General features: G+C 63.4%; 38 protein-coding genes. 31 read left to right on the top strand and 7 right to left on the bottom strand.

From position 1 onward, the window contains the following. Window positions 1-351 precede the first annotated feature (351 nt). The 8 genes from F2Q65_RS16515 (at window position 352) to F2Q65_RS16480 (ending at window position 7,714) form a co-directional block, all read left to right on the top strand. Window positions 352-1,521, top strand: a complete 1,170-nt coding sequence (locus F2Q65_RS16515) for an ABC transporter substrate-binding protein (protein ID WP_211354069.1) — start codon at window positions 352-354, stop codon at window positions 1,519-1,521. A 73-nt stretch (window positions 1,522-1,594) separates the two neighbouring features. After that, window positions 1,595-2,476, top strand: a complete 882-nt coding sequence (locus F2Q65_RS16510; RefSeq protein ID WP_150094512.1) for a branched-chain amino acid ABC transporter permease — start codon at window positions 1,595-1,597, stop codon at window positions 2,474-2,476. A gap of 5 nt (window positions 2,477-2,481) precedes the next feature. After that, window positions 2,482-3,483 carry a branched-chain amino acid ABC transporter permease gene (locus F2Q65_RS16505; protein ID WP_150094511.1) on the top strand — a complete coding sequence of 334 codons (1,002 nt, stop codon included), beginning with the start codon at window positions 2,482-2,484 and terminating at the stop codon, window positions 3,481-3,483. Then, a complete protein-coding gene (locus tag F2Q65_RS16500) occupies window positions 3,483-4,235 on the top strand; it encodes an ABC transporter ATP-binding protein (RefSeq protein ID WP_150094510.1) in 753 nt (250 codons plus the stop codon). The genes F2Q65_RS16505 and F2Q65_RS16500 overlap by 1 nt, the downstream gene beginning before the upstream one ends. 1 nt (window position 4,236) lies before the next feature. Then, window positions 4,237-4,956, top strand: a complete 720-nt coding sequence (locus F2Q65_RS16495; RefSeq protein WP_150094509.1) for an ABC transporter ATP-binding protein — start codon at window positions 4,237-4,239, stop codon at window positions 4,954-4,956. Between the two features lie 139 nt (window positions 4,957-5,095). Continuing rightward, window positions 5,096-5,719 (top strand): hemerythrin domain-containing protein, encoded by a 624-nt coding sequence (locus F2Q65_RS16490; RefSeq protein WP_150094508.1) that lies wholly within the window; start codon window positions 5,096-5,098, stop codon window positions 5,717-5,719. Window positions 5,720-5,760: 41 nt separating this feature from the next. Continuing rightward, a complete protein-coding gene (locus tag F2Q65_RS16485) occupies window positions 5,761-6,054 on the top strand; it encodes a GYD domain-containing protein (RefSeq protein ID WP_150094507.1) in 294 nt (97 codons plus the stop codon). A gap of 406 nt (window positions 6,055-6,460) precedes the next feature. Continuing rightward, window positions 6,461-7,714, top strand: coding sequence for a porin (locus tag F2Q65_RS16480; protein ID WP_170265787.1), 1,254 nt, complete (start codon window positions 6,461-6,463; stop codon window positions 7,712-7,714). A 71-nt stretch (window positions 7,715-7,785) separates the two neighbouring features. On the opposite strand, the gene F2Q65_RS16475 is transcribed toward F2Q65_RS16480, so the two are convergent. Then, a complete protein-coding gene (locus F2Q65_RS16475) occupies window positions 7,786-8,658 on the bottom strand; it encodes an AEC family transporter (RefSeq protein ID WP_170265786.1) in 873 nt (290 codons plus the stop codon). 40 nt (window positions 8,659-8,698) lie between these two features. Further along, the gene (locus F2Q65_RS16470; protein ID WP_150094504.1) at window positions 8,699-9,385 is read right to left on the bottom strand and encodes a GntR family transcriptional regulator; all 687 of its coding nucleotides are present in this window, start codon (window positions 9,383-9,385) and stop codon (window positions 8,699-8,701) included. Between the two features lie 211 nt (window positions 9,386-9,596). Here F2Q65_RS16470 and F2Q65_RS16465 point away from each other — a divergent pair, with 211 nt between their 5' ends. From F2Q65_RS16465 to F2Q65_RS16435, 7 genes are all read left to right on the top strand, one after another. After that, window positions 9,597-11,057 (top strand): 2-hydroxymuconic semialdehyde dehydrogenase, encoded by a 1,461-nt coding sequence (locus tag F2Q65_RS16465; RefSeq protein WP_150094503.1) that lies wholly within the window; start codon window positions 9,597-9,599, stop codon window positions 11,055-11,057. 15 nt (window positions 11,058-11,072) lie between these two features. Continuing rightward, window positions 11,073-11,861 (top strand): 2-oxopent-4-enoate hydratase, encoded by a 789-nt coding sequence (gene dmpE, locus F2Q65_RS16460; protein WP_150094502.1) that lies wholly within the window; start codon window positions 11,073-11,075, stop codon window positions 11,859-11,861. Window positions 11,862-11,913: 52 nt separating this feature from the next. Next, entirely contained in the window at window positions 11,914-12,825 is a 912-nt protein-coding gene (locus tag F2Q65_RS16455; RefSeq protein WP_150094501.1) for an acetaldehyde dehydrogenase (acetylating), read from the top strand. A gap of 24 nt (window positions 12,826-12,849) precedes the next feature. After that, on the top strand, window positions 12,850-13,887 hold the full coding sequence (gene dmpG / locus F2Q65_RS16450) for a 4-hydroxy-2-oxovalerate aldolase (protein WP_150094500.1): 1,038 nt from the start codon (window positions 12,850-12,852) through the stop codon (window positions 13,885-13,887). Further along, complete coding sequence (gene dmpH, locus F2Q65_RS16445) at window positions 13,884-14,675, top strand: 2-oxo-3-hexenedioate decarboxylase (protein ID WP_150094499.1); 792 nt, start codon at window positions 13,884-13,886, stop codon at window positions 14,673-14,675. The genes dmpG and dmpH overlap by 4 nt, the downstream gene beginning before the upstream one ends. Window positions 14,676-14,757: 82 nt before the next feature. Next, window positions 14,758-14,964, top strand: a complete 207-nt coding sequence (locus F2Q65_RS16440) for a tautomerase family protein (RefSeq protein WP_150094498.1) — start codon at window positions 14,758-14,760, stop codon at window positions 14,962-14,964. 36 nt (window positions 14,965-15,000) lie between these two features. Beyond that, a complete protein-coding gene (locus F2Q65_RS16435; protein WP_150094497.1) occupies window positions 15,001-15,606 on the top strand; it encodes an antibiotic biosynthesis monooxygenase in 606 nt (201 codons plus the stop codon). A 52-nt stretch (window positions 15,607-15,658) separates the two neighbouring features. On the opposite strand, the gene F2Q65_RS16430 is transcribed toward F2Q65_RS16435, so the two are convergent. Together F2Q65_RS16430 and F2Q65_RS16425 are read right to left on the bottom strand one after the other, a co-directional pair. Continuing rightward, window positions 15,659-16,459: an aldolase/citrate lyase family protein gene (locus F2Q65_RS16430; protein WP_150094496.1), complete on the bottom strand. Its 801-nt coding sequence runs from the start codon at window positions 16,457-16,459 to the stop codon at window positions 15,659-15,661. Window positions 16,460-16,530: 71 nt separating this feature from the next. Continuing rightward, the gene (locus tag F2Q65_RS16425; RefSeq protein ID WP_150094495.1) at window positions 16,531-17,508 is read right to left on the bottom strand and encodes a quinone oxidoreductase family protein; all 978 of its coding nucleotides are present in this window, start codon (window positions 17,506-17,508) and stop codon (window positions 16,531-16,533) included. 231 nt (window positions 17,509-17,739) lie between these two features. On the opposite strand from F2Q65_RS16425, the gene F2Q65_RS16420 reads away from it, so the two are divergent. Together F2Q65_RS16420 and F2Q65_RS16415 are read left to right on the top strand one after the other, a co-directional pair. Next, window positions 17,740-18,174 (top strand): YchJ family protein, encoded by a 435-nt coding sequence (locus F2Q65_RS16420; protein WP_150094494.1) that lies wholly within the window; start codon window positions 17,740-17,742, stop codon window positions 18,172-18,174. Window positions 18,175-18,245: 71 nt separating this feature from the next. Then, on the top strand, window positions 18,246-19,031 hold the full coding sequence (locus F2Q65_RS16415; protein WP_150094493.1) for a sulfite exporter TauE/SafE family protein: 786 nt from the start codon (window positions 18,246-18,248) through the stop codon (window positions 19,029-19,031). Here the strand turns inward: F2Q65_RS16415 and F2Q65_RS16410 are convergent. Then, a complete protein-coding gene (locus F2Q65_RS16410) occupies window positions 19,022-22,375 on the bottom strand; it encodes a hybrid sensor histidine kinase/response regulator (RefSeq protein WP_211354068.1) in 3,354 nt (1,117 codons plus the stop codon). The genes F2Q65_RS16415 and F2Q65_RS16410 overlap by 10 nt on opposite strands. Between F2Q65_RS16410 and F2Q65_RS20240 the strand changes: the two genes are divergently transcribed. From F2Q65_RS20240 to F2Q65_RS16355, 11 genes are all read left to right on the top strand, one after another. Beyond that, entirely contained in the window at window positions 22,296-22,991 is a 696-nt protein-coding gene (locus F2Q65_RS20240) for an acyltransferase (RefSeq protein ID WP_281291052.1), read from the top strand. The genes F2Q65_RS16410 and F2Q65_RS20240 overlap by 80 nt on opposite strands. Further along, window positions 22,988-24,238 carry a glycosyltransferase family 4 protein gene (locus F2Q65_RS16400; RefSeq protein ID WP_150094491.1) on the top strand — a complete coding sequence of 417 codons (1,251 nt, stop codon included), beginning with the start codon at window positions 22,988-22,990 and terminating at the stop codon, window positions 24,236-24,238. Before F2Q65_RS20240 ends, F2Q65_RS16400 begins: the two co-directional genes overlap by 4 nt. A 6-nt stretch (window positions 24,239-24,244) precedes the next feature. Beyond that, window positions 24,245-25,306 (top strand): metallophosphoesterase, encoded by a 1,062-nt coding sequence (locus F2Q65_RS16395; protein ID WP_150094490.1) that lies wholly within the window; start codon window positions 24,245-24,247, stop codon window positions 25,304-25,306. Window positions 25,307-25,327: 21 nt separating this feature from the next. Continuing rightward, complete coding sequence (locus tag F2Q65_RS16390) at window positions 25,328-26,485, top strand: glycosyltransferase family 4 protein (protein WP_150094489.1); 1,158 nt, start codon at window positions 25,328-25,330, stop codon at window positions 26,483-26,485. Beyond that, on the top strand, window positions 26,482-27,624 hold the full coding sequence (locus F2Q65_RS16385) for a glycosyltransferase family 4 protein (protein WP_150094488.1): 1,143 nt from the start codon (window positions 26,482-26,484) through the stop codon (window positions 27,622-27,624). The genes F2Q65_RS16390 and F2Q65_RS16385 overlap by 4 nt, the downstream gene beginning before the upstream one ends. A 120-nt stretch (window positions 27,625-27,744) precedes the next feature. Then, window positions 27,745-28,284 (top strand): PEP-CTERM sorting domain-containing protein, encoded by a 540-nt coding sequence (locus F2Q65_RS16380; RefSeq protein ID WP_170265784.1) that lies wholly within the window; start codon window positions 27,745-27,747, stop codon window positions 28,282-28,284. A gap of 5 nt (window positions 28,285-28,289) precedes the next feature. Next, window positions 28,290-29,159 carry an EpsD family peptidyl-prolyl cis-trans isomerase gene (locus tag F2Q65_RS16375; protein ID WP_170265783.1) on the top strand — a complete coding sequence of 290 codons (870 nt, stop codon included), beginning with the start codon at window positions 28,290-28,292 and terminating at the stop codon, window positions 29,157-29,159. After that, the gene (gene xrt / locus F2Q65_RS16370; RefSeq protein ID WP_150094485.1) at window positions 29,156-30,055 is read left to right on the top strand and encodes an exosortase; all 900 of its coding nucleotides are present in this window, start codon (window positions 29,156-29,158) and stop codon (window positions 30,053-30,055) included. The genes F2Q65_RS16375 and xrt overlap by 4 nt, the downstream gene beginning before the upstream one ends. Beyond that, entirely contained in the window at window positions 30,049-30,726 is a 678-nt protein-coding gene (locus F2Q65_RS16365) for an exosortase C-terminal domain/associated protein EpsI (protein ID WP_150094484.1), read from the top strand. Before xrt ends, F2Q65_RS16365 begins: the two co-directional genes overlap by 7 nt. 39 nt (window positions 30,727-30,765) lie before the next feature. Continuing rightward, window positions 30,766-31,638: an ExeA family protein gene (locus F2Q65_RS16360; RefSeq protein WP_150094483.1), complete on the top strand. Its 873-nt coding sequence runs from the start codon at window positions 30,766-30,768 to the stop codon at window positions 31,636-31,638. 245 nt (window positions 31,639-31,883) lie between these two features. After that, a complete protein-coding gene (locus F2Q65_RS16355; protein WP_150094482.1) occupies window positions 31,884-34,061 on the top strand; it encodes a GumC family protein in 2,178 nt (725 codons plus the stop codon). Between the two features lie 152 nt (window positions 34,062-34,213). Here the strand turns inward: F2Q65_RS16355 and F2Q65_RS16350 are convergent, their stop codons facing one another. Both F2Q65_RS16350 and F2Q65_RS16345 read right to left on the bottom strand, forming a co-directional pair. Beyond that, entirely contained in the window at window positions 34,214-37,075 is a 2,862-nt protein-coding gene (locus F2Q65_RS16350) for a glycoside hydrolase family 9 protein (RefSeq protein ID WP_150094481.1), read from the bottom strand. A 117-nt stretch (window positions 37,076-37,192) separates the two neighbouring features. Continuing rightward, entirely contained in the window at window positions 37,193-38,185 is a 993-nt protein-coding gene (locus F2Q65_RS16345; protein ID WP_150094480.1) for a glycosyltransferase, read from the bottom strand. Window positions 38,186-38,354: 169 nt separating this feature from the next. Here F2Q65_RS16345 and F2Q65_RS16340 point away from each other — a divergent pair, with 169 nt between their 5' ends. From F2Q65_RS16340 to F2Q65_RS16330, 3 genes are read left to right on the top strand one after another with little or no spacing between them, the layout of a single operon-like run. Next, on the top strand, window positions 38,355-39,812 hold the full coding sequence (locus F2Q65_RS16340; RefSeq protein WP_150094479.1) for an O-antigen ligase family protein: 1,458 nt from the start codon (window positions 38,355-38,357) through the stop codon (window positions 39,810-39,812). A gap of 5 nt (window positions 39,813-39,817) precedes the next feature. Continuing rightward, the gene (locus F2Q65_RS16335) at window positions 39,818-40,936 is read left to right on the top strand and encodes an acyltransferase family protein (RefSeq protein ID WP_170265782.1); all 1,119 of its coding nucleotides are present in this window, start codon (window positions 39,818-39,820) and stop codon (window positions 40,934-40,936) included. Beyond that, window positions 40,933-41,979, top strand: coding sequence for an acyltransferase family protein (locus tag F2Q65_RS16330; RefSeq protein WP_150094477.1), 1,047 nt, complete (start codon window positions 40,933-40,935; stop codon window positions 41,977-41,979). Before F2Q65_RS16335 ends, F2Q65_RS16330 begins: the two co-directional genes overlap by 4 nt. Window positions 41,980-42,192 lie beyond the last annotated feature (213 nt).

Here is a 42,192-nt window from a genome sequence, read left to right as displayed (position 1 = left end):
CTTCTTCTGTTCAACAGCGATTTCGCTCTTGCATCGCGGGGCGGACCATATATGGACAAGCGCAGCGCCGTCCACCAAACGCCGCGCTGGTGGACGGCGCTGCGCTTGTCCACCCTACACGCTCTACTTCGGGAGGTGGCCGCAACGATGATCTAGACCTTAGCGCCGCATGCCGCTGAGAATGAAGCGATTCGGAAACCGCGTTTTCGAATCGCGTGCTGATCTTTGGCCAGGATGGCCAAGAAAGCAGCGTCTTCCCAGTGTGCCAGGCGACGCCCAATCCATGGTTCGCACAGGGCGTCGCCTGATTAGTGACAACAATAGTATTAGACGAGAGAGGAGCGTATGACGATGAACACAAGCAAGATGGCCCAGCGTGCCGCCTTGTCTGCTGCCATCTTGGTGTCTGCACAAGCAAGCCTTGCAGAAGAGCCGATCAAGGTCGGCATGATGCTGCCAGCCACCGGGACCTATGCAAAGCTCGGTAACAATATCAAGAACGGCTTCAAACTGTACGTGGACGAACAGGGTGGCACCTTGGGTGGACGGCAGATCGAGTATGTCGAGGTGGACTCGGAGGCCAACCCGGCGAAGGCGATCGACAACGTCAACAAGCTGATCAAGCAGCATGAAGTCGATGTGCTTCTCGGAAGCGTTCATTCGGGCGTCGCCCTCGCCATGGCCAAGCGCGCCAAGGAGTCGGGTACTGTCCTGATTGTACCGAATGCCGGCGCCGATAATGTGACGGGGCCCTTGTGCGCGCCCAACATCTTCCGGACCAGCTTCAGCAACTGGCAACCGGGTTATGCGACCGGGCAGGCGATGGCTGAAGACGGTCACAAGACCGCCGTGGCCATTACCTGGAAATATGGCGCGGGCAAGGAGATGCTCGACGGGTTCAAGGAATCCTTTGAAGAGGCCGGCGGTACGGTGGTCAAAGAGTTATACGTGCCTTTCCCGAATGTGGAGTTCCAGGCGCTGCTGACACAGATTGCCGCGGCAAAGCCCGACGCCGTGTTTGCATTCTTCGCCGGTGGGGGTGCGGTGAAGTTCGTGAAGGACTATGCCGCTGCCGGACTGAAGGACGCGATTCCGCTCTACGGTACCGGTTTCCTGACCGACGGAACACTTGAGGCACAGGGTGCGGATGCCGAGGGCGTGAAGACCGCGCTGCACTATGCCGATGCACTGGGCACGCCAAGGGATGACGCCTTCCGCGAGGCCTATGCGCAGGCGTATGGGGAGCAACCCGACGTTTACTCGGTACAGGCCTATGACGCAGCGCAGATCTTGGGAATCGGGCTCGAGGCGACCGGTGGTGACATTGCAAACAAAGAGACGTTCACCGCTGCCATACGTAACGCGACTGTGGACAGCCCCCGCGGCGAGTTCACCATGTCGAGCTCGCATAACCCGGTCCAGGACTTTTACTTGCGCGAAGTTACCGACGGTGTCAACAAGGTGGTCCGCATTGCGAGCAAGTCGCTGAGCGATCCTGGTCGCGGATGTCGGATGAAATAAGGGCCTGCATTCCAGACCTGACTGTTATGTCCCCGCCTGTCCGGGCGGGGAACGATCACGGGAGTGAATAGGCATGGACCTGACCACCTTTTTGATTCAGTGCCTCAACGCACTGCAGTACGGACTTCTGCTGTTTCTGGTTGCATCGGGTTTGACGCTGATCTTTGGCATCATGGGCGTCATCAATCTCGCGCATGGCAGCTTTTACATGATCGGCGCTTACATGGCTTATGCCTTGTCACCGGTCATCGAAGCGACTCTTGGCGGGGGCTTCTTTCTGACGCTGCTCATCGGATTGGCCCTTGCGGTGCTGCTCGGCTACTTGTTGGAGTGGGCCTTCTACAGCTACCTCTACAACCGGGATCATCTGCAACAGGTGCTGATGACCTATGGGCTTATCCTGGTGTTCGAGGAGTTGCGTAGCTTGCTCGTCGGCGATGATGTGCATGGTGTGCAGATCCCGGACTTCCTGAGTGGAAGTATTCCGCTTGGCGAGGTCATGAGCTATCCGGTATACCGGCTTTTTGTGTCCGCGATGTGCCTGGTGTTGGTTGTCGGCCTGTTTTATATCTTCAACCGGACCCGGCTTGGAATGATGATTCGCGCCGGGGCAAGTAATCGGGAGATGATTCAATCGCTGGGCATCGACATCAACTTCCTCTATCGGGTGGTTTTCGCTGCCGGATTTGCCCTGGCCGCCTTTGCCGGAATGGTCGCGGCACCCGTGTCTTCGGTTTACCCCGGGATGGGGAATGAAGTGTTGATCATTTGCTTCGTCGTCGTGGTCATTGGCGGCATCGGCTCCATCCAGGGAGCGCTCGTAGCAGCGCTTCTGATCGGTTTCATTGATACCTTTGGCAAGGTCCTGCTACCTGAGGCCGCCGGTGTACTGGTATACCTGGCCATGGCAGTGATTCTGCTTTGGAAGCCCAACGGCCTGTTCAAGGCAGCGTGATGACAATGGTTAATCAGAAAGCAATCTTTGTAGCTCTGTTCTTTCTTGTTCTACTGGCTTATCCCTGGTTGGATGGGGGCAGTTACGGCATCGATCTTGTCACCAAGATCATGATCTACGCGATCTTTGCGTTGAGTCTTGAACTGCTGGTCGGCAGCACCGGCCTGGTCTGTTTTGGTCAGGCGGCCTTCTTTGGCATCGGTGCCTATGCGGCTGTGCTTCTGTCGGGTGAGGACGGACCGGCATCGATCCTCTGGCTGCTGCCGGCGAGTGCCGGTGCGGCAGCGCTGTATGCCCTGGCGGTCGGGTCGTTGTCCCTTCGGACCAAAGGGGTGTACTTCATCATGGTGACCCTTGCGTTCGCGCAGATGGCGTACTTCATCGTCCATGACACGCCGCTCGGTGGCGGCACAGACGGCATCTACCTGTACTTCCGACCAATACTGGGTGAGTGGCTCGTGCTTGACGAACCCTTGGTCATGTACATGTTCAGCCTCTTCTGTCTGGTTGGCACCTTTGGTTTTCTCGGTGTGCTGCTGCGGTCCCGATTCGGGCGTGCGTTGGCAGGTATCAAGGAGAACGAACAGCGCATGCTTGGTACGGGGTTTGTCACCTACCCCTACAAGCTGGCGGCGTTCACCATCTCAGGTGCGCTTGCCGGGCTGGCCGGCTTCCTGTTCGCGGTGAAGGATGGATTCGTTAATCCGGAGTTGCTCAACTGGCATCTCTCGGGCGCGGCGCTGGTGATGATCATTCTCGGCGGGCTCGGTCATCTGCGTGGGGCGATCACCGGGGCATTTGCATTCATGCTGCTGCAAGAGTTCTTCAAGTCCGAAGCCATTTTTGGGGAGTTTGCCAGACATTGGCACCTGGGTCTTGGCCTGGTCATCATCCTGGCGGTCGCGTTTCTTCCCAGCGGTCTGGTCGGTCTGCCAGATGTCTTGCGCAGTCGTCTTGCAGGGTCCGGGGTCGTGCCTCTGAAAAAACTACCCGAGGGGGGCAGGTGATGTCGAACGAGATCTTGCTGCGGGGGCAGGGCATTACCCGTCGCTGGGGTGGTCTGGTCGCTGTCAATCGGGTATCGATCGAATTGTCGCGTAACTGTCTCCATGCGGTGATTGGTACCAACGGTGCCGGCAAGTCCACCCTGATCAATTTGCTTTCGGGAGAAATTCCTCTGTCTGAAGGCACCGTAGAACTCCTGGGTAACGATGTCACCACTTGGTCCCAGCCCAGGCGGGCAATGGCCGGCCTTGGACGTAGCTACCAGCGCAACACGATTTTTCCCGGTTTCACTGTGTTCGAGAACTGTCGGCTTGCCGCTCAGGCGAAGGCACAGAAGGGCTGGAACCTGTGGCAGCCCGCCAACCGTTGCCCGGTGAGCACCCATGCGGCCCGCGAGGCGGCACACCGCGCAGGCCTGGACAAGGTGCTCGATCGTACGGCCGGCTTGCTCTCCCATGGTCAGAAACGGCAGCTGGAGATTGCCATGTGTCTGGCCACAGGGCCCCGGGTGTTGCTGCTCGACGAGCCCTTGGCAGGCATGGGTGCCGAGGAAACCGGGCGGATGCTGACCTTGCTGGACGAACTCCGACCGGATCATGCGATTTTGCTGGTCGAGCACGATATGGACGCCGTATTCCGGGTGGCCGATCGCATCACGGTCATGGTCAACGGCACCGTCATTGCCAGTGGCAACCCGGACGAGATCCGGAACTCTGGCGAGGTGCGCGAGGCATATCTGGGCGAGGGGCACTGACATGACGACGCACGGTGATTTCCTGTTGGAGGCAGAGGGCGTCCATGCGTGGTACGGGTCCAGCCATGTGCTGCACGGCATTGACCTGCGTATCAGTCGTGGGCAAACCGTCGGCCTGCTCGGCCGCAACGGCATGGGCAAGAGCACATTGATCCGGACCTTGCTCGGGCACGTTCCGCAGCGCGATGGGCATATCACGTTCTTCGGACACGACTGCTCGCGCGCCAAGCCGCATCAGGTTGCCCGGATGGGTGTGGCCTATGTGCCCGAGGGCCGCGGCGTATTTCCGAATCTGACGGTTCGGGAGAATCTGCTGATGGCGGCACGGCCCGGACGGGATGGGCGTTGTGACTGGCCTTACGAACGCGTGCTCGAGCGTTTCCCGCGACTCACGGAGCGACTGACGAACCTGGGCAATCAATTGTCGGGTGGTGAGCAGCAGATGCTCTCCATCGGACGCGCGCTCATGACTCACCCCGACCTGATCATCCTGGACGAAGCGACCGAGGGCCTGGCACCTCTGATCGTGACCGAAATCTGGAATGTCATCACGGACATCAAGGAGAGCGGTATTGCCACACTGATCGTAGATCGCGACTTTCGGCGTGTACTTTCCCACAGCGACCAGGCGCTGGTGTTGCAAAAAGGCCTTGTGGAACTGGCGGGGCCCGCCGCTGAGGTGGCGGAATCCCCTGACCTGACCAGACTGCTTGGCGTTTGAATGCCGTTGTCGGCCTTGATCATCGCGCCGGTCGGTAGCCGGCAGGGTGGACAAGCGCAGCGCCGTCCACCAAACGCCGCGCTGGTGGACGGCGCTACGGCTGTCCCTACACGCTCTACTTCGGGAGGTGGCCGGAACGATGATCAAGACCCCGTTTTCTGAACATCGAGAGAGGAATGACATGAAATCTGCACTGACCGTCATTCGTGATGAGCACCGGGCCCTTGCGGCCGTCCTTCGGGGGTTGCAGTTCACCGTGGAACAAGCACGCAATGGTAGGCAGAACCCCGACTTGGTGCTCTTAAAGTCCATGCTGGACTACATTGAGGCGTTTCCTGACAAGTTGCACCACCCCAAGGAAGACAAATACATCTATCGGGTGCTGCGCGAGCGAGATCCTGATACTGCAGAAAAACTCGACGTGCTTGAGGAAGAGCATCGTCAGGAGCCTGAATGGTTGGGCAAGCTGCGATCAAAGCTGGAAGCGTTTGAGCAAGACAGTACAAATTTTGAACAATTCGCAGATGCGGTCGAGTGGTATGTCAATTCACACTTTTCCCATATGAACATGGAAGAAGAGGTCATCTTGCCGATTGCGGAAAAAGTTCTGCAACCTGAAGACTGGAAAACGATCGACGCCGCGTTCGCATCGAATGAAGACCCCTTGGTAGGAGTGGGTACCCAGCGTCAGTTTCGAGACCTGTTCAGCCGCATTGTCAACCTGATGCCGGCACCCTACGGTCTTGGACCTGAGCGGGGTTGATCTCTTGAAAACTTTAACCAACGACTGACTGGAGGAATACGATGGCCAAATACATTCTGCTCGGCAACTGGACCGATCAGGGCGCAGTCAATGTAAAAGAGACCGTTGAACGTGCCCGTGCGGCGCGTGAGGCTTTTGCTGCCGTGGGTGTGAGTGCGCGCGAATGGTTCTTTACCATGGGCCACTACGATGTGGTTCTAACCGTCGAGGCCCCGGATTCGGCAACGCTGGCAAAGGCAACACTGGCCCTGACAGCGCTTGGAAACCTGCGGGTGGAGACCTTGCCGAGTTTCGGGGTCGATGAAATGGACCGGATCATCAAGGACATGCGGTAGACCGGCTGATAAAACCAATGTCCAGAGCACGCTTTTGAATCACCGAAACACCGGGTAAAGAGTCCTTTATCATCCCGGGGTCAGACTCTGACTCACTGGCGTGCTGCCCCGCGCGGGAAGTGCTGAATAAACAAGCATTTTCATAACGCTGGATATAGGCCAACGTTGAAACGAAATCACGTCCCTGAAAAGGGACGTGCGGTCTCTTTATGCGCCTGATGTTTCCGATCGGTAGGTCGGGACCCGCGCAGCCTACATTAATAATATGCGAGTGGATGAGACAGTGATCACGAAGAAAAACGCGATTACATCCGGAGGAGCACAGGCGTCTGCAACGAGGTTGCGACGGTTTCTGGTCATATCGCTCACGTGCGTCGGTTTGGGATTCGGGCCATCCGCGTTTGCGATGTCAGATATCGAGCAGCTCCGGCAAGAGATTCAGAAGCAGCGTGAGTTGCTGGATCAGCAACAGCGCAGGCTTGAAGAACTGGAGCGGCAAACCCTGGCGCAGGCCGAGCGTCTGGAAAAACAGTCGGTGCAGGTGGCGGAGGTGGAAAAGACGGCCAGATCCAAGTCAGGAAACCTCGCGCCTGGGGTGACCCTTTACGGCATTCTGGATGGCGGTGTCGAACATCTGAACAATATCGGCGAGAACAAGGACAGCGATACGCGTTTCGTGTCGGTGACGGGAACCTTGCCCTCGCGCCTGGGGCTTCGGGTGAAGAAGGAGTTTGGCGAGGGCTATCAGGCATTAGCGACCCTGGAGGCCGGATTCAACTTTGACGATGGTAGCCAGGGGCAGGGTGGACGTTTGTTCGGCCGTCAGCTGTTTGCGGGAATTGCAACGCCGAAATTCGGTACCTTTACCATCGGTCGCCAGTACTCCATGTTGTTGCCAGCATTGGTGGCTTCGGACATGTTGAGCCCGAACATCTACTCCCTGAGTTCGCTGGATTTCTATCTTCCGAACGCACGGTACGACAATTCCCTGGCCTGGAAAGGCAAGTTTAACAAATTGTCACTGGGTGCCGCGTATTCATTTGGTCGCGACGTGATTGGTGGAACGCCCGGCTCTGGCACCTGCGCCGGGGAAACCTCTGACCTGGACCAGTCCACCGCGTGTCAGGGCTGGTCGACCATGATTCGTTACGACGATAGCAACTTTGGCCTGGCCGCGGCAATCGACGAGCTCAACGGCGGCACAGGTGCGACGGCGTTTGCACCGGGTGGTGCGGCCCCGATCCTGTTCGACAGCGAGGACGATACCGATCGCCGGATCAACGCCGGCGGTTATTACAAGCTCGGCAACGGCAAACTCGGCCTGGGGTGGCTGGGCCGCAGAATCGATACGCGCTCAGGGGATGTGGATGTGGATGCCTTCTACGTGACCGGCAGCTACAAGTTCGGTGCCTTCACCCTCGATGGTGGCATCCACAAGATCGATCAGGAAGACATCGACGGCATCGATCGCGATGCCATGCTTTATGTGCTTCGCGGCATGTATAACCTGCATGAGGGGCTGGACATCTATGCCCAACTCGGGCACGTGGCAAACGATGACGATGCGGCTTATCAGGTGTCACTCGGCGGCGGCGCAACAGCACCTCCCGCCGGCGAAAGCCAGACCGGTGTGATGACCGGAATGCGTTTCATGTTCTGAGGGTGGTGGGTGAGGGGGGGGGCAGCCTGCCCCTCACCCGCTGGTAGACGCAAGACCATCAAACGCTGGTATCAGAGCATGAATCCAAGCCCGAGCGGTATCACCAGCAGGCTCGCAAGGTTACCCATGGCCACCATGGAGGCCACCTCGTCCGCGGACTGGCCGAAGCGTTCCGCAAGAATGAAGTTCATGACCGCCGGCGGCAGGATGGAGAACAACAGCAAGACATTACGCGTTTCGGGTTCCGGCGCCAACCAGAGCAGTGCGACAAAGGCGCTGAGCAGACCGCTCAGCGGGCATAGCAGGGCGCCGAGCAGGCCCGACTTCCAGTGTCGTGTATCAAACCCGATCAGGCGCACGCCGAGAGCCACCAGCATCAGCGGAATCGCGACCTCGGAGAGCATCTTCAGACCCGGCAGCAGGATGGACGGAAGATGCCAGTCGAAGGCATGGGCGAGGATGCCGGCCACAGTGGCGAGAAAGATCGGATTTTTCAGCAGGGTGCCTGGATGAAAGGTCCCGCTCACGAGCCAGATTCCCAGGCTGAAATGCATGGCCGTGGAGACGACGAATGCCACAACGGCAAGCGGCAGCACCTGATCGCCAAAGGCGAATGCGGCCAGCGGCAGACCCAGATTGCCGGAGTTGTTGAACATCATCGATGGGAGCAGGACCCGCTTCGGCAGCCTGGCGAGGCGCGTGAAAGGCAGCGCCAGCAGCCCGGATCCGAGCACGATGATCACCGTGCCGATGGCGACGCTATGCCATTGCGCCGCGGACGGGATCTTTTCCGACAGCACGTAGAACAGCAGCGCCGGAACGAACAGGTTCAGGTTGACGCGGTTGGCAGAATCCATCTCCCGTCCGTGCAGACGGCCGTAAACATAGCCGACGGCGGCGATGCTGAACACTGGCAGTGTGACCTGTAGGACATGACCGATCATGATTGTGTACCCATCACTCGTTGTTCGCCGTGGACAGCGGTTACCGGACCAGCAGAACCGCCCGAGTAATGTCGGCGGTGCGGCGAATGTGCGATTGCGTCTCTGTGCACAGGGTGTCGGCATCCCGCGCCAGGGCGGCCTGATAGATGCGCTGGTGCTCTTGATGGACATCACGCGGAACCGGCGCCGCGGTTTGCAGCGAGATATTTCGATAGCGTTTGTGCTGATCGTAGAGGATGGCGTGGAAGCGCATCAGCCAGGGGGACGCACAGGCGGAGATAAGCGTCTCGTGAAACGCGCGATTGCGCTCCTCCCAGGCGGCGAAATCGAATTCTTCGCCGGTCTCGGCCTTCGACAGCTGGTAGTAGGCGGCGACCACGCGCGACTCCCAGGCATCGTCACCGCGCTCGAGGCTCTGGCGCAGCGCCTTGAGTTCCAGCGTGATGCGCATGTCCGTGATGTCGTCCAGATCCTCGACCGACACCGGGGCAACCCGAAAGCCACGCTGCCCGACCGTGACCACGAAACCTTCCGAGGTGAGCCGACTCAGCGCCTCGCGCAGGGGGGTGGCTCCCAGGCCGTAGTCCCGGCGCAGATGCTCGACGCGCAGCTTGGCGTCGGCCGGATGCCTGCCTCCGATGATGTCAGCCCGCAGCCGTGCGTAGGCAATGTCCGTAAGCGTCTTGGGTGCCGCGGTGTCCGCAGGCCAGATCGAGCCGTCGGCCATGGTGAATGTTGCTCCTTGGTAACAGCAGGGTGCTGGTTCAGCGCATGAATGTATGGTAGCCATGGAACGCATATTTTGTACAGGAAATAAAAAAATCTCGATAAAACTATTTACTGTCGACAAACACTCGACTACACTCTGACCTCCAGCCTTAGAAACCGATCGGCGGTTTGGATCGAGGGGCCAGACTCAACAACCGGAGTCGTCATACATGAACGAAATCAAGCACTTCATCAACGGAGAATTTGTCGGTTCGGGATCAGGCAAGACCTTCCCGAACGTCAATCCAGCCACCGGCAAGCAGATCGGCATCGTCCACGAAGCGGGGATGGATGAGGTCGATCGCGCTGTGAAAGCGGCCCGTGCCGCGCTGAAAGGGCCCTGGGGGCGCCTGTCGGTTGCCGAGCGCATGGCCCTGTTGCACAAGGTCGCCGACGGCATCAATGCCCGGTTCGACGAGTTCCTCGAGGCGGAGTGTCTCGATACCGGCAAGCCCAAAAGCCTGGCGTCCCATGTCGACATCCCGCGCGGGGCGGCCAACTTCAAGATCTTCGCGGACCTGATGAAGAACGTGCCGACGGAGAGCTTCATGCTCGATACGCCTGATGGCCAGGGCGCGCTCAACTATGGCGTGCGCAAGCCGAAGGGCGTCATCGCCGTGGTCAGCCCCTGGAACCTGCCGCTGCTGCTGATGACCTGGAAGGTCGGCCCGGCACTGGCCTGCGGCAATACGGTGGTGGTCAAGCCCTCTGAAGAGACCCCCCGCACCACGACGCTGCTGGGTGAGGTCATGAACGACGCCGGTATTCCGCCGGGTGTCTATAACGTCGTGCACGGCTTCGGACCGGATTCCGCCGGCGCATTCCTGACCACCCATCCGGATGTGGACGGGATCACCTTCACCGGCGAGACGCGCACCGGAGCAGCCATCGTCAAGGCCTCTGCAGACGAGATCCGCCACGTGTCCTTCGAGCTCGGCGGCAAGAATCCGGCGCTGGTGTTCGCCGATTGCGACATGGACAAGGCCGTCGAGGGCACCTTGCGCTCGGCCTTTGCCAACTGCGGCCAGGTCTGTCTCGGCACGGAGCGGGTCTATGTCGAGCGACCGATCTTCGATGAATTCCTGCGTCGCCTGAAAGCCGGTGCGGAGCAGATGCAACTGGGCGCCTGGGACGATGCCTGCACCAGCATGGGTCCGCTGATCAGCCGGGAGCATCTCGACAAGGTCCTGTCCTACTACAAGCGCGCCGTTGAGGAGGGCGCCACGGTGGTCACCGGGGGCGGCACTCCCGACATGCCGGGCGAGCTCGCCGGCGGCAGCTGGGTACAGCCAACGATCTGGACCGGCCTGTCTGAAGAGGCCCGCGTGGTCAAAGAGGAGATTTTCGGGCCCTGCTGCCATGTGCAGCCGTTCGACAGCGAGGACGAGGCCATCCGTATGGCCAACGACACCAAGTATGGCCTCGCAGCCGCCGTCTGGACCGAAAACCTCGGCCGCGCGCACCGCGTCGCCGACCAGCTGGAGGCCGGCATCATCTGGGTGAACTCCTGGTTCCTGCGGGATCTGCGCACGGCCTTTGGTGGCATGAAGCATTCCGGTATCGGCCGCGAGGGCGGTGTGCACTCCCTGGAGTTCTACACCGAGATCAAAAACGTTTGCATCAAGCTCTGATCAGCGGGAGATCGCATGCTCAATCAAGACAAGATCCGGGACCTCGGCGACGCGCTGTTCGTCGCCCTGCGTGACCGCACCATGATCGATCCGCTCACCGAGCGCGAGCCGGAGATCAGCATCGAGGACGCCTACCAGATTTCGCTGCGTCTGCTGGAACGCCGTGTTGCGGACGGCGAGACCATCATCGGCAAGAAGATCGGCGTCACCTCGACGGCGGTGCAGCGCATGCTCGATGTGCATCAGCCCGACTTTGGCTATCTCACCGACCGGATGCTCTATGCCGACGCCGACGAGGTGCCGATCAGCAAGCAACTCATGCAGCCGCGCGCGGAGGGTGAGATCGCCTTCGTCCTCAAGCGTGACCTGATGGGACCGGGCGTCACCAATGCCCAGGTCCTCGCCGCAACCGAGCTGGTGCTGCCCTGTTTCGAGATCGTCGACTCGCGCATCAGGGACTGGAAGATCCGCATTCAGGACACCGTCGCCGACAACGCCTCCTGTGGCCTGTTCGTGCTCGGCAGCCAGGGCGTCGATCCGCGGCGGGTGGATCTGACCACCTGCGGCATGGTGGTGGAGAAGAACGGCCAGATCCTCAGCACCGGCGCTGGTGCGGCCTGTCTCGATTCGCCGGTGAACGCGGTCGCCTGGCTGGCCAACACCCTTGGCCGGGTTGGCGTGGCGCTGAAGGCCGGCGAGGTGATCCTGTCCGGTTCTCTGGTGCCGTTGGAGCCGGTCCAGGCGGGCGATTACATGAGCGTCGAGATCGGTGGCATCGGCTCGGCGTCGGTGCGTTTCGCCTAGCAACGCTCGGTTACCCAAACAGTCAACCCAGAGGCTTCCGGAGGAGCACCCTGTGAACAAGATCAATGCCGCCATCATCGGCCCCGGCAACATCGGCACGGACCTGCTGTACAAGGCGCTGCGCAGTGAATGGATCAACCCCGTCTGGATGGTCGGGGTAGACCCCAAGTCCGAGGGCCTGGCGCGCGCCCGGTCCCTCGGTCTGAAGACCACCCACGAGGGCGTCGACGGTCTGGTACCGCACATGCGCGAGGACAACATCCAGATCTGCTTCGATGCCACCTCGGCCTATGTCCATGCGGACAACAACGCCAAGGTGCAGGCGCAGGGCTCGATCATGATCGACCTGACCCCCGCCGCCATCGGCCCCTACTGCGTGCCGCCGGTGAACCTGAAGGATCACGTGGGCAAGCGGGAACTCAACGTCAACATGGTCACCTGTGGCGGGCAGGCCACGATCCCGATGGTGGCGGCGGTGAGCCGTGTGCAGCCGGTGGAGTATGCCGAGATCGTCGCGACCGTGGCATCGAAGTCGGCCGGCCCCGGCACGCGCAAGAACATCGACGAGTTCACCCAGACCACAGCCCAGGCCGTCGCTGCGGTCGGCGGAGCAAGGAAGGGCAAGGCCATCATCATCCTCAATCCGGCCGAGCCGCCGTTGATGATGCGCGACACGGTGCATTGCATCACCGAGGGTGAGCCGGACCAGGAGGCCATCACCCGCTCGGTGCAGGACATGATCGCGGAGGTGCAGAAGTACGTGCCCGGCTATCGTCTGAAGAACGGACCGGTTTTCGACGGGCATCGCGTGTCGCTGTTCATGCAGGTGGAAGGGCTCGGTGACTTTCTGCCGACCTACGCTGGCAATCTCGACATCATGACCGCTGCTGCGCTGCGCACTGCGGAGATGTTTGCCGAAGAGATCGACAACGGCCAGTTGCAGCTTGCACCCGCGGCCGCCTGACAGTACCCAATGGAGAACCGAGCCATGACACTCCAAGGCAAGAAAATCACCATCCACGACATGAGCCTGCGCGACGGCATGCATGCCAAGCGCCACCAGCTGAGCCTCGAGCAGATGATTGCCGTTGCCTCTGCACTGGATGCGGCCGGCGTGCCCATGATCGAGGTTACCCACGGCGACGGGCTCGCCGGCGCCTCGGTCAACTACGGCTTCCCCGCCCACAGCGATGAGGAATATCTGCGGGCGGTGCGGCCCTATGTGAAAAACGCCAAGATCTCGGCCCTGCTGCTGCCGGGCATCGGCACCGTGCCGGACCTGGAGATGGCGGCGGACTGCGGCGTCGACTGCATCCGTGTCGCCACCCACTGCACCGAGGCCGACGTCTCCGAGCAGCACATCAAGAAGGCCCGCGCCCTGGGGCTCGATACCGTGGGTTTCCTGATGATGTCGCACATGGTCGGCCCGGACGTGCTCGTGGAACAGGCCCGGATCATGCAGGACTTCGGCGCCAACTGTATCTATGTGACCGACTCCGCCGGCTACATGCTGCCGGATGACGTCAAGGTCCGTTTTGCCGCCGTCCGCGAGGCGCTGGACGATGCCGTCGAGCTGGGTTTCCATGGCCATCATAATCTGTCGCTGGGGGTGACCAACTCCATCGCCGCCGTCGAGGCGGGTGCCACACGCATCGATGGTTCGGTTGCAGGCATGGGGGCCGGAGCAGGCAATACACCGCTTGAGGTATTCGTGGCCGTTTGCGAGCGGATGGGGATCGAGACCGGAGTTGACCTGTTCAAGCTGCAGGACGTGGCCGAGGACCTGGTGGTGCCGATGCTCGACCAGCCGATCCGAATCGACCGCGACGCCCTGATGCTCGGCTATGCCGGCGTTTACTCGTCCTTCCTGTTGTTTGCCAAGCGCGCCCAGCAACGCTATGGCGTGTCCTCCAGAGACATCCTTGTCGAGCTCGGCAAGCGCGGCATGATCGGCGGCCAGGAAGACATGATCGAAGACGTCGCGCTGGAGATGTCGCGCGCCAAGACCGAGGAGACAGCAGCATGAGCACGTTGGACAAGGCAACCATTCTCGCCCTGGCCGAGCACCTGGAGTCGGCGGAATTGCAGGCGCACGATGTCAAGAAGGTGACGGATCAGTATCCGGACATGGACTTCGAGGACGCCTACGACATCCAGTGGGAGATCCGCCGCCGCAAGGTCGAGCGCGGTGATCGCATCATCGGCATGAAGATGGGCCTGACCTCGCGGGCGAAGATGAAGCAGATGGGCGTCGAGACCCCGGTCTACGGCTTTCTGGCGGACTATTTCGAGCGACCGGAGTCGAGCGAGATCAAGGTCTCGGAGCTCATCCATCCCAAGGTGGAGGCGGAACTGGCGTTCGTCACCAAGGCTCCGCTGAAGGGGCCGGGCTGCCATGTCGGCCAGGTGCTTGCGGCCATCGACTTCGTCATCCCGGCGGTGGAGATCATCGACTCGCGCTATGAGAACTTCCGCTTCGATCTCATCAGCGTGGTTGCCGACAACAGCTCATCGTCGCGTTTCGTCACCGGCTCGCGCATGGCTGCCCCGGCCGATCTCGACATGCGCACCCTGGGCGTAGTGATGGAGAAGAACGGCGCGGTGGTCGAGGTCGGTGCCGGTGCGGCGGTGCTCGGCAATCCGGTAGCGAGTGCCGCCCTGCTGGTGAACATGATGGCCGAGCGGGGCGAGGAGCTTCCGGCCGGCAGTCTGATCCTCACCGGCGGCATCACTGCGGCGGTACAGGTGGAGGCCGGCGACAGTGTCAACGTCCGCTTCCAGGACCTGGGGTCGGTTTCCATGCGCTTCGTCTAGACCCGGGTGCGACGGCGTAAACCAGAATGCCCCCAGTAATGGGGGCGTTCTGACTCTTTATCCTGAAACGGGAGCAGCAATCATGCCTTTGATACAGGCAACAGTGATCCAGGGGCGCACCCTGGCGCAGAAAGAGGCCTTCTACGAGGGCGTCACCCGTGTCGCCGCAGAGACGCTGGGCGTCAAGCCCGAACAGGTGCGTGTCGTGCTCACCGAGGTGCCGGCCGAGCACTGGGCCATCGGCGGCGTGACCAAGGCGCGTCTCGATGCGAACAATCCCGCCGGCTGAGAGCGGCTTGCAAACAGTCGATGGAGGCGCAGTCTGATGTCTGACCCGTTCGCAAGCGGCGAAACCGCCGGCGATCCGGCGTTGAATGATCCGGTGCCGACTGATCCGGTGACCGTGAGCGTTGCGCGCAAGGTCCTTCCTGGCCAGGAGTCGGCATACGAGGCGTGGCTCAAACGGGTGACCGCGACCGCGTCGCACTTTCCGGGCCACCTGGGCGCCAATGTGTTGCGCCCGAGTGCGGCAACGGGCGGCGAATATGTGCTGATCTACCGTTTCGACACCTATGCCCATGCCAGGGACTGGGAACTCTCCGCCGAACGCGACGCCCTGGTGGCTGAGGTTGCACCCCTGGTGGAGGGTGAGGCCGTGCGCAAGCGGGTAACCGGACTGGAGTTCTGGTTTGATCTGCCTTCGGTCCCGGTCACCGCCAAGCCGCCACCGCACAAGATGGCGCTGGTGCTCGTGGTGGTGGTGTTTACGCTCGTGTACGGATTGAACAGGTTGCTGGAGCCGCTGATCGGCGGTCTGCCGGACTGGCTACGTCTGCTCGTCGTGATCATCATTCAGGTGCTGCTGATGACCTACCTGGTCATGCCGCGCGTCACGCGACTCCTCAAGGGCTGGCTGTATCGTGCAGCCTAGTCACGCGTCGGGCGGGACGTCGCCGGTGGCGCAGCGCCCCGCCATGGCGGCCTCAGTAGGAGCCGCGCGGCATCGCCGGTGACGCAGCGCCGGTCAGTTCGGCAAGGGCGTCGGCCATGGCCTTGCTCAGCAGCATGGTATCCACGGCAATACCGACGAAGTTCGCGCCACAGGCAAGGTAATGCCGCGCGGCATCCGGATCCGTGACCAGAATGCCGGCTGCCTTGCCCTGTGCGCGAATGCGTCCAATGGCATCTTCAATGGCGCCCCTGACCGCTGGATGCCCCGCGTCGCCGATGTGGTCCATGGACGCAGAGAGGTCCGCCGGGCCGATGAAAACGCCGTCGACCCCCTCGACGGCCGTGATCGCGTCCAGATGCTGCAGTGCAGCCACCGTCTCCACCTGTACCAGCAGGCAAAGCTCCTGCTCGACCACCTGGACATAGTTGTCGATGCGCCCCCATCGGGCTGCGCGCGCCACGGAGGCGCCGACCCCACGTGTGCCGCGGGGGGCGTAGCGCATGGCGGATACCAGCGCTTGTGCCTCCTCGGCGGTGTCGACCATCGGGATCAGCAGGGTCTGTGCACCGATATCCAGCACCTGCTTGATCAGGGCGGGATCCTTGTTCACCGGACGCACGATTGCATGGCTTGGATACGGCGCGATGGCCTGCAACTGGGACAGGATGGTCGGCACATCATTCGGCCCATGCTCGCCGTCGATCAGCAGCCAGTCGTAGCCGCAGGTGGCGGCAATCTCGGCGGTGTAGGGGTTGGCGCTGGACAGCCACAGCCCAAGTTGGGTCTCTCCGGCCTTGATCGCCTTTTTGAAGCCATTGGCGGGAATTTGCATCAAGATGTTTCCTGTTCTTCGCTGATTGGATGTCGGCAGCCGGTTGCGTCAGATCCGCATGCACTTCGTGGTCAAGGCAACAGCAGCGTGCTGCCGGTGGTGAGCCGGGATTCGATGTCCGCATGAGCGCGCACCGCATCACGTAACGGGTAGCGGTTGGCAATGTCCACCTTGATATGGCCCTGCAGGATCTGTTCGAACAGGGCGTTGGCGCTGGCCAGCAGTTCCGGGCGTGTTGGCACGTAGTCCATGAGTGTCGGGCGGGTGAGGTAGAGCGAGCCATGCTGGGCGAGTGTTCCTACATCCAGTGGCGGTACCTTGCCGGACGATTGACCATAACTCACCAACATGCCGCGCCGCTGCAGGCAGGCCAGCGAGGACTCGAAACTGTCGGCGCCCACGGAATCATAGACCACCGGCACTCCGGCGCCGGCGGTGATCTCCCGGACCCGGGCGACCATGTCTTCGCGCGAGGTCACGATGGTGTGGGCGCAGCCGTGGGCGCGTGCGATCTCGACCTTGGCGTCGCTGCCGACGACGCCGATCACCTTGGCGCCGATGGCGGCCGCCCACTGACACAGGATCTGGCCGACGCCGCCGGCGGCAGCCAGCACCAGGATGGTCTCGCCGGCCTGCACCGGGTAGGTGCGCCGCACCAGATACTCTGCCGTCATGCCCTTGAGCAGGCAGGCTGCTGCCAGAGACGCGTCGATACCGGACGGCAATGGCACCAGTGTCTCTGCCGGGCAGTTGCGCACCTCCGCGTAGGACCCCAGAGGGGCCGTGGCATAGGCGACGCGATCGCCGACGGCCACGTCGGTGACACCGTCGCCCACGGCCTCGACGATACCTGCGGCCTCCATTCCGGGGATGAACGGCAGCGCCGGGGGCGGATACAGGCCACGCCGAAAGTAGATGTCGATGAAGTTCAGCCCGATGGCCGAGTGGCGCACGCGCGCCTCTCCGGGGCCGGGGTCGGTCGTATCCACCGGCTCCCAAATCAGAACGTCGGGTTCGCCATGTTGGTAAACACGCACGGCATGGTTCATGGTCGGTGCCCTCCTGACCTGTCGTCGCCAAGGTCCGCGAACTGGAAGCAGGTATTATTGCATCCACGTTTGGCCCATGTGCGAATCAGCGCGGGGTGATGCGCTGCAGGAATCCCGCGGCAGCGGCCGGGTCGTGCTCCGGTGCCTTGGCATGCGCCCCTTGGCATGCGCCCCTTGGCATGCGCCCCTTGGCATGCGCCAGGTGACCGTACTGGAAGGAGATTGAAGCGAATGTCCATACCTGCGACTCCGCGCTCTGCGAAGGGAGGGGCGTTGCCCTGTCCATGCGGGGGGCCGGGCGCCTACGCCGACTGCTGCGGGCGTTATCTGGACGCAGGCGCGAGCCCGGAGTGGGCCGAGGCGCTGATGCGCTCGCGCTATGTCGCTTACGTGCTGGGCCGGACGGATTATCTGCTGGCGACCTGGCATCCGGCGACCCGACCGGCCGCGCCGGATCTGGCGCTGGATCTGGATCAGGAATCGGTGCGCTGGCTGGGCCTGAAGATCGCTCGGGTGGAGGCCGGCGGCCCGCAAGACGGGGAGGGGATCGTGGCCTTCGTCGCGCGCTACAAGGTTGGCGGTCGCGCGCATCGGCTGCAGGAGACCAGTCGGTTTGTTCGTCAGGACGGTCGCTGGCTGTATCTCACCGCAGTCGCCGATGACTGAGGCGGGTGATATGTGCGGCGATCGACGCCGTTGTCCGGCGCTGGTCGGCACCACGAAACGGATCGACGCCCATGGCCGCTGATACCCTGTTGCTGCTGACGGCGGGCTTTTTCGGCGGTGCCCTGAATGCCATTGCCGGGGGCGGCAGCTTTTTCACCTTTCCGGCCTTGCTGGCCGTGGGTGTGCCGTCGATCGCGGCCAATGCCACCAACACCTTCGCTGCCTGTGCCGGCTATCTGAGCGGCGCTTATGCCTTTCGTCGGGAGCTGGCGGCGTATCGCCACCGCCTGCCGGAGCTGATCCTGATCAGCCTGCTCGGCGGGCTGCTCGGCGCCGGTCTGCTGCTGCAGGTCGGGGAGGCCGTGTTTCGCCAGAGCATCCCCTGGCTGCTGCTGCTCGCCACGGGCCTGTTTGCCGTCGGCGGGCCGCTCAATGCGCGCCTGCGCCGCCGACAGTCGCGCAGGCCAGGCGCCCAAGGCCGGCCGTGGCGTTGGCTGCGGCCCGCGCTGCTGCCGCTGCTGTTGTTGGCCGTCTGCATCTATGGCGGCTTCTTCAACGCCGGTCTCGGCATCCTTGCCCTGAGCTACCTGATCCTGGCCGGAGAGAGCGACATCCATGCGATGAACGGGCTCAAGCTGCTGCTCTCCACCGCGGTGTCGGTGGCCGCCCTGGCCCTGTTCGGACTGCGGGGGAGCATTGCCTGGGTAGAAGGCGGCCTGGTGCTGATCGGTACCCTTGCCGGCGGCTATGTGGCCGCGCATTTTTCCCGACAGATCCCGTCGGGCTGGGTGAAGGGTTTCGTGATCGTGGTCGGCATCGGCATCACCGCCTACTTCTTTGTCGAGACCTATGTGTAATCCGCCTTCTCGACTGATGTCTCGCGCGCCAGTGCGGCCTGCAGTACCGTTGTAGCGGCGGCAACCGTCGTGAGACAGGCCGTGCGCAGTGCCTCGATACGCTCAGGCGTTGCAGGTTCGGCCAGTGCTGCCTCCAGCGCGATGGCTGCACGATTCACATCGGTTGCACCCACGTTGGCCGCCGCCCCCTTGAGGGTATGCACCAGGCGTAGCGCGACCTTGGGTTCGTCCCCCTCGCAGGCGGCGTTGAACGCGGCCGGCCAGTCGGCGATATCCTGCTGGAAGCTGCGCAGAATCATGTGCAGCAGATCTGGATCATCGCCAAGGCGGGCGCGGGTCGCGTCGAGGTCGAACCCGGCGAGTTGCAGCTGTGAGGAAGGCTCGGCTGCAGGTGCAGTGCTGCGGACGGGTAGCCAGCGCAGCAGCGTGCTGATGAGTTGCTGCCGATCGACCGGCTTGCGCAGGTAGTCGTTCATGCCGGCATCGAGCACGCGCTGGCGATCCTCGGGGTAGGCGGCGGCGGTCATGGCGATAATGGGGATGTCCTTGCCCCAGTCCGCAGCGCGGATGGCGGCAGTCGCCTCAAGGCCATCCATGACCGGCATCTGCAGATCCATCAGCACCAGGTCGAAGCGTCGAGCCGCGAGCATCTCCAGTGCCTCGCGCCCGTTGTTGGCGATCGACACATGCAGCTCAAGCTTCTCGAGCATCGCCTTGGCCAGCGCCTGATTGGTCAGATTGTCTTCCACCACCAGCAGTTCGGCGCCACGGATGGCGTCCGTGGTCCCGTGCTGCTGGAGCGCGCGTTGCTCCGCTTCAGGCAGGCTCACGAAGCCATGCTGCTGCAGGTCGGCGATGGCCTTGAATATCTGCCGCTGGCTCAGCGGTTTGCCGAGTACCGCGTCCGGTCGCACCTGAGCCTTCGAGGCGGCTTGCAGCAGTGAATGGCGTTCGTAGGCGGTGACCATGATGACGGCTGGTGTGCGCTTGATCCGGCCCGAGGTTTCGGCCTGGTGCAGTTGTTGCAGCAGCCAAAGCCCGTCGTGCTCAGGCATGCGCCAGTCCAGCACCAGCAGCGAGTAGGGTGCCGCAGTGGAGGCGGCCGTGAGCAACTGAAGCAGGGCCTTGTCGGCGCTGCCCACGCAATCGACGCTGAAGTCCCAATGGGTCAGGTAACGGCTGAGAATCTCGCGGGCGCTCTCGTGGTCGTCCACCACGAGCACGCGCTCGGCCTGCAAGACGGCTGTTTTCGCTGGCTCGATCTGGTTCTCGGCCACCACCATCGGCACCCAGAACCAGAAGGTACTGCCCTTGCCCTGCTGCGTGTCGACGCCGATCTCACCGCCCATCAGTTCGACCAGCCGTTTGCAGATGGTGAGCCCCAGCCCGGTGCCGCCGAATTGGCGCGTGGTGCTGACATCCGCCTGCGTGAACGGCTGGAACAGGCGCTGGCTTTGCGCCGCGGTCATGCCGATCCCGCTGTCGCGCACCTCGAAGCGTAACCGGCGTTGCAGACCGTCTTCGGTCTCTTCCAGTGCGCGCACGGCAACCACGACGCTTCCCTGCTCTGTGAACTTGATTGCATTGCCGATCAGGTTGTTGAGGATCTGCCCGAGACGCAGGGCGTCGCCGCGGTAGTGACCGCTGATGTCCAAAGGTGCGTCGACGGCCAGCTCGATGCCCTTTTCATGCGCGGCAACAGCAAACAGTTCGGCGCTCTGCTCGAGCACCTGATCCAGCCGAAACGGTGCGGACTCCAATGCGACCTTGCCGGCTTCAAGCTTGGAGAAGTCGAGGATCTCATTGAGGATCCGCAGCAACGACTGACCGGCGCTTCTGATTCTCTGCACCATGTCGCGTTGCTCGGTGTCCAGGGGCGTGTCAAGCAGCAGATCCAGATAACCGAGCACGGCGTTCATGGGCGTGCGCACCTCGTGGCTGGTGTTGGCGACGAAGGCGCTTTTCGCCTCGCTGGCGGCCTCGGCCGTTCGCAATTCCCGACGCTGGCTGCGGGCCAGGCTCACGCCGCTGCTGAGCGTGATGAACAACAGGGCGAGCAGGATGCCGGAGTAGCCGAGCCAGACCCGGAAGACCTGCTGCAAGTAGGCCTGTCGCGGCACGAAGCTCAGAATATGCCAGCGCTCGTTTTCGCTATCCCCGAAGCCGATTTCTTCAGCCACAGGGCTGCTAGCGCCGTCCGGACGGTATAACGCTGCGCCCGGCGCCGCGGCAAGGACCTGCGCGGGGGCGATCGTCTGGAAACTCCAGAGCCCGTCACCGGTTCGGAACTGGCCGTGCGTTTCACCGTCGATGGCTTTCCACGCATCCGGGTATCGTCGTGCAAGCGTCAGTTCTGGTCGCGAGAACATGAACCCCCATTCGTCCTCGGCAGCGGGTCCGCGCAGCCAGTAGCCGTCGCGGTTGAGCAGCCAGAGTTCGGTCACGACTGATTTCGGCAGCATCTCCAGCAGATTCAGGGCCAGGTAATTGACGATGACAATGCCGCGGCTGTTTCCGCCACGGTCAAACGCGCGCAGAGCCAGACGCAGCATGGGCTTGCGCGGATCTTCGATACGCCCGTGCTCGATGTTGAGATCCAGCGGCGAGACGTAGATTTCGCCGGGCGGCAGCGCCATGGCCTCGGTAAAGTAGTAGCGATCGGCCTTTATCTGCAGTTCCGCTTCCGGCACAACCTGCGGAATCGGGCTGGCCTGGTTGATGCGCACGCGCTCCATGCCGGTCTCGTCGATCCAGCGGATCTGGTCGAACTGAGGCTTGGCTGAGGCAAAGGCGACCCAGTCGCTTTCCAGACAGTCCAGCTGACGCGAGGTCATGTCCTCCATGCAATCGAGCAGCGGCCGACTGTGCGCCAGGTAGCGCAGGTCGCGGCCGACGTCGACCAGCATCTGGCGCAACATATCCTCTGCGTGCCGAGCCAACTCTTTGCTTTCGACTTCGAGTTGGGTCAGGATGATCCTGGTGGAGGAATAGGCCGCGAAGCCGATGCCGGCGGAGATCGTCAGGACGGCCAGAATCAGCCAGATGCGGAGTGCGTTGTGCGTTCGGACTTGTTTCATGTGCTTGTCGTCGGTTGTTCTCGAGCGCACGGTACAGGCCCCTGTCGCGGCGGCTTGGGCAGGCGCACTTTGCGGCCGGTGCCGGGCCGGTGCCAGGCCGGTACCGGACTGTGCTATCTTAGCCTGAAGACACCGTAAAAGTCCGCCCGAAAGCTCGACGGCCGGGTTCCAACTGCGAGACATGGCCATGCCGGTACCGCTGCAGCTGCTTCGCAAGTTCCTGGATCGCCTGCGCCTTGGCTGGCATCGGGCGCGGCTGGGGGCCATGGGCGTTGGCTGCCATCTCGAGGCCGGCATCAGCCTGCAGTATCCCGGACGCATCCGCCTCGGCGACGGCGTCGGCATCGGTCGCAACGCCACCCTGCGCGCCAACACCCAGGCCGACCCGGGCATCGCGCTTGGTGATCGGGTGGCGATCAACGATGCCGTCGTCATCAACGCCAATCGTGGTTTCGTCCGCCTCGGAGAGCGCTCCTGGCTCGGCCCCTTCTGCCTGGTCTACGGCAACGGCGGCGTCACCATCGGCCGCAACGTCCTCATCGCCGGGCACAGCAGCATCAACACCGTGTCCCACGCGGCAGAGCGCTGTGACGTCCCGATCAACGACCAGCCGGTGCTGACCGATCCGGTGGTGATCGAGGACGATTGCTGGCTGGGGCTGAACGTGGTCGTGCTGCAGGGCGTGACCATCGGCCGCGGCTGCATCATCGGCGCCGGTGCCGTGGTCACGCGCTCCATCCCGCCCTGGTCCATCGCCGTCGGCGTGCCGGCGCGGGTGGTGGGACGGCGCGAGGGGGCGCCGCCCCCGGATCAGCCCCCGAATCAGCCCCCGAATCAGCCCCCGGATCAGCCCCCGGATCAGCCGGTTGGAGAGGCCGAATGAAGATCATCCAGGTGCCCAGACGCTTCGTGCTCTCGGAGTGGGGCGGCACCGAGACCACCATCCTGCAGACCAGCCGGGCGCTGCAACAGGCCGGCCACGAGGCGGCCATCTTCACCAGCCTGGCCCTGTCCGACCAGCGCCGCGAGAGCATCGCCGGCGTACCGGTGCGGCGTTTTCCGTACAGCTATCCCTTCTTCGGACTCAGTGCGGCGGATCGCCGCGACATGGATCGCAAGGGCGGCAATCTGTTGTCCTTATCACTGCTGCTCGGCCTGCTGCGCGAGCCCGGCGTGGACATCCTGCATGCCCATACCGGCAAGCGCGTCGGCGGCCTGGTGCGCACCGCGGCCCGGTTGCGCGGCATCCCCTATGTGGTGACCCTGCACGGCGGTTTCTTCGCCGTGCCCAAGGGCGAGATGGAGCAGATGCTGGCGCCGATCCGCAACACCTTCGAGTGGGGCCGGGCCTTCGGCGCCCTGCTCGGCGCGCGACGGGTGCTGGAGGATGCCGACGCGGTGATCTGCGTCGGTGGCGACGAGTATGCCGCGGCCAAGGCCAGGCTGCCCGACAAGCGGGTCGAGCTGATCCCGAACGGCGTCGATTGCGACGCCTTCGCCCAGGGCGATGCCGCGGCCTTCCGCGCCGCCCACGGCATTGCGCCGGAGCGGCGCATCCTGCTTTGCGTCAGCCGCATCGACTACCAGAAGAACCAGATCGGCCTGGTGGAGGCCCTGGCCCGGGTGACCGGGCCGATCCCGCAGGCGCATCTGGTGCTGATCGGGCCGGTGACCGTGGCCGGCTACCGCGATCGGCTCATGGCCCGGATCGAGGAACTGGGGCTGGGCGACCGGGTCACGCTGGTCCCGGGCCTGCGCCCGGACGATCCACTGCTCGCGGGGGCCTATCATGCCGCCGAGGTGTTCTGCCTGCCGTCGCTGCACGAACCCTTCGGCATCGTGATCCTGGAGGCCTGGGCCGCCGGCCGGCCGGTGGTGGCCTCCAGGGTCGGCGGCATCCCGTCGTTCACGCAAGATGGCGACGACATCCTGCTGGCCGAGCCCGGCGATTCGGCCGACCTGGCCGCACGTCTGCTGCAGGTGCTGCAGGACCAGCCGCTGGCGGCACGCATCGCCGAGGCTGGCCGGATCAAGGCCCGACGCGACTATGCCTGGTCTGCCATTGCCGCGCGCCTGCTGGAGATCTACCGTGAGTTGCCGCGTGGCCGAGCACGCGGCACGGGAGCCTGACGCAAGGTGTCTGACCGCAAGACTGGCAGCGTGCCGGAACAGGCCATGACCGCGGCCGATTATGCGTCCCTGCGTCAGCGCCTGGGCACGGCGCGGCTTCGGCGTCGGCTACGCGCCCAGGTGTGGCATGTCGCCGGCGAGGCGCATCAGGAGGATCTGCTGTTCGGCCTCGGGCGCCTGGTGGACATCGATGTGCTGGTGGACCGCGGTGCCCGGCTGCTCGGGATCCACGGCTGGGGGCACCGCAACTTCCGCGACATACGTCTGGTGGAGAATCCGGTGCGGCATCCGCGGATGCCGGCCGCGCTCGATGGCTTCAGGCTGCTCCAGCTCAGCGATCTGCACCTGGATCTGGATCCGACGCTGCTCGACGCCATCCGCGAGCGCATCCGGGGCCTGGACTACGACCTGGTGGTCCTGACCGGTGACTTTCGCAACACCACCGACGCCGATCACGGGCCGTCCGTGTCCCATACCCTCGCGCTGCTGGAGCTGTTCGACCGTCCCGTCTACGGTATCCTGGGCAATCACGACTTCATCGAGATCGTGCCGCCGCTGGAGCGCGCGGGTCTGCGCTTTCTGCTCAACGAGTCGGTGGCCATCGAGCACCAGGGCGCGCGGTTCTACCTGGCCGGCATCGATGATCCGCACTTCTACCGCACCCATGACCTGGCCGGCGTGCGCGATGCCATCCCGGAAGAGGCCTTCGCCGTCCTGCTGAGCCATTCGCCGGAGATCTACCGCGATGCCAGTGATTATGGCTTCGAGCTGATGCTGAGCGGCCACACCCACGGCGGTCAGATCTGTCTGCCCGGCGGCCATGCGCTGATCAAGGTCTGTGATGTCCCGCGCGAGATCCTGGCCGGTGCCTGGCAGTATCGCGATCTCGTTGGCTACACCTCGGTCGGCACCGGTTCCTGCGGCGTGCCGCTGCGCTATTTCTGTCCGCCGGAGATCACGCTGCACCGGTTCGAGGCGTCGGACAACTTGCACACCGCGTCTTCGAATCGCGCGCCAATCCTTGGCCAGGAGCAGATCAGGCAGGCCAAGCAATCAGCGTCTTCTTAAGCAGTCGATGAATATCAAGCGATGAGCGGATTGCGCATCCTGCATGTCCATGAGCGTGCCGGGTTCTACGGCGGCGTCGAGCAGATCCTGTATGACACGGCGTGCGGGCTGGCGGCCCGCGGTTGGCCGCAGGGACTGCTGCACGCCGATCCGGCCCCGCAGCACGATTATCTGACTCCCTTTGCATGGTCCGGCCGTGATGACCGCCTGATCGCCGACCTTGCGCCGGATGTCCTGTTCCTGCACAAGCTTGAAGAGCCGGCGGGGGTGGCCGCGCTGGCCGCGGCCTATCCGACCGTGCGCATGGTCCATGACCACGACCTGGTCTGCCTGCGCCGGCACAAGTATCTGCCGCTCACCGGCCGCATCTGCCACCACCCGGCCGGGATGGCCTGTTATCTCAATGGCTGCTTCGTGCAGCGGGCCGCCCCCGGATCACGCGTGCCGGTCAGGTTCAAGGGCCTCGGCGGAGTCAAGGCGGCGATCCGCGCCCATCGTGCGGTGCGCCGGCTCATGGTGGGCAGCCGCTGGATGCGCGACGAGCTGCTCATGAACGGACTGGACCCGGAGCGGGTGGTCATCGTCCCGCCCATCCCCGCGGCCCTGGCCGATGCCCGGCCCATCCCGCCGTCGCCGTCGTCGACGCAGCCCGAGATCCTTTTTGTCGGCCAGGTCATCCGCGGCAAGGGGGTCGATCTGCTGCTGCAGGCGCTGGCTCACGTGCCCGGCGACTGGCACGCCACCATTGTCGGTACCGGCAATCATCTCGATACCTGCCGCGCACTGGCCGGCAAGCTGGGACTGGCGGCGCGGGTGACCTTTGCCGGCTGGGTACCGCATCAGGCGCTGGAGCCGCATTATGCCCAGGCCTCCCTCTGTGTCGTGCCCTCGCGCTGGCCGGAGCCCTTTGGCATGGTCGGGGTGGAGGCCATGGCGCGCGGCCGACCCGTGGTGGCCTTTGGCGTCGGCGGCATTCCGGACTGGCTCGACGACGGCAAGACCGGTCTGCTGGCGCCGGAGGCCGATACCGAGGCCCTTGGGGCGGCCATCACCCGGCTGCTGCAGGATCACGACTACGCCCGGCACCTGGGCCAGGCCGGACTGGAGCGGGTGCAAACCCGATTTCGCCATGAACAGTATCTCGATCAGATCATGGCCATGCTGGAGGCAGCCAAATGAAGATCGGCATCTCGGCCTTCGCCACCGACAGCGGCAAGTCCGGCATCAGTCAGTATGCGGCCAACGTGGTCGGCCGCCTGCCGGACTTGGCGCCACGGCATGACTTCGTCGTCTTCATCAATCGTGCAGACGCCGACTGGGTGCAGTCCTGGCATCCGCGGTTGCAGGTGGTCGCGCTGCCGGACTGGACCGGCCATCCCGTGGCCAGCATCGGCTGGCATCTGGTCGCTTTGCCGCGGCTGCTCAGGCGCCACGGCTGCGACCTGGTGTTCATGCCCGCGGCCAACCGGCGGCTCGCCTGGTCCTATGGTGTGCCGAGCGTCGGCACCGTGCACGACTTCTCGCAATTGCACGTACCGCAGAAGTACGACGCCGCGCGCATGATCTACATCATGCGGGTATTGCCGCGCATGATGCGGCGCCTGACCCGCGTCATCTCGGTCAGCGAGTCCACCCGTCGCGACCTGGAGTCCTTTGCCCGGGTGCCAGCGGCGCGCATCCGCGTCATTCATAACGGCGCCGATCTGCAGCGTTTTGCCCCGCGGCCCAGGGACGAGGCCCGCGCAGCGATCCCGTCCGAACTGGGCATCCCCGACCCCTATGTGCTCTACCTCGCCCGTCTGGAGCATCCGGGCAAGAACCATGTGCGTCTGCTGGAGGCCTTTGCCGCGCTCAAGCGCGAGACCGATCTGCCGCACAAGCTGGTGCTGGTGGGTGGGCGCTGGAACGGGGCCGAGGTCATCGAGGCGCGGGTGCGCGATCTCGGCCTGCAAGACCAGGTGGTCTTTCCAGGCTTCGTGCCGAACGCGGCTATCCCGGCCCTCTATGCGGCGGCAGACGCCCTGGCGTTCCCGTCGTTGTTCGAGGGCTTCGGCATCCCGGTGCTCGAGGCCATGGCCAGCGGCACGCCGGTGTGCGCGGCCAACACATCGAGCATTCCCGAGGTGGTCGGCGATGCCGGGCTGCTGTTCGATCCGCTGGACGTTCCGGCGATGACCCGGAGCCTGGCGCAACTGCTGCAGGACCAAGCGTTACGGCAACGGCTGATCGCCGCCGGGCTGGAACGCGCCGCCGGCTTCACCTGGGACAAGGCGGCTGCAGCAACGCTGGAGGAACTGGAACGGGCCGCGGCTGTGTAACGCGGTACCGGGAGTCTGCAGGTCGGATGCGCCGTCCTTGCCGTGTGCTAGACTTCAGGAAGTATCGAATCGGGATCGTCAGAGGGTTGAATGCCAAATCGTTTTTTTTCTGCCAGGCCCTTGCTGGGTCTGCTGTTCCTGTCGCTGCTGCTTTTTGGCGGAACCGCTGCGGCGGCAGTGAGCACGACCGACTGGGGAACCATCGCGACACCGATCGAAGATGACGTCACCTTCCAGTTCGCGCAAAACGACATCGACAGCAATTTTACCGATCAGTATCAGTTTTCTCTGGAGGGTGATGCGGGTGCATCCTACGCCATCACCTTCAATACAGATACCTGCGACAGCGGTTGCGGCAACCCGGATTACGAGTACGGCATCTATGATTCCAGCGGACAGCTGGTCGAGCCCGTGGATGGCGTCTACTACGTTTCCGGAGGCGACTACACCTTTCAGGTCAAGGGCACGGGCATGGGCAGCGGCAACACGGTGGACTACTCGGGCTCGATCACCTTCTCGGCGGTGGCCGGCACGAAGGTGGTCTCCGCCGTGCCGGAGCCGCCGATTCCCGTCCTGCTGCTGTCTGGCCTGGCGGCCATCACGCTGCTCACGCGGCGTCGGCGACATTCGGAACGCCCGCATGCGAGGACGGACGAGTGATGGCGATGGGTGCTGCGAACAGACAACCGTGGGCCACCTCGGCGCTTTGTGCGATGGTTGCACTGATGGCTTTGGGTTGCGATATTGGCCCGATGCGGAGCACTGGCGGTTCGGGGCAGACGGCGGTGATCGTCGATGACCGGGAGATCTCTGTCCATCAGGTTGATCGCGCGCTACAGACCCAACAGGTACAAGGAAGGAAGACCGAGCCCAGCGATGTCATCCGGCGACTGGTCGACCGCCAGCTCGCGGTCAACGAGGCGCTGAAAGTCAAGCTGGACCGGGATCCACGGGTGATGTTGCAGCTCGAGGAGATCCGTCTCGACGTGCTCGCGAATGCCTATGCCTCAAAGGTGGCGGCCGACATCCCGAATCCGACACCGGATGAGATCCGCGCCTTCTACGAACGGCATCCGGAACTCTTTGCGCAGCGAAAATTCTTCGCCCTGAGTGAACTCTACATTTCAGTCGAGAGTCCGGGCATCGAGGAAGTGAGAACACGCCTGTTCGAGGGCCAGGGTCCCGTGGAGGTGGCCGCCTGGCTCGATCAGCAGGGCTTGGCGTATCATCAGGACACTGTCGTGCGTACCTCCGAACAGATTCCCCTGGAGGCACTACCGGGGATCCACAAGGCAAAGGTCGGGGATCGCGTCATTTTTGAGTCGCCCAGGACGCTGTACGTCTATACCATTCTGATGTCGGTGGATTCGCCCTACAACCTGGAACGGGCCGAAAGTCTGATCATTGACTACTTGAACAAGCAGAAGGTCAAGAAAGAGATGGCCTGGCGGATGCAATCGCTCCGCCAGGCGGCCAGCATCCAGTACCTGCAGGAACCCGGCACCCAAACGCCGGCCCCGACTGATCAGCAATGACCCTGTCCGCACGACAGGGCGCCCGCGGGCGCAACCTGCTGTTCTGGGGCCTGCCATTGCTGGCCTTCGTGGCGATGTATACACCAGTCTACTGGCAGCAGGCCAGGCAGGTCTGGGTCTTCGACGTCTACCAGTACGCACCGCTGATCGCCGGCGTATCGGCCTGGCTGATCTGGCGCCAGCGCGATGTATTCACCCGGCGGCGAAGCCCTGGCGGCGCGCTTGTCGGTAGCGTCCTGTTGCTCATCGGCGTGGTGGCCTATGTCAGCGCACGTACCCGGGATAACAGCTTTCTGGAGGTCGCGTCCCAGATTCCGGTACTGGCCGGCATGGTCTTTTTGCTCGCCGGCACGCTCGCCATGCGGCGTCTGTGGTTTCCGATCTGTTTTCTCATCTTCATGGCACCTGTTCCGGACGTGGTCATCCAGTCAGGCACCGGCCACTTGAAGGCGTGGGTTGCCATGGCCGCTGATGGATTGCTCTACGGGCTGGGATATCCGGTGGCGCGTCTGGGCAACCTGCTGATTGTCGGCCCTTACCAACTGCTGGTGGATGACGTCTGCTCGGGCTTGCATTCCATCTATTCCTTGTCGGCGCTGGGCCTGCTGTACCTCTATCTTGCCGGTCGGCGCAGCTGGTGGCACTGGCTGGCGCTTGCCGCCACCATCCTGCCCATTGCGGTCATGACCAATGTTGCGCGGGTGGTCATTCTTGGCGGGATCAGTTATCGCTACGGCAGCGCCGTGGCGGATGGCTTTGCCCATTCGTTTTCCGGGGTCCTGCTGTTTTTCATTGCCCTGGCCCTGTTGCTGCTGGCCGACGCCCTACTGCTGCTGGTGGGCAAGGCATTCAGCACCGGCCGCGGCGGAGGCCGAGATTCGCACCAGGCATGCTGAGGCCGATTCTGATCGCCATGACCTTGCTCCTCGCCACGATTGCGCCCTACCTGCTGCAGGACCAGGAGGCAGCCATCGCGGTCGGGGTCAATCGACATGCGCCGCTTGACATGAATGCAGCCATCCCGCGGGTCTTCGGCGATTGGCAGGAGAGGCAGAGTCCCTTGATGCGGCCCGCTGATCCGGCCACCGAGGGGCAGGTCAATGAAATCTATACTCAGGTGGTGGCACGCACCTATATCAACGGGCAGAACGAACACATCATGCTGATGCTGGCCTACGGCAGTGATCAACTGACCCACAAGACACATGCCCATCCGCAGGAGGATTGCTATCGCGCCCAGGGCTTCAGGGTCTCGGAGATCACCGATGACTCCATCGACTACCGCGGCAAGGAACTGCCCGTCCGACGTCTGTTGGCCGGGCAGGATACGCGGCGCGAGGTCATCAGCTACTGGACAACGGTCGGAACCACGGCGCGACTGCCGGGGTGGGATCGCAAGATCGGTCAGCTCAAGCACCTGTTCACCGGAAAGACGCCCGATGGGCTTCTGTTTCGGGTATCGTCACTGCAGACCGAGGGATTCGACACGGAGACGCATGACCGGTTTATCCGCGACATGCTTGATGCCTTGCCCGATGAAGCCCGCACCCGACTGGGGGTTCGCTAGCCGGCTCCGATCTTGGCAATCGTGCAGCAGCATACACCCATGGGCAGCGTCACTGAATCTCGGCTGAGCGCCACCAACCCCCCCGCACCGCCGTTCGACAGCACGCGTGACACGCGCTATTTCTTTCCGTCGGAGGGGCATGCGGAGGCGCTTTCTCGGCTGCTGTTTCTGGCTGAGGATCGCAACATGGGCATCGGGCTGATGACCGGCGAGATCGGTTCCGGCAAGACCATGCTGCGGACCGTGCTGCATGCCCGATTGCCGGCCAAGACCCATACCCGCGTCAGTATCGAGAACAGTCTGCTGGATTTCGATGACCTGCTGCTGGAGATCCTGAGCCAGATCCATGGCCAGCGCCTGCGCGCCACGGATTATCCGGATCGCTATACGCGGCTGGCGGCGTTCAAGCGTGCCCTGACAGAGCAGATCGCCGGGCTTGGAGGCCACCTGGTGATCCTGCTCGACGAGGCCCAGCAGCTCGATCTCGGCACCCTGGAGGCCTTGAAGGGCCTCACCAACATCGCCTCCGAGCGGCAGAACTTTCTCACCCTGATCCTGATCGGCCAGCCGGAATTGCGCACGCTGCTGAGACAATTGCCGCAGGTCGATCAGCGGGTCAGCCTGCGTTTTCATCTCACGGCCCTGACTGAGCAGGAAACCAGGGAATACGTCCGCCATCGCCTGGATGTTGCGGGTTACACGGGCGACCTGCCACTGGATGACGAGGCCCTGGAACGCCTCTTCAAGGCCAGTCGCGGCATCCCGCGCGAGATCAACCGCATCTGCAAGATCGCCCTGGAACATGTCCTCGACGAGGGGTTGGGGCGCTTCACCGAGTCGGCCATCGTCACGGTGGTGGAGGACCTGCGCCGACATGGCGGACTGTTCGACCTGGGGGCTGACCCCTTGTGACACCCCTCTCCGAGACGCCGGAACTGCGCATCCGCAACGCCCATTCTGGGCGACACGAACGGACATTGTACGCAGACGATGCGTCCGGCACGGACCCGGCATCAGCGCGATCAGGCCGCGGCGGCGATCCGGGCGAGGTCGCCTGGGATCTCGTGGAACCGCCGCTCGACCGGTCGTCGGACCGGCCAGCGGAATCCGACGATTCGCGTGACGAAGCGCCACTTCCGTTTCCCGCCTTCCCTGGCATGGGGGGCGAAGAAGAGGCGCCCGCCAAGGGCCCCGGGCTTGACCTGGAGCGCCTGGCCCGCGGTATCCTCAAGCGCTTCTGGCTCGCGGCCGGCATTGCCTTTGTGGTCGCAACCCTGTTCCTGGTGGCCGCCGTGACGCTGGTGGAGTCCAGGTGGCAGGCATTGGCAGCCGTCATGCTGCATCGGCAGGAGGAATTCTCGCTCGGCGCCGCCAAGCCGTTCGAGCCGGAAAGCTACAACCTCAAGACCCTGCTCGACACGGTCAAGTTGCCGAGTTCGCTGCAGGCGGTTTCAGAAGAACTCAATCTTGGTGTCCCGATCCGCACCCTGAGCCCCGCGATCGGTGTCAACATCGGCAAGGACTCCGACATCTTCCAGATCACCGCCATCTGGAATGATCCGGTGATTGCCGCACGCATCGCCAACACCGTGGTCGAGCACCTGGTCCAACGCAGCCGCGACCTGCGCCGCGCCGACGCCGAGGAGGCCCATGCCAACTACAGCGAGCAACTGGTTCAGGCACGGGAGGATCTGCGCAGCGTCGTTGCCGAGATGCGCGCCTTCAAGACCGAGCATCAATTCTCCAGTCTGGCGGCCGAGACCCAGGTTCTGGTGAGCAGCCTCAGTACACTGGAGACCGAGCGCAACACCAAGCTTGCGGAATTGCAGGCTTACAACGAGGCCCGTGCGGATCTGGAACGACTGATCGAGCAGGAGCCCGAGATGGTGGTCAGTTCCACCATCTACCGCAATCCGCTGAAGAGCCGGCTGACCGACTACGAATGGCAACTGCAGGAGGCACGCAGCCGCTATACCGAAAAAAACCCCAAGGTCATCAAGCTGCAGACGCGGGTCGATGTGCTGAAACAGATGATCGCCGACAGTGAGGACGAAGGCGCACCGGAAAATCAGTACACGGCCAATACTCGGCTGGCGGATCTCGAGGCGCGCAAGCGCGAGCTGATCGAGGAGATCGGGGTACGCGAGGCCCAGCTCGTCGCTCTGGAAGAGACCATCGAGAAAAGCCGCGCCAAGTTGCTGTCGCTTAACGCTGCGGAGAAGGAATTCCGGCTGCTGCAGGCACGCATCGTCGCTGCAGAGAACCTGGTCCAGGGCTTGGTGGGGCGGGTGGATGAGGCCGAGGTGGTGATTCAGCGCAACGAGGCGGCCCTGGCCCTGTTCGAGGCCGCAACTCCCCCCGAACTGCCGATGCCGTCACCGAAGAAACTCATCGCCATGGCCGGCGTCGTGCTTGGCGGGGGACTCGGGCTCGGCGTCGCCTTGCTGCTCGAGTTGCTGGACCCCCGGCTACGCACCCGCCGGGATGCGCTGGGCATGCCCGATATGGATCTGGCCTGGGAGTTCCAGCAGCTGCCATCGGCGAACTCCGGCTGCATCGACATCCGGCGCCCGGTGGATCCGGTGGCGGATCTGTATCGCCGGATCATCAATGAACTGGATACGCAGTTGGAGCCGGATGACTGGCGCTGTCTCGGCATCGTGAGTGCTGAGCCCGAGGTGGGACGCAGCCTGACGGCGACCAATCTGGCCCTGACCCTGGCGTTAAAGGAGCGCCCGGTGATCCTGGTGGATGCCGATCTGCGTTCCGGGGCGGGAGCCCGTCCCTCCGCATTGCTCGGCCTGGACGACGCGCGGGTCGGTCTGCGGCAGGCGCTGGAGGGCGAGGGGTCATTGACCGGCCTGCCGACCGGGACGGAAATTGCGGATTTCCGTTTGATCGCGGCAGGGATGGCGCCGTCCGGCAAGGACGATGCAGCGGCGGATATCCCGGCGTCTGATGTTGACGCAGCAGGCGCGGATGCATCGAGCCTGGGGCTCGCGATCCTCGGCAGCCGCCGGTTTGGCCATCTGCTCGATGCCTTGCGCCAGTCCGGGTGCCACCTGATCTACGATCTGCCGCCCCTCGATGGCCAGGAGCCGATCCTCGAGGCGGCGGTTGCCCTGGGCAGTGTACTGGTGGTGGCGCGCAGCGGTCAGACCACGCGCGGTGAACTGCGCGAGACCGTCGAACTGCTCCAGGAACGCGGCGCCCGTGTCTGCGGCATCCTGGTGACCGATGTCCCGATCAATCTGCTCAGCGGCAAACCCCTGTTCCGCCCGGAGCCCAGGCGGTGGTTCGGCCTGCGCCGAGCGAGGGCGACCGCGACCGCTTAGCCCGGAACCCTTCCCCTTGAATCGCCCGGCCAACCTGCGGTGGCCGTCAAGTCGGCAACAGCGTCTCCACCTCGAAGCCCACCAGCGCCCGCTGCCCGCGGCTGAACTCGATGCTCACCAGGTGAACACCTACTGCGTCTTGCGGCGAGCGATCAGGAAGCCTTGGGGCCGCCTTTGACCGGCGGTTTGTAGACGCCACCCTGACACGAGGACGCCGTATCGCCACCGCCGGTGTTCAGGTCGCCGGCATCGCTGGGTGTCCATTCGAATTCGGGTTCCCGGATCGGCAAGGCGATGCCGGCATCGCGCAACAGCCCGAAGGCCATGGCAATGGCCGCCATCTCGCGGATCGTCGACTCGTTCATCGGGATCAGGTGGTGGCTGTCCAGGTAGCGCCGGAACACCGGATAGGCGCTGTGCCAGTCTTCCGCTGTTGGTGGTTGCTCAGGCGGGTAGAAGGCCTTGTTGAAGGCGATGTAGGGCTCGCGAAAGCCTGGCAGATGCCAGATTGGTCCCGGTACAGGAAGACCGCGCAGGGGGGCGTCCTGATCGTCACTGAGTGACACGCGGTCCAGGGGGTCCTTGACCGGCTTGCCGCCAAAGCCCGTCAACCAGGTCTGTGACAAGGGATTGGCGCCAAGCAGGATATCCACCACCTGCCACGCCAGGTCCAGATACACGGGTTGTCCAGTCAGGTGATGTCCCTGCAACAAGGCCAGCGACTGGATAGGTGATCCGGCAAAATTATGCCAGCCGGTGTACGGGATGAACGGATGTTTAGGTGACCGATACGCCGACGCGGCAGCGCGCTCCACCATCACGTCCGCCGCCGCTGCCAGGCCCTGCTGCGCTCGCTGCAGCAGTAGCGGGTCGCGGGATCCATGGTTGGCGTTGACCAGCGCCCAGAACGGCAGGGTGCTGTAAGGGGCTGCGGTGATATCGATATTGACCTCGCCGAGCAGGCGGTGGACAGCATCCTGATAGGCCGGCTGGGCCGTGGTCCGATACAGTTCCGCGGCGGCCCAGAGCAGATCGGGTTTCGCGCTGGACGCCGGATAGGTGCCGCCACCGGGTAACTCGTCGGGATTCTCGTAGAGGGTGCCTTCCGGCGGCCAGACGGGATGGGTGTCGACAAAGCTCCAGGCGCGCAGGGCGGCCTGCAGCACCGCATCGGCTTGGACCGGGTCGTAAGGCCGGATCAGCCGGCTGTAGATGGCCCCCATCGCCGCGAACTGTGCCGTTGCTCGGGTCGTCTTCTCGTAGAGGTAACGCGGCTCCAGGACGTCCCCGGGCATCAGCCAATCCCACTCGGCGGGGGTCACGCGCCAGTAGACGCCGCCGTCGGTATCCTGCATCGACAGGGCCCACTCCATGCCCCAGCCCAGTTCGTCGATGACGTCCGGAATGCCGTTGCCGCTCTCGGGGATGCCCAGTTCGCCATCGCCGAACTGTCCTGGCGCGGCCAGATCCAGTGCCAGACCGATCAGGCCCCAGATCGGTGCGGCATTGTGGATGTACTGGCCATAGTCGCCGGCATCAAACCAGCCGCCGGTGATCGGCTTGAAGTCGAACGGGATCTCGCCGCGGCTCAGCGGATAGTCGGCAAGGACGGGGTGGTAGAGCGCATTCAATGCCGGCAGGATGCCGTCCCGTTCGAATCCTGTATCGGCAAAGGGGTAGGTCAGGGTGGTGTTGCGTTTGTGGTAGAAGACGCGCATGGTCGCGGTGTAGACATCCGTATAGATGTCATCCCTGATCTCGAAGGGGTAGGAGCCGCCCAGACCCGGCACCACCACACGATAGCGGCCGGGCGTCGAGAGGGCGCTGAAGTCGGCTGTGTAGACCGCCTCGCCGCTGTTCGGGTCATGGGCCGCGCGCAGTTGCAATTGGCCGCAATAGGCGTGCTTGCCCTTGTCCGCATCGACGACGTAGAAATCGCGCCCGTCCACCGGCATCGGCCCCAGGTTGCCAAGCCAGTTGCCGACGAAGGCGATCTTGGTGGCGTAGGGTGCGTAGCCCACCTGATTGACCTTGATGCTGCTGCTGATCGCCGGCTCGACATAGGTCAGTTCCAGGCTCGGATTCTCCATGGGCAGCCCCGAGGCACTGCGCACGGGACCCAGCGTGATGTGGTAATCGTGGCCGGGTCTCAGCGCCTCTGGAAGCAGCAGGTAGAGCCGTGATTCGCTGCGCACGCCAAGTCCGGTTTCGGCCACCTCGACGGCACTTCGGCTGCTGCCGACCGCTACCGGCGTGCGTGCTTCGCGATAGCCGGAATCGGTGCGGCTCGACACGGTGAAGGTATCGGCCTGGGCATCGTTACCATCACAGGCACCCACATCCCCTCCGGTCCCATTGAGGGAGTACGGATCGAGTTGCTCCATGATCACCGCGAGGGTGCGATCCGACAGCGCCTCCCAGCCCAGCACCGCAGGCCTGCGCTCATCGCGGAGTACAAAGTTGTCGATGTCGAAGGGCTGCGGATTCGCCATGGGTCCGAAGCCGATCAGATAGACGCTCTCCAGCCCGAAGGCGTCGCTGACCAGATCGGCAACGGGAATGCGCACCCGTCGCCAGGTCTCGTCGACCAGCCCGCCTTCGGCATAGTCGCTGATTGGAAGTTCGCGGCTCTGGGCATAGTCGATGGCCAGGATGGTCGGGTCAAGGGTGCCCGCCGTGCTGCGCACCGAGAACTCCAGGCTGGTGTAGGGGCGAAAGTCGGTGCGGCCGGCGGCGAGGCGAAAGAAGGGCGTATGCCAGTAGGTGGGTGTGACGCGCAGGCCGACCGCGCTATCGTGGGCGGCTTCTGCCGTCTCGGTAATGCGCTCTAGTTGGCTGAGTTGGGTGGCGGCATCCTCGTCGTAGAGGAGGAGATCATCGGCGATCGCGCCCAGAGGCTGCATTGAAAAGACGAGAAAGAGGGTTGCCAGCGCGATGGCGGTGGCCGCGCCAACCGTCGAACGCGGGTGTTCCTGGGCCGAGGAGGGATGGGCGCGTCGCAAGGAAATTTGCATAAGTCACCTGGTTTTCGATGGACGCAGCCATCGAAGCGAGTAACCGTGGAAAATGAAGCGATGCGGAAACCGCGTTTTCGAATCGCGTGCTGATTTTTGGCCAGGATGGCCAATCAATCAGCGTTTCCTGAGGAGTCGGGTCAGCCGCACGCGCGGCCCGTTGAAGCAGCGCAGGCCCAGCTTGTGCGTGAAATAGTCCGGCCATTCGGCGGCGACATCGCGTTGCACGCCGGCAAGGTCCGAGATGTCCTGCAGGATGGCGATCAGCCGCTGGCGATGCGGCTGGAATTTCTCGATGGTGCGCCGGCGAATTTCGTCCGCTGGTACCGGGCATTGCTTCATGGCCTCGACGCCGTCGCGCACCGACTCGGCGCTGTCCTCGGCGATATAGGCGTAGTCGGGCTCGAAGAAGGCATCGCGTCCGCCCAGATTGCGGGTGGAGACCACCGGCCGCCCGCACAGCAGATATTCGGCGCTGACGAACATCGCCCCTTCCTCCGCTGACAGGCAGAGCCCGCAACGGGCCTCGCAGAGGGCGCGGGAGACGAAGGGTGAGAACACCTTGCGCTTCCAGCTCGCGTGCGGAAACTGGCGCATCACCTGGTTGAAATAGTCCGTCTCCTGCGGCGAATGATCACCGATCAGGCGCAGCGACGGGATCTGCAGGGCCAGGTGGTGGCGCTTGAAGGGCGTGATGCGAGCCAGATAGATGGCGTCGTACCTGAGCGGACGGGCAAGGATCCGGTAGCGGCGCTCGTCGAGAAAGGCGTTCTGATGACAGAACTCTGCCCGCAAGCCGACGCCGGAGATCAGTTCGACCTCGCGCTCGGAATTGCACAGAAAGATCATCTCCGCGTCGGGCCGCAGGCGAGTGACCTCGGCCGCCTCGCGGGCGACCTCATCCGCGCGCTCGGGTGTCTCGCGATGCCAGCCGAACTGAAACAGCAGATGCGGCTTGAAACCCGCCAGCGCCCCGAGCATGGCATCCCGGTGCGTCACGAAGTCTTCGAAGTAGCTGACCACCACCGCCGGGTCCTTGTAGAGAATGTAGGCGGGCAGGGCGTCGCCCTGGATGAGCCGTTTGATGACGCGTGAGGCCCGAGAAAGCATGGTGCAGCTGCCTTGAGGAGGGCAAACGAATAGCATATCCCCTTGCTCAAGTATTGACAAGCAGCCGAGGGTTTTGTTCTGGCCACGCGCAAGTGAAATTTGAGAGGCAGGGGCCAGCAGCGTAACATCCCACGCATCCATTTCGCCAAGCCGCCGCGGGGTATCCCAGTTGCCGCTACCGCCGGAGCTCTGGCCCGAGGCGATCAGCCTCAAGCAGCTGATCTTCGTGGGCATGACCATCGGCTTTCTCGCCGTCGCCATCCCCGCTGCGCTTCGCTTCGCCTGGATGGACCGCGTTTGCATGGCCGGCATCCTGTTCATGGCCATCAATCCGGTGGACGTGACCTTCTTCAGCTACACCTTCTATCGCGGTGACATCCGCGGCATCGAGTTCGGCGTCACCGACTGGCTGACCATCACGCTGATCGTCGCCATGCTCAAGGCGCCACGCTGGCAGAAGCGCCGGCTCTACACGCGCAACCCCAACGAGATCTGGATGGCGCTGTATCTGCTCTACAGCGCCTTCAGTATCGCCACCGCGCTGATCCCGCAGTTCGCCTTCTTCGGCGTCACCAAGCTCATTCGCGCCTATGCGACCTTCTGGGTCGCCTACAATTTCATTCGCAGCGAGGACGACCTGCGCTTCATCATCTGGTGCGTGGTGGGCCTGACCTTCTACAGCTTCGTGCAAGTGCTGATGGACAAGTACACCCGCGGCGTCTTTCCGCCGCGCGGCTCCTTCCCGCATCAGAACGGCCTGGCCACCTTCCAGAACATGATGAACTACATCCTGTTCGCGGTGCTGATGCAGGACACCGACAAGCTGTTCGACAAGCGTTCACTGATCTATTGGGCGGCCCTCGGTGCTGGTGTCCTCACCACGCTGGCCACCCTGTCGCGCGGCGGCATGGCCACCATGGTGATGGGCTTCATGATGATCATCTTCATGACCTTTCTGCTCAAGCAGAAAGCGACCAAGTACAAAAAGAAGATGGCCGCCCTCGGACTGATGTTCCTGCTCTCGCTGCCAGGATTGGCCTTCGTGCTGCCGCCGATCATCGAGCGCTTCGAGACTGCTCCGGAAGAGTCCGGCGAATCGCGTCACGCCGCCAACATCTCCTCGGAGCAGATGGGCAGCGACTACTTCTTCGGCGTTGGCATCAACAACTATTCCTATGCCATCAACTACATGGTCTACGGCGAGCACCTCGCGCCGCTGGATCGGGGAATCGCTCACCATATCTTCTGGCTGCACTATGCGGAGCTGGGCCTGATCGGCGTGGTGCTCTATGTGATGCTCACCGGTAGCTTCATGTGGATCGCGCTGCGCTTCATCCTGAAACGCAAGGACAGCCTGGAGCGCGTGCTGGCCATCGGCATCCTCACCGCCTTTGCCATCAACTGGCTCATCGGCACCCTGGAGTGGAACTTCCGCATCATCCAGATTACCGTGGCCTATTTCATGCTGGCCGGCTTCGTTGTCTCGCTGGATCGGGTGGAGCGCGAACGCGTCCGCCAGGACCAACTGCAGCAGGGACGCCTGGCGGCCCTCTGGTACCTGATGATGACCCGTAACCGGCGCCTGCCGCGGCGCCGAAGCGGGCCGACCGGCCTCACTCACAGGTGACGATGATGCGCGATCAATCACTCGATCTGCTCAAAGGCGCGGCCTGCGTGCTGATGCTGTTCGCCCATACCCAACTGCAGATCGACCTGCCATCCAAGGCGCTGACCTTTCTCGGCAGCTTCGCGCCCATCCTGTTCTTTGCCGTCTCCGGCATCACGGCCAATTTCCAGGCGCGGCGGCATCCCGTGACCGGCGTGGTTCTCACCTATGTCATGATCTTTCTGCTCGGTCTGAGCTTCGCGTCCATGGTCGTCGGCAATTTCTGGGTCAGCTTCGACATGGATATCCTGCAGATCATCGCCGTCGGCGCGCTGACGCTCTACCTGGTGCAGCGCTATCTCAATCCCGGCCACTGGTTCCACCTCGGGGCCGCCGTGGCGATCTTCGCCCTGAAACCCCTCACCGATCTCCTGCCGCGGGAGAGCGAATGGGTGGCACCCTTGGTCAACGTCGTTATCGAGCCGGGCAACTTCGTCATCATCCCCTGGTTGTTTCCGTTCTTTCTGGGCATGTTCTGCCATCTGGCGCCGAACCGGCACAATCTCTGGCTCGCCGCGGCCTCGCTGCTGGCGCTGGGGCTGGCCTGGGGGCTATTGGGGTACTGGGGGCTGCCGCTGGGCATCGACAACCGCTGGGACATGACCATCGGCTATTTCCTGTGCTCGCTGTTCATCACCTCGGCGGCCTTCTTCGTTGCGCGCCGGCTGCCCCAGTCGCTGATCAGCAGCGCCTTCGTGCCGCTGCTCTGGCTCGGCCGACAGTCGCTGCTGTTTCTTTACGTGCATATCGGCCTGATCTGGCTGATCCGTCGCTTCACCGAGGGCATCTGGGGCAGCTACTGGATCTGGCCGCTGGTGGCGCTGCTGTCAGTGGTGCTGATGTGGCTGCTGCCGCCGTTGCTGGCGGCACTACGCATCCCCCGTCTGATGCAGCGCTTCCCGGCCTGGCTGGTGTTGCTGGCGCTGGTGCTTGTGGCGCCGCTGGTCTTGCCTGACGGGGCGCCCCTGGTCCTTGCGCAACTCCTGCTGGGGGTGGTCTTCTCGCTCTACTATGGCGAGATGACCCGTGCGCTCAAGGGAATCGCCTGGCCGGCGGCGCGACAATCAAGGGGGGTGGCGGAATGACAACGCGGACAGGCGAGGGCGGCCGCGATGCCTGGGTCGACTATGCCAAGGCCATCGGCATCGTGCTCGTGGTCTATGGGCATGTGGCGCGGGGTGTCTTCAATGCCGGCATCCCGCTGGACGAGCCGCTCTATCGGCTGGTGGACAGCATCGTCTACAGCTTCCACATGCCGCTGTTCTTCTTTCTGTCGGGGATCTTCTTCTTCCATTCCCTGCGTCGACGCGGTCGGGTGGCGCTGGCGCTGAACAAGGTGGACACCATCGTCTATCCCTACATCCTCTGGTCCCTGATCCAGGGGCTGGCGGAGGTCTGGCTCAGCCGCTATACCACCGGCAGCGTCACCCTGACCGAGGTGCTGAGCCTGTGGGATCCGCGCGCCCAGTTCTGGTTTCTGTACGCACTGTTCCTGGTCTTCGTGACCGCAATCCTGGTCTACCGCCGCGAGTCCGGTGCCCTGCTGTTCGGGGTGCTCGTCGTCTCGGCGCTGGCCTACGTCTTCCAGGCGCGGATCCCGTCCTTGATGCACTCGGACTACGTGGTCAAGAACCTGGTCTTCTTCGCCCTGGGGGTCTGGTTCAGCAGCGTCCGGCACCGGCTGGCGCCCTGGGCCGGACCTTGGGCCGCCCTGGGGCTGGTGCTGTTCATCGCCGTGCAGACCGGCTTCCACCTCGGTCTCGGGCTGACCCACGAGGACAAGGGGGTTGCGTCGCTGCTGGTGGCGGTGGTCTCGATCCTGGCCGTGGCCAGCCTCTGCATCTGGCTCGCCCGGGCGCCGGTGCGCTGGGTCGTCGCCCTGGGTGGCGCGTCCATGGCGATCTATGTCATGCACATCCTTGCCGGTAGCGGCGCACGGGTGCTGCTGAGCCGGTTCCTGGGGGTGCAGGACGCCCTGACGCAGATTGTCCTCGGCTGTCTGGCGGGCATCCTGCTGCCGATGCTGGCGCTGTGGCTAATGCGGCGGCTGGGCATTTCCGGTCTGCTCTCCGCCCCGCGCTGGCTGTCGGCGGAGGCCCTGTACCGGTCCGTTACGCGGGAACGCTGAAACCTGAAAAAAGCAGTCAGTCTCCAGTGTGCCATAGGCGCCTGATCAGGATCGGCCTTGATCATCGCGCCGGCCGGAAGCCGGTAGGGTGGACAAGCGCAGCGCCGTCCACCAGCGGCAGCGCCAGCGCGGGGTTTGGTGGACGGCGCTGCGCTTGTCCATATATGGTCCGCCCCGCGATGCAAGAGCGAAATCGCTGTTGAACAGAAGAAG

Origin of the sequence: Thiohalocapsa marina (genome assembly GCF_008632335.1) — a bacterium.
Lineage (GTDB): Bacteria > Pseudomonadota > Gammaproteobacteria > Chromatiales > Chromatiaceae > Thiohalocapsa > Thiohalocapsa marina.
Note: the sequence above shows the minus strand (reverse complement) of the source record. Positions and strands in the feature narration are given on the sequence as shown.

What these genes read in the sequence shown, in the direction of transcription:
- F2Q65_RS16350 (WP_150094481.1), bottom strand. Translation starts at nt 37,075, where the DNA reads ATGCAAATTTCCTTGCGACGCGCCCATCCCTCCTCGGCCCAGGAACAC.
- F2Q65_RS16415 (WP_150094493.1), top strand. Translation starts at nt 18,246, where the DNA reads ATGGCCGCTGATACCCTGTTGCTGCTGACGGCGGGCTTTTTCGGCGGT.
- F2Q65_RS16390 (WP_150094489.1), top strand. Translation starts at nt 25,328, where the DNA reads ATGAGCGGATTGCGCATCCTGCATGTCCATGAGCGTGCCGGGTTCTAC.
- F2Q65_RS16470 (WP_150094504.1), bottom strand. Translation starts at nt 9,385, where the DNA reads ATGGCCGACGGCTCGATCTGGCCTGCGGACACCGCGGCACCCAAGACG.
- F2Q65_RS16360 (WP_150094483.1), top strand. Translation starts at nt 30,766, where the DNA reads ATGGGCAGCGTCACTGAATCTCGGCTGAGCGCCACCAACCCCCCCGCA.
- F2Q65_RS16510 (WP_150094512.1), top strand. Translation starts at nt 1,595, where the DNA reads ATGGACCTGACCACCTTTTTGATTCAGTGCCTCAACGCACTGCAGTAC.
- F2Q65_RS16375 (WP_170265783.1), top strand. Translation starts at nt 28,290, where the DNA reads ATGGGTGCTGCGAACAGACAACCGTGGGCCACCTCGGCGCTTTGTGCG.
- F2Q65_RS16345 (WP_150094480.1), bottom strand. Translation starts at nt 38,185, where the DNA reads ATGCTTTCTCGGGCCTCACGCGTCATCAAACGGCTCATCCAGGGCGAC.
- F2Q65_RS16500 (WP_150094510.1), top strand. Translation starts at nt 3,483, where the DNA reads ATGTCGAACGAGATCTTGCTGCGGGGGCAGGGCATTACCCGTCGCTGG.
- F2Q65_RS16355 (WP_150094482.1), top strand. Translation starts at nt 31,884, where the DNA reads ATGGGGGGCGAAGAAGAGGCGCCCGCCAAGGGCCCCGGGCTTGACCTG.
- F2Q65_RS16365 (WP_150094484.1), top strand. Translation starts at nt 30,049, where the DNA reads ATGCTGAGGCCGATTCTGATCGCCATGACCTTGCTCCTCGCCACGATT.
- F2Q65_RS16420 (WP_150094494.1), top strand. Translation starts at nt 17,740, where the DNA reads ATGTCCATACCTGCGACTCCGCGCTCTGCGAAGGGAGGGGCGTTGCCC.
- F2Q65_RS20240 (WP_281291052.1), top strand. Translation starts at nt 22,296, where the DNA reads ATGCCGGTACCGCTGCAGCTGCTTCGCAAGTTCCTGGATCGCCTGCGC.
- F2Q65_RS16465 (WP_150094503.1), top strand. Translation starts at nt 9,597, where the DNA reads ATGAACGAAATCAAGCACTTCATCAACGGAGAATTTGTCGGTTCGGGA.
- F2Q65_RS16485 (WP_150094507.1), top strand. Translation starts at nt 5,761, where the DNA reads ATGGCCAAATACATTCTGCTCGGCAACTGGACCGATCAGGGCGCAGTC.
- dmpG (WP_150094500.1), top strand. Translation starts at nt 12,850, where the DNA reads ATGACACTCCAAGGCAAGAAAATCACCATCCACGACATGAGCCTGCGC.
- F2Q65_RS16335 (WP_170265782.1), top strand. Translation starts at nt 39,818, where the DNA reads ATGCGCGATCAATCACTCGATCTGCTCAAAGGCGCGGCCTGCGTGCTG.
- F2Q65_RS16435 (WP_150094497.1), top strand. Translation starts at nt 15,001, where the DNA reads ATGTCTGACCCGTTCGCAAGCGGCGAAACCGCCGGCGATCCGGCGTTG.
- F2Q65_RS16490 (WP_150094508.1), top strand. Translation starts at nt 5,096, where the DNA reads ATGATCAAGACCCCGTTTTCTGAACATCGAGAGAGGAATGACATGAAA.
- F2Q65_RS16425 (WP_150094495.1), bottom strand. Translation starts at nt 17,508, where the DNA reads ATGAACCATGCCGTGCGTGTTTACCAACATGGCGAACCCGACGTTCTG.
- F2Q65_RS16440 (WP_150094498.1), top strand. Translation starts at nt 14,758, where the DNA reads ATGCCTTTGATACAGGCAACAGTGATCCAGGGGCGCACCCTGGCGCAG.
- xrt (WP_150094485.1), top strand. Translation starts at nt 29,156, where the DNA reads ATGACCCTGTCCGCACGACAGGGCGCCCGCGGGCGCAACCTGCTGTTC.
- dmpE (WP_150094502.1), top strand. Translation starts at nt 11,073, where the DNA reads ATGCTCAATCAAGACAAGATCCGGGACCTCGGCGACGCGCTGTTCGTC.
- F2Q65_RS16430 (WP_150094496.1), bottom strand. Translation starts at nt 16,459, where the DNA reads ATGCAAATTCCCGCCAATGGCTTCAAAAAGGCGATCAAGGCCGGAGAG.
- F2Q65_RS16495 (WP_150094509.1), top strand. Translation starts at nt 4,237, where the DNA reads ATGACGACGCACGGTGATTTCCTGTTGGAGGCAGAGGGCGTCCATGCG.
- F2Q65_RS16505 (WP_150094511.1), top strand. Translation starts at nt 2,482, where the DNA reads ATGGTTAATCAGAAAGCAATCTTTGTAGCTCTGTTCTTTCTTGTTCTA.
- F2Q65_RS16410 (WP_211354068.1), bottom strand. Translation starts at nt 22,375, where the DNA reads ATGGCCCCCAGCCGCGCCCGATGCCAGCCAAGGCGCAGGCGATCCAGG.
- F2Q65_RS16515 (WP_211354069.1), top strand. Translation starts at nt 352, where the DNA reads ATGAACACAAGCAAGATGGCCCAGCGTGCCGCCTTGTCTGCTGCCATC.
- F2Q65_RS16400 (WP_150094491.1), top strand. Translation starts at nt 22,988, where the DNA reads ATGAAGATCATCCAGGTGCCCAGACGCTTCGTGCTCTCGGAGTGGGGC.
- F2Q65_RS16385 (WP_150094488.1), top strand. Translation starts at nt 26,482, where the DNA reads ATGAAGATCGGCATCTCGGCCTTCGCCACCGACAGCGGCAAGTCCGGC.
- dmpH (WP_150094499.1), top strand. Translation starts at nt 13,884, where the DNA reads ATGAGCACGTTGGACAAGGCAACCATTCTCGCCCTGGCCGAGCACCTG.
- F2Q65_RS16330 (WP_150094477.1), top strand. Translation starts at nt 40,933, where the DNA reads ATGACAACGCGGACAGGCGAGGGCGGCCGCGATGCCTGGGTCGACTAT.
- F2Q65_RS16475 (WP_170265786.1), bottom strand. Translation starts at nt 8,658, where the DNA reads ATGATCGGTCATGTCCTACAGGTCACACTGCCAGTGTTCAGCATCGCC.
- F2Q65_RS16480 (WP_170265787.1), top strand. Translation starts at nt 6,461, where the DNA reads ATGTCAGATATCGAGCAGCTCCGGCAAGAGATTCAGAAGCAGCGTGAG.